Here is a 55,482-nt window from a genome sequence, read left to right as displayed (position 1 = left end):
CGACTCTATTCCTTATGGAGTTCCCTCTTCACGATAAAGAAGGAACTTAAATTAAAGTAGTTAACCGATTTAAAATCGATTATTTAGCGTTACGAGCTTCGATAACAGCCTGTGCAACGTTGTTTGGTGCTTCATTGTACTTCAGGAACTCCATAGAGTATGAAGCACGACCTTGTGTCTGAGAACGCAGGTCAGTAGCATAACCGAACATTTCGGACAATGGTACTTGTGCACGAACGACTTTACCAGTAGGCAGGTCATCCATACCTTCAATCATACCACGACGACGGTTCAGGTCACCAATAACATCACCCATGTAGTCTTCTGGTGTTTCCACTTCGACTTTCATGATTGGCTCAAGCAGAACAGGTTTAGCTTTTTTGAAGCCATCTTTAAACGCGATTGAAGCCGCAAGTTTAAACGCCAGTTCAGAGGAGTCAACATCATGGTAAGAACCGAAATGCAGACGAACACCCATGTTAACAACAGGGTAGCCAGCTAATGGGCCAGATTTCAGCTGCTCTTGGATACCTTTATCAACCGCAGGGATGTATTCAGTTGGAATTACACCACCCTTGATTTCGTTGACAAATTCGTAGTCCATTGGCAGACCGTCTTTATCGTTTTTGTTCAGTGGGAACATATCGATAACGACATGACCGTACTGACCACGACCACCAGACTGTTTCGCGTGTTTACCTTCGATGTCAGTCACTTTAGCAGTGATTGCTTCACGGTAAGCAACTTGAGGTTTACCAACGTTCGCTTCAACTTTAAATTCACGACGCATACGGTCAACCAGAACGTCCAAGTGCAATTCACCCATACCAGCGATGATAGTCTGATTAGTCTCTTCATCACTTGATACGCGGAATGATGGGTCTTCTTGAGCCAGACGGCCTAATGCGATACCCATTTTTTCTTGGTCAGCTTTAGTTTTTGGTTCGATTGCAACAGAGATTACTGGCTCTGGGAATTCCATACGCTCCAGGATGATTGGCGCATCAACTGCACATAAAGTATCACCTGTAGTTACGTCTTTCAGACCGATTGCCGCCGCGATGTCACCAGCGCGAACTTCTTTGATCTCTTCACGTTTGTTAGCGTGCATCTGAACGATACGGCCAAAACGTTCTTTTTTCGATTTCACTGCGTTCAGAACTGTGTCACCTGAGTTAACAACACCAGAGTAAACACGGAAGAACGTTAAGTTACCAACGAATGGGTCAGTTGCAATTTTAAATGCTAATGATGAGAATGGCTCATCATCACTTGCGTGACGCTCTGCAGGTGTGTCTTTACCGTCATCCAGAATACCATTGATTGCAGGTACATCTGTTGGCGCAGGTAAGTAATCAACCACTGCATCCAGCATCGCCTGAACACCTTTGTTCTTAAATGCAGAACCACAGGTAACCAGGATAATTTCGCTTGCAAGAACACGTTGACGTAATGCAGCTTTAATTTCTGCTTCAGTCAGTTCTTCACCGCCCAGATATTTTTCCATCAGTTCTTCTGATGCTTCTGCTGCGGTTTCGATCAGGTTGTTGTGCCACTCTTCAGCTGCTTCTTGCATGCTCGCAGGGATATCTTCGTATTCGAAGGTAACGCCCTGGTCTTCATCGCTCCACTTAATTGCTTTCATTTTCAGCAAGTCAACAACACCTGTGAACGCTTCTTCTGCGCCGACTGGTAATTGCAGTGGAACTGCGTTAGCTGCTAAACGTGTTTTTAATTGCTCAACAACACGTAAGAAGTTCGCACCCATACGGTCCATTTTGTTAACGAACGCGATACGTGGAACTTTATATTTGTTAGCCTGACGCCATACAGTTTCAGACTGTGGCTGAACACCACCAACTGCACAGTAAACCATTACTGCGCCATCAAGAACACGCATAGAGCGTTCTACTTCGATTGTGAAGTCAACGTGTCCCGGGGTGTCGATGATGTTGATACGGTGTGGCTCATACTGTTTTGCCATACCAGACCAGAATGCAGTAGTCGCTGCAGATGTGATAGTAATACCACGCTCTTGCTCCTGCTCCATCCAGTCCATTGTTGCAGAACCTTCGTGAGTTTCACCAATTTTATGGTTTACACCAGTATAGAACAGAATACGTTCAGAAGTTGTGGTTTTACCGGCGTCGATGTGTGCACTGATACCGATATTACGATAACGTGCTATGGGCGTTTGACGGGCCATTTTTTCCTCTCTCGTGGGCGTTCAATGCTTCATATAAAGGGTAGCAAATGGCTACCCTGAGATACATCACTAATGTAGGTAAGAAATTATTACCAACGGTAGTGTGCGAACGCCTTGTTAGCTTCTGCCATACGGTGAACGTCTTCACGTTTCTTAACAGCGGAACCTTTGTTCTCAGCAGCGTCTGATAATTCATTTGCCAGGCGAAGTGCCATAGATTTATCACCGCGTTTACGAGCAGCATCAACGATCCAACGCATTGCCAGGGCATTACGACGAACCGGGCGAACTTCAACTGGAACTTGGTAAGTTGAACCACCAACACGGCGGGATTTAACTTCCACAGTCGGACGCACGTTATCCAGTGCTAATTCGAATGCATCAAGTTCAGTTTTACCAGAACGCTGAGCAAGGGTTTCAAGTGCGTTATATACGATTGCTTCAGCAGTAGATTTTTTCCCGTCTACCATCAGGATATTTACAAACTTGGCCAGTAATTCTGATCCGAACTTAGGATCTGGAAGAATTTTACGTTGACCTATTACGCGACGACGTGGCATGGATATGACTCCGTTGTTAATTCAGGTTTGTCCAAAACTCTACGAGAGTATTTTGACATTAAGATTAAAATGTTTGGCCTTACTTAACGGTAATCCATTAAGCCTTAGGTTTTTTCGCGCCGTATTTAGAACGAGCTTGCTTACGGTCTTTAACACCAGAACAGTCCAGTGCGCCGCGAACGGTGTGATAACGCACACCTGGCAAGTCTTTAACACGACCGCCACGGATAAGGATTACGGAGTGTTCCTGCAAGTTGTGGCCTTCACCACCGATGTAGGAAGATACTTCGAAACCATTAGTTAAACGAACACGGCATACTTTACGTAATGCTGAGTTTGGTTTTTTAGGAGTGGTAGTATATACACGAGTACATACGCCACGTTTTTGCGGGCAAGCTTCCAGTGCTGGAACGTTGCTTTTCACAACTTTCGAGCTACGAGATTTGCGTACCAGCTGATTAATAGTTGCCATTATTAAAAAAGCTCCTGGTTTTTTTGCTTCGTAAACACGGATTTTGACCTCGTTCGCCAACATGACGATACACGAGGACGCGAAATTTTATTGCCGACTGAGTCAGGTGTCAAGAAATATACAACTTTTAGTGCCTTTATAGGGCAAAATGTTGTTTTTGGACTTCTGTTAGCTTCACAAAACCTTGATATGTGATCACAGAAACGGCGGGTGATAGGGTATTTTGCAACCCTCGAGCGTTAATATCGACATCCAAGGCATATAATTGTGCCCCCGTTTTTTGTAATGCATCAAGGAAAGGTGACTGTGATATTGCAGTAGCCACGCCATCTTGCATCAATAAAACCGCGTCTTTATCTGTCATTAGGCGAAGTATAGCCGAAAAATCACAGTTAAACGGAGATGTTGCTAATGTATAAAGCATAGAAACGATCCTACTATAGATCAAAACGCAACCCAAGCTTAAAATACGAACAATCGATTAAAATTTCAACACCACATCGCAAGCGGCTAATTTTAGCTGAATTTCACATGGGTTGAGGATTTTAGGCGTAACAACATACTCACCGTTTTCAGGTAACCCACGTTCCCGAAGGGATTCCCGACAAAGATAAATATTTTCAATGTCATATAGCGGTAATATTTTAAATGTTGCGATATAATCCCGCGCAAGAATGGCTTTAGGTTGTTGGTTTACTCGCAGTTGAAAGACGCCATCAGCAATAAAAAATACCTCAATTTCATCCGTTAATGCAGATGTTGCCAGCAAGGCATCCAACCCTTCTCGCCCACTTGCATTTCCATGGGGCATTGTCGTAAAAACGAAGGCAATTTTTTTCACGGGATACCTTACTTTCTTAAAATTGAAGGGTTCTATCTGCTGTCATCATGGCTTCCGCTAAGCTACCTAACCCACTCATCATAAACCCACTCGCTAAATTATTGACTGGTAATGATAAGTTTTGAGCCTGTTCTTGATCAACTACACCACGCCGTAACGCCGCAGAAACACAAATATGCATCTCACAACCAGCGTCTTTTGCCAATTGCTGCCAAGCCGTGAGTAAATCGAACTCGTCCGTTGCGGGGGATGTGAGTAAGTTTGCGTTCAGCACGCCTTCACGATAAAAAAATATGGTTTTTAACGTGTGCCCTTCTTCGAGAAGGGCTTTGGCAAATTGATACGCACTTGCAGCTTGTTGCGTCCCATATGCTGGGCCCGTCACCAAGATGCAGTACGTTAATGGATTAGCGTGACTCATTCACCACTCTTAAACTGACGAATGTACAAATAAACGGTGTGTTTTGAGATATTTAAGCGATCTGCAACTTGGTTAATCGCATCTTTGATATCGAAAATGCCTTTTTCATACAAATTCAGAACCACTTGTTTGTTCTTCGCATTATTCGATACGTTACGGTCAGCGCCCACTTCTTCAATGGTGTATTCTAATGTTTGAGCAACTAAATCATCAACGGATGAAGCAAAGTTTACATCTGAAGTCACTTCTTGTTTTGTTTCTGGAACAAACGATTGAATAATTTCGGAGAAAGGCACATCTAAGTTCATATTGATGCACAACAAACCAATGACACGCTGCTTACGGTTGCGAATCGCAATCGTCACTGATTTCATTAAGTCGCCGCTTTTCGCTTTAGTAAAGTAAGCTTTAGAGACGCTAGATTCTTCATCTGCCATATCGTGCAGCATACGCAGCGCAAGGTCAGTAATTGGAGAGCCAATTTTACGCCCTGTGTGCTGGCCGTTAGCAATCCTCACCGCAGAACAATTCAGGTCTTCCAATGAGTGAAGAACGATTTCACAGTGCCCACCAATTAGCATTGCTAAGCCATCAACCGCCGCTTCATATGATTTTAAGATTTCGTGGTCGGTTTCAGCAAAAGGCTGGTTATCCAGTATATTAATATCGCTGAGGTCGTGTGACTGTAAAGAATCTGACATTTTCAACATCATCCTTCTAATGTAAACATTTCATCCAGTTGACTAATAAGGCATTCATTATTCGACTAATTTGCCTTTATTGCACCGCGTATAATCAACAATTGTGATGATAAATAATAAAATAGAGTCTTCTGAAGTTAAAACTCCAAGACGTCGCCGTCAAGCGAATGAATGCAAGACAGTCTGTTTTATCACAAGTTTTAAACAATTTGGGGATTTTTTTGCCGAAAATTCACCACGGTTAGACTTTGTTGCCACGCCAGGCAGTGACTTATCTAAAACTGGATCATAAGCCTTGATTCCGCATAATTTATAACGAAAAAAACAACTTACTTGCCGGTAAATATAAATTTACCATTCTCTTTAATGAGTTTTCATTAATAATACATTTAAATCGAAACCATAATTAAAACTATAAAATTATAATTCCTTACCATTTTATTTGGCCAGAATAGTATTAAGATATTATATTCAATTATTCAAACTTAATAATGATGTGATTCTATCCACATGCCAAATTAATTAATGAGGTTTATTTTGATTAAACGAAAAATCTACATGCTAATTATTTACTTCCTAATAGTTTCATTTAGTGAAATATACGACTTATTACTGCTCATCACTGGTGTTGTCACAATACATGTTGATAAGCTGACTATCTATTCAATCGTCTTTACCTTACTGATTATGGTAATGCGCTCACTGCTACTTACCTCTGTGCTAAATTATTCATTACATATTAAATCCATATTTAAACGTATTTTTGTATTAGCCATTTCATTAACATTAATCGTTGATGTGATTAACCTTTTTGTTTTCTATTTATCAAATATTGATATTTCATATTTTACGCCTTTCCATATCATTAGAAATTCACCTAAAACGTTTATATTTTTAACCGTATTATCCACTGCATTTTCTTTATTTTTAAATAAGGAACTTTCATGGCAGGAAACAAAGATATCTTAATTTTCGCTCAATTTGGCAAATGGTCTAATTAGTACCCGATTCAATCTTACATTGGCAAATATAAATACACTGTCTCATATGATTTTAGAAATCCTTTAACAATGGGGCCTTTTGATGTGCAAATTAAGTTTATGAATGGCCCTAATACCTCCACAGTGCAAACACTAGGCCCAGGAAACCACACAATTGAAGGCGATGGCGCTGGGAGTGATTATATTCGGTTAAGAGGATATGCACCTCTTGGTTCAACGATTGTCGTAACTGTACCTAATTGATGAAGAATACATATAAACAAAAAAGCCCAAGACAAATGCCTCGGGCTTGATGACAACTAAAATCTATTTTATTTAGCCGCTGGTTTGATATCTAATAATTCAACATCAAAAACTAAAGTTGAGTTAGCTGGGATACCCGGAACGCCGTTTTCGCCATACGCTAAATCAGCTGGGATCACTAACTGCATTTTGCCGCCTTTTTTCAGGTTTACTAAACCTTCAGTCCAGCCTTTAATTACTGAGTTTAATGGGATAGTCAGTGGCTCGTTACGTGAGTAAGAGCTATCAAATTCAGTACCATCAATCAGAGAGCCTTTGTAATGAACGACAACGGTTTCATCTGCTTTAGGTTTAGCGCCTGTACCGTCTTTTTCAATTTTGTACAGTAAGCCAGATTTGGTTTTCACTACGCCTTTTTCTTTAGCGTATTTTTCACGGAATTCAGCGCCTTTTTTCTCATTACTGGCTGATTCGTCTTTCATTTTTTTATCGGCAGCTGCTTTAACTTGCCCTTCGAACTGACGCAGGGTTTCTTCAACTTCTGCATCGGTCATTTTGCTTTTACCATTGAATGCATCTTGAACACCCGCCAACAGTTGTGCGTTATCCAAGTTAATACCAATAGTTTTTTGTTCTTCTAATGAATTCTGCATGTAGCGACCTAAAGAAGCGCCCAGTGCATAAGCATTACGCTCTTCAGCATTTTTAAATGCGCTACTTTGTGCTTTGGCTTCCGCTGCCATAACTTGCGGAGCAGTGAAAGTAAGTGCCAACGTTGTTGCCAGAAGACTTGCCTTAAACAGTGATTTCATCCTAATCTCCGATGATTTTAATGCGAACCTATTTGAATAGTAAACCCAATGTTAACCATTCATTTTATGATAATGCCCCTAGTGCTTTGGGTCTCATTATTTATTTGTGATAGAAACAGTATAATCATTTCTTCAGACAACATTAACAAAAAGAGGTTTCATCGCCTATATGTTTAACTAAAACTTATCTGTTGATTTGTAATGTTCGGTTATTATGATGGTTTGATTATGATGAAAACGCCTAAGGAGAGTCGAAAATGGACTCATCTCATTCATTCGAACAACGTTTAGAACTTTTAGAAAGCAAAGTGGCTTTCCAAGAATTAGCTATCGAACAGCTAAATCAAGTGATTACTGACCAGCAAATGCAGTTGACGCGGATGCAGGAACATTTACGCATCGTCACGGAAAGGCTGAAATCGTCGCAAGATTCCCATTTGGCGCGACCAGAAGAAGAAACACCGCCGCCACATTATTGATAGCGACAAAAAAGGAAGCTTTCGCTTCCTTTTTTATTCTAAAACAAACACTAATACAGCGTATTAGTGGCAACCGCAGCCACCTTGTTTGTGACCATGGCCGTGGCCTTCGCCACCACCACAACAACCGCCTTCTGAACCGTGGCTATGACCGCCACCGCCACAGCAACCACCTTCGTGGTCGTGGTCATGGTCGTGACCATCTGCGCCATGAACGTGACCATGTGCGATTTCTTCTTCTGTTGCTTCACGGATGCCCATGACTTCAACATTAAATTTCAGGTTTTGACCTGCTAACATGTGGTTACCGTCAACGATAACTTCGTCGCCTTCAATCCCTGTGATTTCGACAGGAACTGGGCCCATATCAGTGTCAGCTAAGAAACGCATGCCAACTTCCAGCTCATCAACACCCATAAAGACATCTTTAGGAACGCGTTGAACTAAGTTGTCATCGTATTGACCGTATGCATCGTCAGAAGCCACTTCAACATCGAAGTTTTCACCAACAGAACGGCCTTCTAACGCTTTTTCTAGACCAGAAATTAAAGAACCACGGCCGTGCAAATAGTCCAGTGGCGCGCTTGCCGGGGACTCATCAACTAAAACACCGTCTTCTGTTCTTACTTGATAAGCCAAGCTGACCACCAAGTCTTTTGCTACTTTCATGACATCTCCTACTACCCGTAAGGGGAAAATTTTTTGCCAATTGTACCGAAAAACAATGATGATGTATTGAGAATTGACAAATTTCTCTTATTCAGGTGTAAAAATACCAATCACCTGCTCTTTTTGCCTTACGTGCTCGGTGGCAACCTCCCCCGCTTGGCGTTGTTGGTCGCCACAGTTGACGCACTCCACCACATCAATTTTATCTTCACGCCACATCATCAACGTATCTTGTGATTGGCATTTCGGGCAGGTCGCGCCTGCAATAAAACGCTTACGTGTTGAAGCCATTTCTTACCCTTATTGTTCATTGTTCCAGCTATGTGGCTGCCGGTGTTCTCTTTGCATCTCTTTTTCAAATAGCTCATTGAGCTCACGACGCGCTTCTTTTACACGTGAAATTTGCCCGCTATCGCTATTTTCACTTTCGGGATAGACGTCCCGCAACATGCGCATATCTAAGCGACGGAAATGCTGTTTTGCCCGGTAGGCTTTGTGTGGATGCATACCGGTACTAATTAATGCCTTGCTACCGAGCTCCAAAGCACTAGAAAATGTTTCACGGCTAAAGTCGGTCACGCCACTGTGCAATAATTCATGTGCCTCCAGACGGCCTTTTGCTCGAGCAATAATATGCAAGTTAGGAAAGTTTTCTTGGCAAATTCGCACAATTTCCATCACTTCCTCAGGCACATCACTAGTGATCACAATGGCTTTGGCTTTATCAGCCCCCGCTGAACGCAGTAATTGCAGCTCTCGCGCATCACCGTAATACACGGTATAACCGTAGCGACGCATTGTGCCAATCGCGGTCACATCTTGTTCAAGTACCGTGATTTTGACTTTATTGGCCATTAATAAACGCCCAACCACTTGCCCCATACGGCCAAAGCCCACCAAAATAACATGTGGGTCGTTATCTTCCACAAATGGCTTTTCACTGGATGCAGGTTGCTGATTATATCGGTAGTTCAAATAAGCATCTATCAGCTGCATCACAAGTGGCGTTGTCATCATCGAAAGTGTGACCACCACCAGCAAAAGATCCATTTGGCGTTCATCAATGACACTTGCCCCAAAAGCCGTCGCATAAATAACGAAGGCAAATTCACCGCCTTGGCTTAAGACACCAGAAAATTGGGCTCGAGCGCCATTACGCAGCCGTGCAGCAAAACCAAGCAAATACAGCACCAACGCTTTTACTGCCACTAAGACCACCACGGCGATCAATACCTGAGGTAAATAAGTCCACAATACTTGTAAGTTAAGCGACATCCCTACAGAGATAAAAAACAACCCCAGCAATAAGCCTTTAAATGGCTCAATGTTGATTTCCAATTCATGGCGGAATTCTGTTTCCGCTAACATGACTCCTGCCATAAAGGTACCTAACGCCATCGAAAAACCGAGGCTTTCCATAATCAACGCAGAACCTAATACCACTAAGAGTGCAGCAGCGGTAAAAATTTCATGCACACCCGATTTTGCAGCTAGCCTAAACATCGGACGTAATAAGTAGCGACCAACCACCCATAACCCAAAAAAAGCAACAACTTTTAAGCCAATTTTTTGCCAGTCGCTGGTTGCCGTATCCCCTGCCAATAAGGGGATCAATGCCATAATCGGGATCACCGCCATATCTTGGAATAGCAAAACAGAAAAACCAAGCTGACCGCTCTCTTTATTGGACATGCCCTTTTCGTTCATCAGTTGCAGTGCCATCGCTGTTGATGACATTGCCATCCCCAGCCCACCCACAATGGCGGCTTGCCATGAAAATTTGGCAAGAAACAGTAGTGATGCCATGATTGCTGCGGTGACCACAACTTGAACGGTGCCCACACCAAAAATCGAACGCCTCAGCTCCCATAACTTAGAGGGTTTTAACTCTAAGCCAATTAAGAACATTAAAAACACGACGCCCATTTCAGAGAAATGCAAAATATCATCAACATTATGGATAAAGCCAAGTACAAATGGCCCAATCATAATCCCTGCCAATAGATACCCAAGTACCGCGCCCAAACGAATTTTCTGGGCAATGGGTACCATGATGACACCCGCGCAGAGGAAAATGATAACAGATTCAAATAGCCCCATATCTGACATTAGGAAAGCCCTCCCGCACTCAGCGGTTGTTGTATCCATTGACGGTAGTCATCAATAAGCTGTTGAAAATGGGCTTTAGGCTGTCGACGTGCCGCATAAATAATAGTCGGCTCCAGCCATTGCATATCACACATTAATGCGGTCAATTCAAATGGACGAAGTATTTCTGTTAAAGGGTAACGGTTGTACCCATCGTGTTGGTAGGCATGGATAGGTTCCCCTGTTGTAATCACTGAGCGCCAATATTTGCCTTTTAATTTTTGATACCCCATATCGGTGGCGAAACGGCGAGTTAATACGCGGTCAAACCACTCTTTCAACAATGCGGGGCAACTATAAGTATAGAGCGGGTGCTGAAAAACAATCACATCATACAAGCACAACAGCTTTTGCTCCGCGGTCACATCAATAAAATAGTCGGGGTATGTCGCGTATAAATCATGTACCGTGACATGTTCAAAATCACGCACCGCATCAAGCAATGCCTTGTTGGCGATAGATTCATCAGGGTCTGGATGGGCATAGACCACCAGCACTTTTGGTATATTTGACATCTTTCCCTCCTCAAAGGCGTGTCAGACGGAACATTTTCCGTTACCATGCAGCCTGCTATACTCGTCTTACTTCACGTTGCAGTGTTGTTGACTACGCGCATTCGCACTAGTCACCTACTTAAGTAGGCTCTTCGCGACTCATTTGCTTGTCGCCTAACTGCACTGTGAATTATTTAGAGTATATACGTTGATAATTTAACATATTTTTAATAGACGGTTGCTATGATTGTTTTCTCTTCACTCCAAATTCGTCGAGGCGTTCGTGTTCTTTTGGACAATGCCACGGCAACGATTAACCCTGGCCAAAAAGTTGGTTTAGTGGGTAAAAATGGCTGCGGTAAATCGACGCTGCTTGCGCTATTGAAAGGCGAATTACAAGCTGAAGCAGGCTCTGCAACGTTTCCAAGCAACTGGTCTATGGCATGGGTCAACCAAGAAACCCCTGCATTAGATGTGCCCGCTCTCGAATATGTCATTGACGGTGACCGTGAGTTTCGCGCCCTTGAACAAAAACTTGCCCAAGCTAATGAAAAAAATGATGGTAATGCCATTGCGGTCGTCCATGGGCAATTAGATGCTATCGATGCGTGGACAATCCGTTCGCGTGCATCAAGTTTGCTTCATGGTTTAGGTTTCAGCCAAGCGCAATTAGACTCTCCCGTAAAATCATTTTCGGGTGGATGGCGGATGCGTTTGAACCTCGCGCAAGCGCTACTTTGCCGCTCTGATTTGTTGCTACTTGATGAACCAACTAACCACCTTGATTTAGATGCGGTGATTTGGCTGGAAAAATGGCTGAAAAGCTACCAAGGCACGTTAATCTTGATTTCCCATGATAGGGATTTCCTCGACCCAATTATTGATAAAGTGTTGCATATTGAACAAGAAACTATGTTCGAATACACGGGCAACTACTCTTCATTTGAACGCCAGCGCGCAACAAAACTGGCTCAACAACAAGCGCTGTATGAAAGCCAACAGGCTAAGGCCGCACACCTACAAAGCTATATCGACCGCTTTAGAGTGCAAGCAACCAAAGCAAAGCAAGCACAAAGCCGTATTAAGATGTTGGAAAGAATGGAAATGGTGGCACCTGCACACGTGGATAACCCATTCCATTTTTCATTCCGTAAACCTGAAAGTTTGCCAAATCCATTATTAAAGATGGAAAAAGTCAGCGCGGGCTACGGTGAAAAAATCGTTTTGCAATCAATTAAGCTGAACTTAGTGCCAGGTTCACGCATTGGGTTACTGGGGCGTAATGGCGCGGGTAAATCCACGTTAATTAAGATGCTAGCAGGTGATTTACCGCCATTACAGGGTGAAATTTCCCTCGCTAAAGGCATCAAACTGGGTTATTTCGCCCAGCACCAGTTGGAATACCTGCACCCTGAAGAATCTCCATTACAACACCTTGCACGCCTTGCCCCAGAGCAAACGGAGCAACAGCTGCGCGACTATTTAGGTGGCTTTGGTTTTAAAGGCGACCAAGTGACAGACCCTAGCGGCCGTTTCTCTGGTGGAGAGAAAGCACGTTTGGTGCTAGCACTCATCGTCTGGCAACGCCCAAATCTGTTGTTACTCGATGAGCCAACCAACCACTTGGATTTGGACATGCGCCAAGCCCTCACCGAAGCCTTGATGGCATTCGAAGGCGCATTAGTCGTGGTTTCCCATGATAGGCACTTGCTAAGAACCACCACTGATGAGCTGTATTTAGTTCACGGCGGTGCAGTAGAACAATTTGATGGTGATTTAGAAGATTACCAACAATGGCTTGCCGAGCAAAACAAGCTCGAATTGCAGCAAGTGCGTGACCAGCAAGAGAAAGACAAACCCGCCGCTGCGGCAACAGTCACCGCGCAAGATAGGAAAGATCAAAAACGTCGTGAAGCGGAGTTCCGCCAGCTAACTCAACCAATCCGTAAAAAAATCACGGAGTTGGAAAAGCAGATGGAGAAATACTCTAGGTCACTGGGCGAGTTAGAATCGAAGCTTTCTGACGCAGCAATTTATGAGCAAGATAAAAAAGCAGAGCTGACTGAATGTTTGAAAAAACAAACGGAGCAAAAATCCGCCCTTGAAGCGGTTGAAATGGAATGGATGGAGCTACAAGAAAAACTGGAAGTGATGACCAGTGAGTTTGAGGCCAACTAGTTATTCTGCCATTAATTAACACGCAAAAGGCGCCTGACTTATTAAAATCAAGCGCCTTTTTCGTTTTCTAGCTTGATGTCATTAGTGTTTCACACACATCACATAATACTGCCCATCGATAATTTCGGTTCCTTCGGTTTCATGTTCAAAGCCAGGGAACTCACTATCCCACGCCTGCAGGCTGTGTAAGTAACCGATATGTGGGCTGTTTTTATCCCCAAAACTTTCCCCTGATAGCAACATCGGGATACCTGGTGGATACGGAATAATCGAATTGGCAGCGATACGCCCGGCGAGTTTATCGAGCGGAACTGCTTCCACACGGTTAGCGACAATTTCTTGGTACGCATCTCGTGGGCTCATCACCACTTCAGGCAATTGTTCATACGCTTGATTCAGCTGCCCAGCAGGGTTATTTTTCTGTAGATAGATAAACATTTTATCGCCTAAGTCACGTAACCCCATGTGACCATATATTTCAGGGGCACTTTCCACCACTTCAGGTAACACCTTTTTCAAACTGGTGTTATTGTCATAGTGGCGTTTAAAGGAGAGTAGCGCATTAACTAAAGTCCCCCACTTCCCTTTAGTGATCCCCATGGAAAACAAGAACATAATCTGGAAATCCGTTGTCCGTGTTGGCACAATCCCATAATGGTTCAACCATGCAGTCACCAGTGCTGCGGGTACGCCAGTGTCTTGCAGTTTGCCATCGTCCCCCATTCCTGGTGATAAAATACTGACTTTAATAGGGTCAAGCATTGCCCAGTTTTCAGGGATATCTTTAAAACCGTGCCATTTATCCTCAGGGTTCATTACCCAGCAGCTCTGCTCTTTCATCAGCAACTCAACAGGGGCATCTTCAAAAGCATAGCGTTTCCCTGTCGCAGGGTCCTTCACCATTTCCTGATTCCATGGCTTAAAGAACCATTCGTCATCATTGAGAAACTCTTTATACAAATAACCCAATGATTGGCGGAAATCGATAGATTCACGAATAACTTCGTCGGTGAGTGAACGCCCGCTATTACCATCCATCATATCCGCCGCGATATCGTTTGAGGCACAAATGGCATACAGCGGCGAAGTGGTGGCGTGCATATGATAAGCCTGATTAAAGCGATTGAAATCAATCGAGTTACGACCATTTCGGATGTGAATGAATGATGCTTGGGATAACGCATTCAACAACTTATGTGTGGAGTGAGTGGCAAAAATCGTCGGCTCATCGCCATTTCTCGGCTCATCTCGCATAGCAAAGTGGTTATGATAAATCGGATTAAAACGTGCATACCCATACCATGCTTCATCGAAATGAATTCTATCCAATGATTTATCCAGTAAATCTTGAACTTTGCGTGCATGGTAGCAGACACCATCGTAGGTACAGTTAGTGACAACACTATAGGTAGGGCGTTTACCGATTTTGTCCAATGTTAATGGATTCTTAGCGATCTTTTCAGCAATGGCTTCGGGTGTCATCTCTTTCGGATAAATTGGACCGATAATACCATAGCGGTTACGGCTAGGTGTCATATACACAGGTTTAGCCCCTGTCAGGATCAACCCCTGCTCAATCGATTTATGACAATTTCGGTCGATGACGACGACATCATCATCAGTCATGCAAGCTTGCATAATCGTTCGATTGGAACCCGATGTCCCGACAACCACCGAATAAGATTGGTCAGCACCAAAGATACGCGCGGCATTTTTTTCACATTCACCAAATGCCCCTGTATGGTCTAGCAATGAGCCCACTGCAACTCGCTCAATCCCAATATCTGTGCGAAATAAATTCTCACCAAAAAAATCGTGATAAATACGCCCCGCAGGTGTTTTGGTAAAACCAACCCCACCTTGGTGCCCTGGGGCCGCCCACGAATATTCATGTATGTCACTGTATTTAATTAAGCTTTTCATTAATGGCGGCAACAATTGTGCACGATAGCGAATAATCGCCGCAAGTACACGCCCAGCAATAAAGTCGGCTGAATCTTCTAAAATCCAAGCAAATTCATCGACTTGCTCCATCATTTTTCGGTCAAAAGCGGTTAGCGCTTCTTCACGATCGCTCAGTAAAAAAACAGGGACATCTTCTTGTCGACGGTGAAGCTGAGTAATTAATTGATGAGCTTGGGTTTGTTCTTGCTTATCTGACATATCGCGGCCGTATAGCAAGCAATCGATGCTCGTATTTGAACGAATGTAAGCCATCCCATCTTCAAAATCCCGAATAATCACGGTTTCAACATGTTCATCGTTCAATTCGCTTGCCAGTCTTGCTACTGCGTGGCTAATAACGGAATCTTCGTCAGTTAACTCAGTATAAACAATGAGTGCTCTCATCAATAATTCCCCTTTGAATATTTCAAATTTAAATACTTATAACTTTAGTCTTAACGCAAATAGGTATGTATTGCAAAGTTATCGATGAGTTATAAGACTAAAGGCTATTCATCTAAATTATTAATTGCCATTCTCGCATTCATAACTAAAGACTTGGCTTTAGCCTCGCGTTTTTGTAGCAATGCCATAAAAATGAGGTCGGTTATAGTGTTTTGAGCTGTTCGAGATGAAATAGACGAACTACGCCACTCATCTTCTTCCGCAATACTTTCAATAACGTAATCAGAGAGTTGCGCCAGTGGTGAATGTCGGTCACGCGTTATCGCGATAACCGATGCTCCTTGCTTACGAGCGATATTCGCTGCACTCAGCATGTCTTTTCGCTTGCCCGTAAACGAGATAACAATCTGTACATCATTGGAATTTAACGTTAATGCCGCTGCAATTTGCACATGATGATCAAATTCGACCAAGGTAGTAATCCCAATTTTTTGCAGCTTATAACTTAAATCCTTTGCCGTGAGCCCTGAGCCGCCAATGCCGACTATCTGCACCCGCTGAGATTTATCGATTAACGCCACGACCTTTTCAAACTGCTTGAAATCAATATGCTTTGTTGTCTCTGTTATCGAATGGTTTTTCTCCATCGCAAGCTTTTGCGCCACCACCATCAAATTATCATTCGGTGCAATTCGATTATGCAATGCAGTATGAGCCGTCCCTTCATTAAGTTTCTGGCGCCCAATAATTTCACTTAGCGCCAATTTCAGCGCAGGGTACCCCTTAACGCCCACTTTTTGGCTAAACTTCACAATAGCGGACTGGCTGACATTTAGCTTCTCAGCCAGTTGAGATGAAGACAAACTCAATATATTTTCTGGATTTTCCAGGATAAATTGCGCAATTTTCCGCTGATTTTCTGCTAATCGCGGTAGTGAATACGTGATGACATCCAATAATGTCATAGTGAGCCCCCAAAAGGTGTAAATTTCAAGCCATCAAAAAAATAATAATAATAATAATAATAATAAATTATTCCAATAAAACTTAATCGATACGTTAAAAATAATCGAATAAATTCAATGAAAAGTGACTCTTTAATTTGAAATAAATGACAAAATATTCCTTTATATTCGCAAGTTAGAATAGATAACACCGTGATTTCAATCACACCAAAGGAATAAATAATTCCATAATATTGGCACAATATCTGATTTAGGAGCTATTTCATGACTATCGACTTAAGCAAAATGGTAACGGAAAGCCGCAATTCCGCAAGTACACATATCGACCAACTTCCTACCTTGCAAATGCTGCAAGTGATTAACAACGAAGACAAACAAGTCCCTTTAGCTGTCGAAAAAGTCTTGCCTGAAATTGCACAGTTAGTTGATAAAGTCGCAGACGCATTTCTAAACGGTGGTCGATTAGTTTACTCGGGCGCTGGTACCTCTGGGCGTTTAGGCATACTTGATGCCAGTGAGTGCCCACCAACTTATGGAACTCCTCATGAGCAAGTCATCGGCCTCATTGCAGGCGGTCACCAAGCCATTTTTCGTGCCGTCGAAAACGCAGAAGATAAACCTGAGTTAGGTGAACAAGACCTGAAAAATATCCAATTTAATGAAAAAGATGTACTCGTTGGTATCGCAGCAAGTGGGCGTACTCCGTATGTGTTAGGCGCTTTAGCTTATGCAGGCTCTGTCGGCGCCACGACAGCAGCCATTAGCTGTAACCCAAATAGCCCCATCGCCAATGCAGCAGATATCGCAATTACCCCTATTGTTGGTCCAGAAGTGGTCACTGGTTCTTCACGAATGAAAGCGGGAACAGCCCAAAAACTAGTGCTGAATATGATCACCACGGGCGCGATGATCCGTATCGGTAAGGTATTTGGCAACTTGATGGTGGATGTTGAAGCCACGAATGCCAAGTTAATTGAAAGACAAACTAAAATTGTTATGGAGGCAACTGACTGTGACCGAACCACAGCTGAAAACGCACTTCAACAATGTGACAGGCACTGTAAGACGGCAATTTTGATGGTGTTATCAGGCTTGAATGCCGATGAGGCTCGTCAGCTGCTCACCAACAATAACGGTTTTATTCGTACAGCACTCAATATGGCATCTTCCGCCTAATACGCGGATTTTAATGAGAAAAATAGTATGGCTAAAATAACAATAGAAATGATGCAGCAGATCCTGCAACAAGTAGGGGGTCGTCGCAATATAAAACTAGCGGGTAACTGCATGACTCGCTTACGACTGACACTCAACAGTGACCAACTCGTCGATAAAGCCGCACTGAAACAAATCCCAGGCGTGCTTGGTGTTATCGAAAGTGACGAGCAGCTACAAATTGTCCTAGGCCCAGGTAAAGCCCAAACCGCCGCGGACTTAATGAACAAAATGCTAGAGGATGAAGAAGATGAGCACGATGAATCACCTCATCAAACTCAAGATCTGAACGAAATTGCCTCTGCCAATAAGCAGCAGTTGAAAAAGAAACAAACTAGCGCGGTACACCGCTTTCTATCAAAGTTTGCCACCATCTTTACTCCCCTAATTCCAGGGTTTATTGGTGCAGGTCTGTTGATGGGGATCGCATCATTACTTGGGTTATTAGTCACCAATGAAAACGTGTTCCCACCAGACTCCCAGCAGCTGGCTTGGTTAAAAAGTGCCATTGCTTACCTAGCCATATTTGGTAAAGGTTTATTTACCTTTATGGGGTTATTAATTGGCTACAACGCCCAAAAAGCCTTTGGTGGAAGTGGCGTTAATGGCGCAATTATTGCCGCCTTATTTATTTTAGGTTACGACCCAGAAGCAACAAAAGGCTTCTATTCGGGGATGTCTAACTTCTTTGGTTGGCACATCGACCCCCGCGGCAACATTATTGGGATTTTAATTGCTTGTATCTTTGGTGCATGGGTTGAAAAACAAGTCCGCAAAATTATTCCATCCAGCCTTGATATTATTCTGACCTCAACTATTACTCTGTTAATTGTAGGTGCAGCAACCTTTATCTTTATCATGCCGATTGGTGTTTGGCTGTTCGATGGAATGTCTTGGTTATTTATGCACTTAAACGGTAACCCGATTGGTACCGCAGTCTTAGCTGGGTTGTTCTTAATTGCGGTCATGTTTGGGGTTCACCAAGGGTTTATCCCTGTTTATGTTGCCTTAGTGGATGCACAAGGGTTTAACTCGCTATTCCCAATACTGGCGATGGCGGGTGCAGGCCAAGTCGGTGCGGCGCTTGCCTTATACGTGAAAGCCAAAAAAGGCTCTGTAACCCGCGGACAAATTGGTGGGGCGCTGTTCCCTGGGTTCTTAGGGATTGGCGAGCCGTTGATTTACGGTGTCACACTCCCTCGCGTCAAACCGTTTGTGACAGCATGTTTAGGTGGCGCAGCAGGAGGGTTCTTTATCGGTGCGGTAGCATGGATGGGTTTGCCCGTAGGTTTAAATACTGTGTTTGGCCCATCTGGATTAATCGCGATCCCCTTAATGACCTCAGGGCAAGGCGTACTCGCAGGGATGGCAGTGTATGCGGGCGGCATACTGGTTTCGTATGTCTGCGGTTTCCTCTTTACTTACCTATTTGGCAGTAAAGGCGTCGATTTAAGTTAATCACTCCCTAAGCAAAAGCCGCATGTAGGTGCGATGCGAGGGAAAACTTAGCCTAACCATCGAATTACCAACGGGTCACGACCGTACTTTTCATATATAGAGATGCCAAGAAGCTAAATATGATTAGCTTCTTGGCTATAGGCATTACTCTAACCAAATTAATGGCACGCACAGTGCGGTCAGCAATCCCATTGTCCAGTTAAAGATAAACCATGCACGCCGGCTACGAAGAAACAGGCTAATTAACGAGCCAAACCCCATCCAAATAAGCCCTGCCGCCAAATTCACAACCACAAAAGCGATACTCATCATAATAATTGACTGAGTGAATAACTCACCAGGTAGACTAAACCCACCAACGGCACCTAAACCCATCATCCATGCTTTTGGGTTTAAAAATTGCAATAAACCGCCTTGATACCAAGTGACGCTTTTTGCCACTTCGCTATTTGCTTTAAGTGGTGCATAATTTGCCGTGGCGGTTTTCCATGCAAGCCACAATAAGTAAATACTGCCCGCAATTTTTAACACGATATGGATCGCAGGATATAGCAGTAAAAGCGCAGCAATCCCAAATGCAGAGAGGTAAAGTATGAGCTGCATACCTAGCATGATCCCAAGGCATAATGTGATAGTACGACGAAAACCATAGTTTGCTGCACTTGAGGTCAACAACATGTTGTTAGGGCCAGGTGTGACTGCGGCAATGAATAGAAATGTAAAAAGTGAAAAAATCAGCCCCAGTGTCATTTATACTTTAATCCTCAAACTCAAATTTGTTTACTTGCATCACAAAAAAATAACAGTATGTTATGTGACTCACAAGAGTCCCCATTAAATAAAATAAGGCTATGTCAGAAAACTTTCGTCCGATAAGTTGGGCTAAGAATCCACACCTCCAAACTTTGTTGCCAAGAATTTTTCGCAGGACACCGAAAATTAAACCTCTTTGGCAGAGACTTGAATTGCCTGATGGCGATTTTATCGATCTTGCTTGGAGCGAAAAACCTGAGCTCGCTGCACATAAGCCGCGTTTAGTTATTTTTCATGGGTTAGAAGGCAATTTTAAAAGCCCTTATGCCCACGGCATGCTAGAAAGCGCACAAAACCAAGGTTGGTTAGGTGTCATCATGCATTTTCGGGGTTGCAGCGGCGAACCGAATCGCCAGCAGCGTATCTATCATTCAGGTGAAACCAGTGATGCACGTTATTTTTTGCGTTGGCTAAAGCACACCTTTGGTGATGCGCCAACAGCAGCGGTGGGTTATTCCCTTGGTGGCAATATGTTAGCGTGTTATTTAGCCGAAAGTGGTCAAAATGCAGATGTAGATGCAGGTGTCGTGGTCTCTGCACCGCTCATGTTGGAAGCCTGTTCATTGCGGATGGAAAAAGGGATTTCCCAATTTTATCAACGCTATTTACTCAATGGCTTAAAACGCAATGCGACTCGCAAACTCGTTCGCTATCCAGGTTCATTACCATTAAATCTGTTACAGCTAAAGCAACTTAAACGGATCCGTGAATTTGATGATGTGATCACCGCTCGTATTCATGGCTTTGATGATGCGACGGATTACTATCAAAAATGTAGCGCGCTCCCTAAGCTTGCCTATATCACCAAACCAACGTTAATTATTCATGCCAAAGATGATCCGTTTATGGCGCCAGAAGTAGTTCCTGATCTATCACATTTACCTAAAAATGTGGAGTACCAGATGACGGAACACGGTGGTCATGTGGGCTTTGTGAGTGGCACATTAAGAAAGCCCAAAATGTGGCTAGAAACCCGCATTCCACAATGGCTAATCCCTTATCTAAATAAGGAAAAAAAATGATTATTCCTTGGCAAGAACTTACGCCTGAAACACTGGAAAATCTAATTGAAAGCTATGTGTTACGCGAAGGCACTGACTATGGTGCCCAAGAAAAAAGCCTGCAAGATAAAGTGAACGATGTGAAACGGCAGTTAGTTTCTGGCGAAATTGTGCTAGTCTGGTCAGAATTGCATGAATCCGTTAATTTCATGCCTAAAGCCCGCTAACCCGCTTCGTTCGCTGTTTCTGAAATAGTGGCCATAAGCGCAACACAGGGAGTCCGCTATGTCCAAAAAACACCCGATTATTGCCATCACTGGTTCAAGCGGTGCTGGCACAACGTCAACTAGCCAAGCCTTTCGTAAAATATTCCACCAATTAAATATCCAATCAGCCACACTAGAGGGGGACAGCTTCCACCGTTACACGCGCCCTGAAATGGATATGGCGATTCGCAAAGCCAGAGAGCAAGGCCGCCATATTAGTTATTTTGGTCCAGAAGCCAATGACTTTGCGCTACTTGAGCAAACACTGGTGGATTACGCCAAAACGGGCTGTGGGAAATCGCGTAAATACCTACATACCTATGATGAAGCAGTACCTTATGGCTTACAACCAGGTACGTTCACTCCTTGGGAATCGTTACCTGAAAAAACGGATGTGCTGTTTTATGAAGGCTTACACGGTGGGATTGTGACACCTGAGCACAATGTCGCGCAACATGTTGATTTACTGGTAGGTGTTGTGCCTATTGTGAACTTAGAGTGGATACAAAAACTCATCCGTGACACCACTGAACGTGGGCACTCTAGAGAAGCAGTCATGGATTCGGTGGTACGTTCAATGGGGGATTATATTAACTACATCACACCACAATTTTCCCGTACCCATATTAACTTCCAACGCGTACCTACTGTAGATACCTCAAACCCATTTTCAGCGAAAGCTATTCCTTCACAAGATGAAAGTTTTATTGTTATTCGCTTTCGTGGACTTGAACAGATTGATTTTCCCTATCTACTGTCAATGATATCTGGCTCGTTTATCTCTGCGATGAATACGATTGTCGTGCCAGGGGGGAAATTAGGCTTAGCAATGGAATTAATTATGATGCCAATAGTCGAAAAGCTAATTACTCAGAAACATGACTAAATTGTTTTTTTGATTATTAAATAAGATGCTTACCATTAATTAAAATAAGCATCTTATTTTTAAAATATATCAATAACTATTAAATTTATTTTTAATTTTTAATTTCAAAGCTATGTGTCACTTCGACGGTCTTTTCTAACATCAACGCGACTGAACAATATTTTTCAGCAGAAAGCTGAACTGCACGTTCAACCGCTTTATCCGTTAATTCATTCCCTGTTACAATAAAATGCAAATGGATTTTAACGAAATAACGAGGCGCTTCTTCACGGCGCTGAGAGGTTAATTTCACTTCACAGTCGGTAATATCATTACGGCCTTTTTGTAAGATGGATACCACATCAATTGCACTGCAACCACCTGCAGCCATTAACACCATTTCCATTGGGCTTGGTGCTTTATCGCCTGCATTGCCGTCCATCATCACTTGGTGGCCTGACGCTGACTCACCTAAAAAAGAGAGCCCCTCCACCCATTTAACTCTTGCTTCCATTTTATTCCCCTTGAAATGAAATCGATTTAAAGGCTACATTGTTCCATAGATATAAAGAATGTTATATCAGCTTTATTCTGCTGAAGCGATACAGGGAAGACTTTCTGTATCGGATATGCTACAAACAATACTTAGTTGATAGGATTAAGATCAAAACTCAACGTTTTATTTGATTATATTATAGTGTTGATATCAATTTGTTTACCCTAACCATGAAAAGCGATTGATGCAATGTTGCTCTTCCTGTTATTTAGGGTATATAAGACAAATTAATATGCTAAGCTAGTGACTTTAAAGCCAGCCTTTCTGGTACGCTTTTTCCGGATGGCTGCAATAACATACAGAGGATAACGCTAATGGTTCTCGGCAAGCCACAAACAGACCCTACTCTTGAATGGTTTTTGTCACACTGCCATATTCATAAGTATCCATCCAAGAGCACACTGATCCATCAGGGTGAGAAAGCAGAAACCCTTTACTACATAGTTAAAGGTTCAGTGGCTGTTTTAATCAAAGATGAAGAAGGCAAAGAAATGATCCTCTCCTACCTGAATCAGGGGGATTTCATTGGTGAGCTTGGATTATTTGAAGAAGGGCAAGAACGTACTGCGTGGGTTAGAGCAAAAATCGCCTGCGAAGTTGCTGAAATTTCTTACAAAAAATTCCGTCAATTGATTCAGGTTAATCCTGATATCTTAATGCGCCTTTCCGCGCAAATGGCAAGCCGCCTGCAAACAACGTCAGAAAAAGTGGGCAACCTCGCCTTCTTAGACGTAACAGGCCGTATTGCACAAACGCTACTGAATTTAGCCAAACAACCTGATGCCATGACACATCCAGATGGGATGCAAATCAAAATCACCCGTCAGGAGATTGGCCAAATCGTTGGTTGTTCCCGTGAAACTGTCGGCCGTATTTTGAAAATGCTGGAAGATCAAAACTTAATCTCCGCGCATGGTAAAACCATTGTTGTTTACGGTACTCGATAACTAACCTTTCGCCTCACTCCCTTGGTGGGGCGCACACTTTGGAATAGCTTTATATTATTGGTATAAAGCTATTCACCCAAAATACAATTTTTATATATCATTTCTTAATGAGTGTCGTTTCTTTATATTTTCCTAGCTAATGATCACACTAAGATAGTGCTAACAAAACTATTATTAGGAGATTATTCGTTATGAAGTTAGAAGGTAAATTAAATAGTCAAGACAGTAAAATTAGTAACATCAACAATAAAAAAAAGCATCCGCCCCCTTTTTCATTGATAATTTAAATATTATTAATAGATTAAACTCTGAGAATTATAAGAAAATAAATTTCGCTACTCAGAGCCGTGAATTTCAAAAAAGAGCACAACCCGAGCTAAATCAACTACCTTATTCACCACCTGTTGAAAAACTCTTATTGCCTTATACCTATCATGATGATGATTTAGTTTCCCCATCAGATATCTTTCAAAACAACATCACCATCGAAAATAATTCGCCAACGAAAATCAAACTGGAAAATACGCCCATGAAAACTAGCAACTCTAATGCTGAATTAATTAACATAGACCGAAAAAAAAATTTAATTAGCGATTTTGGCATCAATAAAATAAAACAATTCTTTTATAATTCGATTGAAAAAGTACAATCAACGGGCAAGGTTCAAGCTTTAGTGGTTAAAAACAAACTGAATCCTAGAAAGGAAGATATTTACAACGTTAAGTTTTATAAAAAAAATGGAGTATCTGAAATACAAAAGGCTAACAAACAAAATGCAGAGGCTGTAAACGAAGAAAAAAACCCACCAATATCATTTTCAGGTAAGGATAGAGAATTATTTAATCAAGCTAAAAACCTAAAAAACAAAATTCACGAACTCGAAAAAAAGATGTCATCCCATAAGGATTTTAACAAGTTAGATGACAAATTCAAATATACTAAATCTGCCCAGAATCTAATTAACGAATGCATTTCCTCTCCATCTAATAAAAGAGATACTAAATTTAGTGCTACCATTGAAACTATGAATGGAGTCATTAATAAATTAAATAATCAACTCAGTTCTCTTAAAGAAAATGAAGAGAAAGTCATAAAACATACATCTGGAAAAAATATGTTCAATAGTAATGAGAGCCTAAACTCTAATTCCTCAGGTTATCAATCAGATAACAATTCCTCTTTAGGTAATTCAGTGTGCTTTTCAGATGACTTTCCACATCAAGAGAAAAATAAAAACATTAGATTAATAAGTGAAAATTTCAGCAATCTAAATAAAAATGAAATTACAGATAATAAAGTGAACAAAACCAGACTACCTGAAAAAGAAAAAAATAAAACCCCTAAAAAGCTAGAAAAAACACAGGCAGAAAAAATGAAGCAATTAACCAAAGGAAATAGTTCAACAGGTTATATTCATCCCTCTCGTCGAAATAAAATAAATAACTCAAATAAAATGGAACAAATAAAGCAACTTAATAAAAAAATAGCTGAGTTGGAAGCTTTGAAAAAAGAATACCAAGAAATGGCTATTGTCACTTCAACACAAGAAAAACAAGCTGCGCAATTAATATTAAAGGCAAAACAAGGTCCTGTAAAAAGTAGAAAAATTTAATCAATAAAACGTTTATTGCAGAGGCAAAAATGCCTCTGCAACTTTACTCGATAATTTAACCTAACAACTTCCCAATCGCCTTCTCTAATTTTGCCATACCACTGTTGATTTCTTCTTCCGAAATAATCAGCGAAGGCGTAAAGCGCAGTACGTTAGTGCCAGCGTTTAACATCATTAGCCCTTCTACTGCACTGGCTTGTAAGATATCTTTCGAACGGTTGAATAACCTGCCGTCAAGCTCTGCACCAATTAAAAGCCCCATTCCTCTGATTTCAGAAAAAATGTTATATTTATCATTCAGCTTATTTAAATGTGCAACAAATAGCTCGCGACGTTTTTCAACACCACTTAGCACTTCTTCAGTATTAATAATATCAAACGCCGCATTGCCTACAGCACAAGCTAATGGATTACCACCATATGTGGTGCCATGTGACCCCACTTCCATCGTTTTAGCGATTTCTTCTGTAGTGATCATGGCGCTGATAGGGAAACCACCACCCAGTGCTTTTGCCGTGGTTAAAATATCAGGCGTCACACCATAGTGCATATAAGAAAATAATTTGCCTGTGCGCCCCATTCCACTTTGTACTTCATCGAAAATTAATAAGGCGTTATTTTCATCACACAGCTTACGAACACCTTGCAGAAATTCTGACGTAGCGGCAGTGACGCCACCTTCGCCTTGTACGGGCTCTAAAACAACCGCACAAGTGTTCTCATCGATCACCGCTTTAACTGCATCAAGGTCGTTAAAAGGTACATGGATAATGTCCGCAGGCTTTGGCCCAAAACCGTCTGCGTATTTAGCTTGCCCACCAACCGAAACGGTAAATAGTGTGCGGCCATGGAACCCCTGCTTGAATGCAATGATTTTGGTTTTATAAGGACTGTATTTTGTGATGGCATAACGACGCGCTAGCTTAAAAGCCGCTTCATTGGCTTCTGAACCTGAGTTCACAAAAAATGCGCGATCGGCAAATGTCGCTTGAGTGATCTTTTGCGCGAGTTTAAGTGCTTGTTCATTGGTAAAGATATTACTGACATGCCAGAGTTTTTCACTTTGCTCGCGGACTGCTGCGACTAAACTTGGATGGCAATGCCCTAACGCTAAAACGGCAATTCCGCCTGCAAAATCAATGTATTCTTTGCCCTGCTGATCCCAAACTCGGCTTCCTTCGCCTTTTACTGGAATAAACTCAGCGGGCGAAAATATAGGCAACATGACTTGGTCAAAAGTCTGCCGATTTACTGATTGTTGTTCTGTCATACCCCTCACCTGCTCTAACTGGATGCTTAAGTGAAAATATAAGCATCAAATATGAATAAAAAATCACAAAAGAGCAATAGGCAAGGGGGAAATATGCATAATTAATTTATTATTAGTAATATTGCCAGACTAATACTTTAAAAAGTTGTTCAATAACTCATGGCCTTGTTCACTCAAAATGCTTTCAGGGTGAAACTGAACGCCTTCGATTGGTAAGGTTTTGTGCCGTATTCCCATGATTTCATCTACATCACCGTTATTCAGTGACCATGCTGATACATCAAAAGAAACAGGAAGTGTCTCTGCTGCAATAACGAGAGAATGATAACGAGTGACCGTCAACGGGCGGTTCAAACCTTTAAACACACCTTGATGGTTATGATGAATTGCGGATGTTTTTCCGTGCATCACTTCACGGGCTTTGACGACTGATGCGCCAAAAGCTTGCCCTATGGCTTGGTGGCCAAGGCAAATCCCCAAAATAGGCAATTTCCCCGCAAAATACTTTATCGCCTCAAGGGAGATCCCAGCTTCATCTGGTGTACATGGCCCAGGTGAAATCACCAGATGCGTAGGCGAAAGCTGTTCAATTTCTTCGATGGTAATTTCGTCATTACGTTTTACAACAACCTCAGCACCTAACTCACAAAAGTACTGGTAAAGGTTGTAAGTAAATGAATCGTAATTATCAATAAGTAGAAGCATAGTAGCCTATCCGACTGATTTTTATCATTATATATTATATCCCATGCATATTTTTCGGATATTGACAATCAGAACGATGATTAAAACACCACGAAAAATAACAAAGGGCGGCTATCATAGCACAGCCTAAGCAAGAAAATAGCCTATTTAAGTCAAGGAATGCTTTTTATCCATAAAAATTTCCATATAAAAATCATGGAATTATATTTACACCCACATAACAATTTCATAATGAGATTAAGAATTACTTTAAATACAAGGGAGTAAAAGTATTGACTAAAACGATGAAATTCAGACAAACTTTTCGTGGATTTAATAGACAAAAATTAAATTAGAGCCAAAATTAGCACTAAAAATAGAGCTAAAAGCAAATTTAAAAAAAATCCTGCAGCGGTGATGAAAGAACCGGCTTTCACTACAGCATAATTGCTATAAAATTAAGCTCAAGAATGATGCGTATCGTCTTGCTTATACAGTGAAAAGTGATAATTCCAGTGATATTAATGTCACCGTAACCATTATTGCGGTAGATAGGCGTGATGAAATGTATAGCGAACTTAAAAAACGGCTTTTTGAGTAGTAAAAGTGGGTAAACTCATCCGCTTACCCACTAAACAGCATTAAGGCTTTTTAATCACTTCAGCTGAAATGATTGTAATTGGTTCTACGGGAACATTTTGGTATGGGCCGACATTCTCCGTTTTCACTTTAGAGATTTTATCTGCAACATCCATGCCTTTAACCACTTTACCAAACACGGCGTAACCAAAGTCACGTTGACCGTGGTCTAAAAATGCATTATCTGCAACATTAATAAAGAACTGGCTTGTTGCGCTGTCTTTATTTGCTGTACGGGCCATTGAAATGGTACCACGTAAGTTACGCAAGCCATTATCCGCTTCATTTTTGATAGGTGCGCGAGTTTGTTTTTGCTGTAAATCTTTATCGAAACCGCCACCTTGGATCATAAAACCAGGAATAACACGGTGGAAGGTTGTTCCGTTGTAATAACCTTCATTAACATATTGGACAAAGTTTTCTGTCGTCACTGGTGCTTTCTTACTGTTCAATTCTAGTTCAATATTACCCGCAGACGTGACTAATTTGATGTAAGTCTCACCCGCCGATAATGCAAAAGAGGAGGCGCTCATTGCGCAGACGGCCAAAAGTGGCACAAAAATTCGTTTTAACATGTAAGATCCCTTTCGTTATGACATATTACAACTGCAATTAGGCAATTCTAGAGCGAAGCCATCAAGATTGCTAAAGATTTACCTATATTTACTCCAAAAGCTTGAAAATCACTAATTGCGCTAGATTGTAGACCAATTTCGATAAAAAACGTCGAGAATTGTGATTATTTATCCATTGCCTACTTTTTCTACTCTTATCTAGTCATTCATTATAGGATTACCCAAGCGCGGGTAATATTTCGAGTTGTCGGAAGAGGCCAAGCAAAGCTATAATCCCCCCGCCTTTTGAGGCTAACTCAGGGAGAACGACAAATGGCAATTAAGAATCATAACTATCAGATGGCAAAATTTGTCATCAGTGCACCCGATATTCGTCATCTACCCAAAGATACGGGTATTGAAGTGGCTTTTGCTGGCCGCTCAAATGCAGGTAAATCCAGTGCGTTAAACGCATTAACACAGCAAAAAAGCTTAGCACGTACCAGTAAAACACCTGGAAGAACTCAGCTCATCAACCTATTTGAAGTTGAAGAAGGTGTACGTCTTGTTGATCTTCCAGGCTATGGTTATGCCGAAGTTCCCGAAGAAATGAAACGCAAATGGCAACAAGCACTTGGCGAATATCTGCAAAAAAGAGAGTGCATTAAAGGCCTCGTCGTTTTAATGGATATCCGTCATCCGCTAAAAGATCTCGATATGCAGATGATTGAATGGTCTGTCGCGATGAATGTGCCAGTCTTAGTCTTGCTGACAAAAGCCGATAAGCTGGCATCAGGCGCAAGAAAGAAACAGCTTACAGAAGTGCGTGAAGCGCTGGCACCATTAGAAGGGGATATTGAGGTTGAATATTTCTCTGCACTGAAAAAGATTGGTGTTGATAAACTGCGAATTAAGCTAGATAGCTGGTATAACACGCCAGCGTAACCGACCAAACAAGTGAGTCACTGATGGCTCACTAACCTGCCTCAAATCTAATTGCCTGAATTTTAGATAAAAAAATGCTCCAGTCAAAAACTTTGACTGGAGCAGCTAATATTCAGCTAAATCCGATTACGTGAAGTAAAAGGTCTGAAAGATAGAACATCTTACCTCTGTACCCTACGCCTATTAATGTACTTTATTTTTCGCTCGAAAAAAAGTCTTTTTGTAGTTTTTTTTCAAAGCTTACTACGATTCAGCTACCCATATATTCAAATCAAGATAAAAAATCGTATTTTTATTACATATTTATGAGAGCTACATCGCATAAATATGTCATTTATTTTTAATTTTTCAAGTTAAAATTCAGTGAATTATCGAGTAATTATGTTCAATTTGCAGTCAATAATACCAAACGCATAACTACCCGAAACGTATTCATAAAAAAAGCGCCTAATAAAATTTCATTAGGCGCTTCTCAACTTTAAGCTCATCAAAAACTAGTGGGCTTCATCCCAGTTATTCCCGATACCAACTTCCACTTTGAGCGGTACATCAAGCTTCAAGCTTTGCTCCATCAGGGCTTGTACCTGAGCTTGAACACGCTCTAACTCAGACTCTTTGACCTCAAAAACCAATTCATCGTGTACTTGCATTAACATATCTGCTTGTGGTTTTTCCGTTTGTAGCCAGTTATCGACAGCAATCATCGCTTTTTTGATGATGTCAGCTGCAGTGCCTTGCATTGGGGCATTGATCGCTTCACGCTCTGCAGCCTTACGGCGCATACCGTTGCTGGATTTTATATCTGCTAAATATAATCGACGCCCTTCTAAGGTTTCAACATAACCCTGTTCAGATGCCTGTAAACGCGTATTTTCCATATAACGTAGAACACCTGGATAACGTTCAAAATATAAATCCATATAACGCTGAGCTTCACCCCGCGGGATGCCTAACTGACGCGCTAAACCAAAAGCACTCATACCGTAAATCAAGCCAAAGTTAATTGCTTTTGCACTGCGACGTTGATCGCTAGTCACTTCATCAAGAGGAATACCAAACACCTCTGCTGCCGTTGCTTTATGAATATCTTTCCCTTCTGCGAACGCGGTAAGTAAGCCTTTATCCTGAGATAAATGCGCCATAATACGTAATTCAATTTGTGAATAGTCAGCCGCCATGACTTTATAACCATCACGCGCCACAAACGCTTGGCGAATTCGCCGCCCTTCTTCTGTTCTTACAGGAATATTTTGTAAGTTAGGATCTCGTGAAGATAAACGCCCTGTTGCCGTAACCGCTTGATGATAAGAAGTATGAACGCGGCCAGTACGCGGGTTAATCATGAGTGGCAGCTTATCTGTGTAGGTCGACTTCAGTTTGGCTAAGCTTCTGTGCTCCAAAAGCAATTTAGGCAACGCATGGTTAAGCGCTAGCTCTTCCAATACCTCTTCATTCGTTGATGCTGCACCACTTGGCGTTTTCTTAATCACGGGTAATTGCAGTTTTTCAAATAAAATAGTCTGCAACTGTTTTGGTGATGCAAGATTAAACTCTTCGCCCGCCAGTTCAAACGCTTCTTTTTCCAATTCAGCTAAACGCGCCGTGATCACTTTGGATTGTGCTGCCAGTGTCGCTGCATTAATTAATACCCCTTTGCGCTCCATGCGAACTAACACAGGCACCAGCGGCATTTCGATATTTTCAAAAATGTGCTTCAGTTTTGGCTCCGCTTCTACCTGCGGATAAAGTGCTTGATGCAGCAACAAGGTAACATCAGCGTCTTCAGCTGCATAATTCGCGGCTTCTTCTAGCGCAATCTGATTAAACGTCAGCTGCTTTTTACCTTTACCTGCAATCTCTTCAAAACTGACCGTTTTATGGTTAAGGTGGCGTTCTGCAAGGCTGTCCATATCATGACGTCCCATACCTGCCACACTATTTAATACATAGGATTCCAGCATGGTATCATAGCCAATACCTTTTAATTCAATGCCATAGTTTTCTAAAACTTCCGCGTCATATTTCAGGTTTTGACCAATTTTGAGAATTTTTTCGCTCTCAAGAATCGGTTTCATCGCTTGAAGGACTTCATCAAGCGGTAACTGAGCGGGTGCATCAAGGTAATCGTGGCCTAAAGGCAAATAGGCCGCATGACCCGCTTCAATCGCAAATGACATGCCGACCAAACGCGCTTCTTGCGTGTCTAAGCTGTCAGTTTCGGTATCAAAAGCAAATAAAGAGGCGGCGCTCAGTTTTTCAATCCAGCGGTCTAAATCGGCTTTTTCTAAAATAGTTTGGTAGTTTTCAGCGCTGAGTGTTGGTGTCGCAGGCGCCGCGGCTTTCACCGTTGCCGTTGCTGGCGTTGGAGCAGCTTTATTACTGGCACCTTTGCCATCCATCCAAGAGCCATTTTCAACATCCGCTAACCAACGTTTAAATTCATAGCGGCTAAATAATTGATGAAGCTTATCTGCATCAATTTCAGTAACTTGTAATTCCTCACATTTTTTATCTAACTCAACATCGGTCTTAATTGTCGCGAGTTGGTAAGATAAAAACGCAAGTTCACGGTTTTCCGCCATTTTAGGGGCTAAGGTTTTTGAACCTCTAAAACCTAATGGCGCGATAGCATCAAGGTCGTTGTAAATGGCGTCTAAACTACCAATACCTTGTAACAGTGCTAATGCCGTTTTTTCGCCAACACCCGGTACACCCGGAATGTTATCTGACGAGTCACCCATCAATGCGAGGAAATCAATAATAAGCTCAGGAGGAACACCATACTTATCTTTGACTTCATCAGGGCCTAAGATGGTGTTGTTCATGGTATTGATCAGTGTGATATTTGGCTCAACCAATTGCGCCATATCTTTATCACCCGTACTAATCAAAACAGGCATACCTTTACGGCTCGCCTCACGGGCTAACGTCCCGATAACATCATCAGCCTCTACGCCTGAAACAACCAGCAACGGTAACCCCATCGCCTCAACCATTTCATGTAATGGCGCTATTTGTGCCCGCAAGTCATCAGGCATCGGTGGGCGGTGAGATTTATAACTTTCAAATAATTCATCACGAAACGTTTTTCCCTTCGCATCGAAGACAACCGCGACATGGCTAGGCTTATATTGCAGCATTAAACTGCGCAACATATTGAGCACACCATACATGGCACCTGTAGGCTCACCTGCGCTGTTTGTAAGCGGAGGGAATGCATGATAAGCACGGTATAGGTAGGAAGAACCATCAACCAAAATAAGGGGGTTTTCTGCAATCTGAGCCATAGTCTGTCATCATCTTGTTAATCGGGAATGAAGAGCCATAGGATGCCATAATGTGGCTTAGGATACATCCCAAGTTTTACATTACGCCAACCCTCTGCCGAAATTCTGTTGAAATCGCGACCAATTTCAAACAAATGATCGCTAATTCAAGCCAACGAAGTGATTATTCACCCCATGGCTAATCACACTACGTAATGGAATATCCTGTGGATAACCGTGTGTATATATTTATGTTATTGATTGAATTCAATAAGAAAGAGGTTGTTTGTATATAAAAACAAGAAATAAAAATCAATGGGTTAGCTAATACATGTTTTGATTTAACACAAGATGAAGGGAGTCGTCGAATTGTGGATATTGATTCAGCAGTGAGGGGAAATAGCTTGATGGTGGCATGATTTGCCACCATCAAGAAGGCTTACTTTTTATTCACTAAGAAATTCACCACATTGGAGAACTCTTTGCCATAGTCTTCCGCTTTATCAGCTGAAATACCGTTGTTGCGGACTTGATATTTACCATCAACAAATAATGCTGGCACACCACGCAGTTTTAAATCTTGGGCTGCATTTTGCTGTTTTGCCACCACAGATTTGACCACGAAGCTATTCAGTGCTGCATCATACTCATCACCAGAGATACCTGCTTTGATGAAAGCATTACGGATATCAGCTTTGCTGTTGATAGTTTGTGTTTTTTGGATGCCTTCAAACAGAATTGGCGTCACTTTATCTTCTGCTTTCAATACAATAGCAACTGCCCACGCTTGCGTTAAATCAGCGCCTAAAGGCCCTAAGAAATCAACGTGATAACGTTCCATTTTTACGCCTTCCGGTAAATTTGCTTCTACCGTTTGTGGCACTTTATACACACTTTCAAACTGGTAACAGTGTGGGCAGTAAAAAGAGAAAAACTCTAAAACTTGTGGCAGGTTTTGCACAGGTTTAACATCGGTATACTCTTTACCTTCCGTGTAATTTGCCGCTGCAGCACCAAAAGACATGGCAATACCAAGCAAAGCCAACATAATTTTTTTCATAGACTACATTCTCCAAAAACAAAGACTTAAATGTTAAAACTGCGGGGTTAATTGCAAAGGAGCATCCTGCAACCGTTCAATTTGCTGCGCAAACTCAAGAGATTGCTTTTGCCAAAAATCATCAGCCTGTAGCCACGAAAACGCCCGAGGAAATGCAGGGTCTTGCCAACGGCGAATAATCCACCCGAGATAGTGAACCATACGCATCGCCCTAAGCGGCTCAATCAGCTTCAGCTGTTTTACATCAAAATCAGAAAACTCATTATAAGTTTCTAATAACGTATCTAATTGAATGAGTTGCTCTTGGCGTGAGCCATTGAGCAGCATCCATAAATCCTGAATCGCAGGGCCATTGCGCGCATCATCGAAATCCACCATCCAAGCCTCATCACGCCACAAGATATTGCCTGGATGGCAATCCCCTTGCAGCCTTAGGGTAGATAAGCTTGTTGGCCATTGCAGTTTGACCTGCGCAATCAGCTTATCCAACGATGTTACAAATGGCTCTTTATCGCGTTCTTTTAACAATGAACTTGAAACAATAATATCGCGCGGTTTATCAAGGTATTCATCCACGCCTATTGTCGGACGAAATGCAAAGTTTTTACGCTGACCAATTTGATGAATGCGCCCTAATAAATGCCCTACGCTTTCGAGCTGAAATAAGTTGTCTGTTTCATATTGCCGCCCACCGATACTCGGAAAAACAGCAAACATAAAGCCACCAAACTCCAGCACCGTTTGCCCAGCAAACTCAAGAGGGGCTGCAACAGGAAGTCCTTCATCATATAATTCTAGCGTAAAATCATGTTCTTCTTGAATTTGCGACCGATTCCAACGTTCAGGCCGATAAAACTTCACCACATAACGTTGACGATTTTCATCTTGAAACTGAAAAACGCGGTTTTCATAGCTGTTTAATTCAGTCAGCCCTGATTCTAGGTAAATCCCCGCTTCCATTAGCGCGTCTAAAATCAAGTCAGGTGAAATCCCACTAAAATGGAAATTCGAAGGTTCTATCTCATTCATGATTTAGTCTTTTATGATCCCACGAGCACGCAAAATGGCCGTTTTAAAGTCATCTTCATAGTCTTTTTTTAGCCCAGGGATCACATCGTTACTGTCAGTGCCACGCATTTTCAGATGATAAATCAATACATCATCCGTTAATTCAGATAAGCTGCCTTTAAAGCCCGCTTCATCAGCAAGTTTCTGCAATAATTCAACAAGGTTTAAATCTGAGTTATCTTTCCAAACAGGGTGCAGAAGCTCAATAACTTCATTTAAGCGATGGCATTTCATGTTTATTCCTTTATCACGAATATTCGATACAAGTTATCAATAATCATACAAGAGAAAAAGCGAACTGTTGTCAATCTACGTAAAGTTTAGCGCCAATACGTACGAATATTCATTGATTTTATAGCAAAATAGAATAAATTTTAGCAATTACTATACGCGAAAGTGTTTGCAGGTAAGTTGAAACATTTTCTTGAAGATATTCAAGGATATTGAATATGTCATTTCGACAGTCAATTACAGGGGTCATACTGGCAGGTGGCCGAGGAACACGTATGGGTGGGCAAGATAAAGGCTTAGTGCCTTTGTTAGGCAAGCCTTTGTACCAATATATCCTCGCACGCTTATCCCCCCAAGTTCACCAAGTGATGATTAATGCCAATCGCAATCAAGATGAATATCGTCAAAGCCAATTGACGGTTATTACGGATTTAAATGCGGATTTTTCAGGCCCTTTAGCAGGTATGCAAGCAGCTCTTCGTTGCGCCAAAACCGATTGGCTGCTATTTGTCCCTTGCGATGTTCCTTCTTTCCCATTGAATTTAGCGGAAAAAATGTTCATGGAAAAAGATCAGCATTTGGCCTGTTACGCTCAAGATACCGAGCGCGAACACCCCACTTTCGCCCTGTTACACCGCAGTCTCCAATCCCAACTCGATGATTATCTCGCCAGAGGTGATCGCAAATTGATGCTGTTTATGCAGAAAATCAATGCAAAAGGCATCACGTTCTCATCAGAATCTGGTTCATTCGCTAACTTGAATACGCCAGAAGATAGCCGTAACTGGGAGTTACAACAAAAATAGCCATGAAACAAAATACGCTACCTCTACTCGGAATTACCGCCTACAGCGGCACAGGTAAAACAACATTATTAAAAAAAGTCATTCCACTGCTTAGGCAACGTAACGTCCGTGTCGGTTTAATCAAGCACACCCATCATGATATGGAGGTGGATAAACCTGGTAAAGACAGCTTTGAATTACGCAAAGCAGGTGCTGACCAAACCCTTGTCGCCAGCGAAAAGCGCTGGGCGCTTATGACAGAAACCCCAGAATCCAAAGAAATGGATCTGTATTATTTAGCAAGCCGTTTTGATCCTGCGTCTTTAGACTTGATTCTCGTCGAAGGATTTAAACATGAGACGATCGATAAAATCGCTTTATTTCGATCTGAGGTTGGAAAACCACTGAATGGCCTGATCGATAACTATGTAGTCGCTGTCGCCAGTAATGAAATCATTGATACTCAAGTGCCACAGCTTGACATCAATAACCCAGAACAAGTGGCTGATTACATTGTGTCTTGGTGGCAAAAAAGCCAATAACTGCGCACATTGCGCCTATTAGTTGCATAAATAGGCGCAATACGTATTAAATAAGAATAAACAAGACTTATGACTCGTACTCAACGCTTGCTGACCTTATTACAAATCTTAAAAGAAAACCGTTATCCAATTACGGCAGAAGCCCTTGCCTCCCAGTTGGAAGTAAGTATTCGCTCAGTCTACCGCGATATAGAATCTCTCCGAAATCAAGGGGCTGAAATTGTTGGGGAAGCAGGTATCGGTTACCAACTCAAAACAGGGTTGTTATTACCGCCATTAACCTTTGATGAAAATGAATTAGAAGCATTGATTTTAGGTTTGCGTTGGGTAAAAAGTAATGCAGATACTGAACTTAAAAATTCAGCCATACGTGCAATCAGTAAAATCAATGCGGTGGTCGCGGGGAATGCCCAAAAGATCCTCAATCAAAATACCTTATTTGCCCCTACAACCCATTATTATGACATCAATGATAAAATTGCTAAGGACTTACGCTTAAGTTTACGAAAAGAGTGCAAAGCCCGAATGACTTACCTTGATGGCCAAAACCAATCAACCGAACGCGTTATTTGGCCAATTGCCATTGGTTATATGAAAGAGTCCCAAGTCTTAGCAGCATGGTGTGAATTACGAGAAAGCTACCGTCACTTTCGCTTGGATCGTATTCAGTCGTATTTTGCACTTTCCGATAAACTACCGTATCCAAAGGAATATTTATTAGCACGATGGCAAAAAGACGTGTTGTGTGTCTCTCCTGACAATTTCTGACACTCCCCTCCCTTATAGTAAGTACTCAACTTCATATAAGGGAATAACCATGAGCGAACTCGTCCTTTTTACTAACTCAATGTCACGCGGCAATACCGTCGATTTATTATTAAAAATCCTAGATGTTCCTTACAAACGCATTGAGCTAGGCTATGGCGCAGACATGCACACCGCTGAATACCTCGCGATTAACCCGATGGCTAAAGTGCCTGCATTAGTTGATGGAGATGCTATCGTCACTGAAACTGCAGCGATTTGTACTTATTTAGCAGATAAGTTCATTGAAAAAGGCTTAGCACCTGCACTGGATGACCCAAAACGCGCTGCTTATTATCGTTGGTTTTTCTTTACCGCAGGGCCAATTGAATCAGCCTTTACGGTCAGTGACTTAGGTATTCAATTAAACGAAGAGCAGCAAAAATCGTCTGGCTTTGGCTCTGTTGAACGCACAATGGCCTGCTTAGAGGTGGGTTTAAACAGTGCTAACCCATTTATTTGTGGCGAACAATTTACCGCTGTCGATGTATATGTCGGGGCATTTGTGATGTTTTTAGTCAAATACCAAATTATGGAAGCCACTCCTGCAATGAAAAAATACCTTGATAGCTTAGCAACCATCCCTGCAATTGCAGAGCTACTGGAAAAATAATATCAAAAAAGGCTAAGTTCATCTGAACTTAGCCTTTGATTTTAGACGAAAAAATGCTTAGCGCATCGTCACAAACTCTTCTGCCGCTGTTGGGTGAATGGCAACGGTATTATCAAAGTCTTTCTTAGTTGCGCCCATTTTTAATGCGACCGCAAAACCTTGAAGAATTTCATCCATACCGAAACCAATACCATGAATTCCGACAATCTTTTCATCTTCACCAACACAAACTAACTTCATGCGGCAAGGTTGGCGATGGGAAGTCACTGCGGTATACATCGCCGTAAACGATGATTTATAGCTTTTCACATTGTCTGCACCGTATTTTTCAACGGCTTCTGGCTCGGTTAAACCGACAGTACCAATTGGCGGATGCGAGAATACAACAGTCGGGATATTACTGTAATCTAAGTGCTCATCTGGCTTGTTATTAAACAAGCGCTCAGATAAACGACGCCCTGCGGCTACCGCCACTGGTGTTAATTCCACTGCACCCGTGTTATCACCAACCGCATAAACACCTGCAACGTTAGTGTTTTGGTATTTATCGACCTTGATGTAGCCTTTTTCATTTAACGCGACACCTGTTGCTTCAATATTCAGGTTATCTGTCATTGGCTCACGACCAATAGCCCAAATTAATGCATCGACAGTCTGTTGATGGCCGTTTTCCAATTTCAACGTCAATGAACCATCGGCATTTTTCACCACTTCTTTTGGAATTGATTCAGTGTGCAGTTTTGGCCCTTCGGTGTTCATCACTTCCACCAGCGTTTCGACAATCAGTGGGTCAAATGAACGCAATGGCGCATGTTTACGGACAAATAAATGCGCTTCAGCCCCTAAACCATTTAATACACCCGCCAGTTCAACGGCAATATAACCCGCGCCAACAACCGCCACGCGTTTTGGTAAATCTGCCAGTTCGAAGAAACCATCGGAAGTCATGCCGTACTCTGCACCTGGGATCGCAGGGATCACAGGACGACCACCTGTTGCAATCAAAATATGATCGGCAGTATAGGTTTCACCATCCACTTCAACAGTATGCGCATCCACAAAACGCGCAAAACCGCTGATCACATCCACTTTATTATTCCCTAATACACGGTCATAGGATTGGTGAATACGATCAATATAAGCAGTACGACTCTCAATTAAGGTTTTCCAATCAAAACGGTTGATGGTAGTGTCGAAACCATAATCAGGACCATAGTTGCGAATGGCTTCTGAAATCTGCGCCGCATGCCACATCACTTTTTTCGGCACACAGCCGACGTTAACGCATGTTCCGCCTAATGCTTTCGCCTCAATTAAGGCACATTTTTGTCCATACATCGCCGCACGGTTCATCGATGCAATACCACCGCTTCCGCCACCAATTGCAATATAGTCGTAATGTTTGCTCATAATTTGGTTATTCCCATTTATTGAATGACTTATTTGTTCATTTTCTCGCAGGTCGCTATCCATTGTCATGAGATAAATAGCGATTTACGATAGTCCATGCCTGTTATTTCAATTGGTATGGCCTATTGATTAGGTGAATTACTCAGGCACAATCCACTCAACTAACGTGTGTCCTGTACCTTCTGGAACCAGCGTTTTATGCAACCACGGCAGCACATTTTTCATTTGCTGTTCAAGTTTCCAAGGTGGATTAATAACAATCATTCCTGATGCCGTCATACCGCGCTGGTCGCTATCAGGACGCACAGCTAACTCAATTTGTAGAATTTTACGAATGCCTGTCGCTTCTAATTGGTTGACCATGCGCTTAATTTGCTGGCGCAATACCACTGGGTACCAAATTGCATAAGTGCCTGTTGCGAAGCGTTTATACCCTTCCGCAACCGCTTTCACGACCGCTTCATAATCTGATTTCATCTCATAGGGCGGATCCATCAAAGCAAAACCACGGCGGCTGTGCGGAGGTAATTTTGATTTCAACTGTTGATAGCCATCTTCCCGTGAAACTTGCGCACGCCTATCTTTCAAAAACTCACCACGTAATAAAGGATAGTCGCTGGTGTGTAATTCAGTTAATACCAGTTTATCGTGTTCGCGTAATAAAAATTTGGCTAATAACGGCGAACCCGGATAATAACGTAAACGCCCGCCGTCATTAAGGCGACGCACGATATTCATATACGGCAGTAATTCTTCAGGTAAATCCGGCTGCGCCCAAATACGTGCAATTCCGTCGAGGTATTCACCGGTTTTTTCTGCATGTTCACCCGTTAATTGATAACGACCCGCTCCTGAGTGCGTATCTAAATATAAAAACGGTTTTTCTTTCTCTTTCAAAGATTCGATGATCAAGCTCTGTACTGTGTGTTTTAACACATCAGCATGGTTGCCTGCGTGAAAGCTATGACGATAACTTAACATGTAACGTTTATTTCCTGAGGAAATTCAACACTAACCACCATTGTGGTTACTATTAAATAAATGCGTAAAAGAGCGCCTTTTTGAATAAAAAATAGGCCGTATTGATTCTTGTGCGCCATTATAGCGAAATTTGGTCATAATTGTCACAGTCATAAAATCAGTAAAATCCGCATGACCTAAATGCGATAAAACGCTATCCTAAACACAAATTTTGACACATTTAAGGGAAAAAAAATGAAAAAGTTACTCATCATCACCGCAATTTCTGCTGTTTTTTTTACTAGCACTTCAGCAATGGCGGCTAAAGGCCAAAATGGCTGTGAAATTAAAAAACAAAATATCGAAGAACAAATTAAATATGCCAAACAACATGGTAACCAATATCGTGTTAATGGTTTAGAACAGGCGTTAAACAATGTAAACCGTTATTGCACACCTGAATCTTTATACCGTGATAGTCAAAAAGATGTCGCAGAAAAAACCGAAAAAGTCCAAGAGCGCGAAGCAGAGTTACAAGAAGAAAAAATAAAGGGCAATGACCGCAGTAAAATCGAAAAACGTGAGCGCAAATTAGCTGAAGCACAAGAAGAATTAAAACAAGCACAAGCCGAATTACAAACCTACAAAGACGCACTTTAGTCTTTCTCATTTCATTATTAACCGCACTTCAATGCCTGTTTTCATTGAAAAATCGGCATTGGAGTAAAGTTATCCATAAATTTACGCTATAGTAATGGCAGGTTATCGTTAATAAACAGCAAATTGCTCGAAATACTGCACTAATTTAGCAGTAAAAATAAGAGGGACATCAATGTCAGATAGGCAGGAAGACGAACAAAAAGAAACCAATAAACTGAAAGCGACACTGACAAAAAGCCTCGATGGCAGTAAAAAAGCGCTCACTTTTTCTATGCGTGTGGTGAATTTTGTTACCGCAATCCCTTTTATTGCACATTTAATTCGTACCGCACAGCGTTTTACTGACCGCATGGGCAACCAGTTTGGCGCCGCAATCACCTACTTTTCTTTTCTCTCGTTAATTCCTGTATTGATGTTCTCCTTTGCTGCCGCAGGTTTTGTGTTAGCCAGTAATCCTGAACTCCTTGAAAAACTGGTTCGCAGCATCTCTGCCAATATTACTGACCCTACTCTCGCCAATACATTAGAAAGAACAATTGATACCGCAATTCGCCAGCGGACAACAGTTGGTTTAACAGGTTTGGCACTAGCCGTGTATTCAGGCGTTAACTGGGTGAATAACTTACGGTTAGCGATTTTGGCGCAATCAAGGCCTGTTTGGGAACGAAATGAAGATGAACAAGAAAATATCGTTTTCCGCTACATTCGTGATTTTTTTGCTTTAATTGGCCTATTAATTGCGCTGATTGTCACCATTACCCTGACATCCGTTGCAGGTTCAGCTCAAGCCACCATCGTCAGCACACTGGGCTTAGATGGTATTGAGTGGCTAAAACCAGCGTGGACGTTAATCGGTTTAGGAATATCCATCACAGCAAACTTCCTGTTGTTTTTATGGATATTTTGGATCCTACCACGCATGCAACACCGCCGCCGTTCCTTGTTCAAAGGCACACTATTAGCCGCGATTGGCTTTGAAATTATTAAATCAGTAATGACGTGGATTTTACCAAATTTGGCGTCATCACCTTCAGGTGCCGCATTTGGTTCTGTGCTGGGTCTAATGGCGTTCTTCTACTTCTTTGCTCGCTTAACCTTATTTTGTGCCGCATGGATTGCGACGGACGAACCCAAAGGCTCACAACAAGAAGCCACACTCTAATCATTTAATCAGGGGGAACTATCCCCCTGATTTGCCTAATCAAACGACGTTTGTAACTCTTTAGCCAGTATCTCGACTAGTTCAGCGGCAGGCAATTCACGTACCTTCGCCACATTTTGGCCTGCCCAGTGAGCCGCAAATTCGTCACTCCCTGCTTTTGTCGCGGCAGCATTCAGCTGCTTACCCACATCATAGGCGATTGGGTAATCTGGCAATTTACTCGGTTCATATTTTTTTCCTGCTTCCATAAACGAATTTATAATTCCACGAGCTGGACGTCCAGAAATCGCCGATGTTAACGCGGTATTATCTGTTGTTTGCTGTTTTAATTTTGCACGATAGCCCGCATTCGTCGCAGACTCAGGACATAACAAAAATGCGGTGCCAAGCTGTGCGGCTGCCGCACCATTGCCTAATGCGGCTTTGATATCTTGGCCATTCATAATCCCACCCGTAGCGATAATTGGCAGATGGGTATGCTGTGACAATAATTTCACCAGCGCTTGCGTAGTAAGTTCATCATCAGGCGCTTTTACATCAAACATCCCACGATGACCACCTGCTTCAATCCCCTGTGCAACTATCGCATCAATACCTACTTTTTCAATCGCCTGAGCTTCTTGCAGATTGGTTGCCGCAGCCATGGTATAAATCCCCTGGGCTTTTAACTGACTAACAACCTCGGCTGATGGCACATTGAAGTGAAAACTGACTACTGGTGGCTTCATTTCAAGGAACAAAGCCAACATGTCGGGATTGTCGAGAAATGAGAGGTAAATTTCACCCAATTGTTCAGGCGGCTGCGCATTAAATTGCGAGAATTGTGGTGATAAATAATCAACCCATTCTTGTTCATTTGCTTGGCTGCGTTTGGGCGTTAGATGGCAAAATACATTCACATTAAACGCTTTGTCTGTTAGGGCTTTCGTTTGTGTAATCAATTGCCGAGCTTGTTCAACAGAACTGGCCCCTAACGCTAATGACCCCAAACCACCTGCTTCTGAAACCGCAGCAGCCAATGCAGGTGTTGAAACAACCGCCATCGGTGCTTGAATGATGGGATAGCGTAAACCTAAGCGCTGTAGAAATGCATTTGAGTTATTCATTATCTTTCCTTTGTCTCAATGTCAGGGTACACTTTATGTTCTTATTTAAAGAATAAACATAGCATAATATTCACATAAAAAGAAAATGAACTCTGAATCTCTAAAAATATTTTGCACTGTTGCCGTCGAGCTCAGCATTACGCGTGCGGCGACTCGGTTAGGCCGCGTGCCATCAAATATCACCACCCGAATCCAACAATTGGAAGCGGATTTGGGCGAGTCACTTTTTATCCGTCAAAATAAACGCCTTGAGCTTTCCGAAGCAGGTAGGCAATTTCTTGATTATGCGCAGCGCCTGCTCGCATTAGAAGAAGAAGCTCGCCATGTGATAAGCGGTGGCCAAGATGGTGGACAATTACGAATTGGGAGTATGGAAAGTACAGCGGCTTGTCGGTTACCTTTACCACTAGCGCAATTTCACCAACAAAACCCAACCACGCGATTATTATTACGCACGGGGTCTTCTCTATCGCTCCTTGAGCAAGTGCATACAGGAAAACTGGATTGTGCTTTTGTTGCCCTACCTTCTTCACTCTATGAGCCTAGTCAGTTTTCACAAATGGGTATTAAAACAGAGGCTATTTGGCAGGAAGAATTGCAATTGTTACTCCCTGAACACGACCACAGTGCTCGCCATAATGCTGATATTAAGACTCGTTCACTCGCCGCATTTACCCAAGGATGCAGTTATCGCAATATTGCCGAGCAGTGGTTGGGGATCCCCGCTAATTTAGACTGGAATATTCAGGAGATGAATTCTTACCACGCCATGATTGCTTGCGTCACTGCGGGAAGCTGTGTCGCACTATTACCCAAACACCTTATCGAGTCGATGCCAATTTCGCCATTGCGATTAGGCCGTATTCCAATCACCACCTGTAACACTCTGTTGATTTATCGTGAGAATTACCACGTACCCGCATTTAGCGCATTTAAAGCGTGCATCACGTCTTCGCGTAATGGGTAATATGGGAAATTCCCAATTGACGGCCTGATAAGGACTTTTGATGACAAACGTAATACCACAACTGGAAAACTTATCCTGCGGGGTAGCTCTCTACTACCATAACCAACTTAAAAAAAGCGTTGGTACATTTTGTGCCAGAGGTGCATCACTGGATAACGCTCCGCTTACCGTCGATACCCCATTACGCATAGCGAGTAATACAAAAACCTTTACCGCTGCGGCAATTTTACGTTTAGCTGAAATGGGAAAAATTAATATTGATGATGCTATTTCCAAGCTGATTGACCCACAATATGATTCATTACTGAGTACTCAATACAACACCCAACAAATCACCGTTCGCCATTTACTCAACCACAGTAGCGGGTTACTCGACCACGCTGATGCAGATTACCTTAAAGAGGTTATAAAGCGCCCAGATTACCAATGGAGCCGCCTTGAACAAGTTGAGATGTATGTACGTAAGCAGTTCCCCTTTATCGCCCCCTCAGAGTCTTTTATTTATTCAGATACTGGATACATTCTACTCGGCGATATTATCGAGCGAATAACAGGACAATCCCTTGGTCAAGCTGTTCGAGAATTACTCAAGTTTGATAAAATCGGCCTAGAAAGTGCTTACTGGGAATATTTAGAACAACCACCACAAAGTGCATCGCCAAGGGCAAAACAATACCTTGGTAAGTTTGAAGGGACGCATATTCATGCCTCTATGGATGTCTATGGCGGCGGCGGGTTGATTATGTCAGCCAAACAAATGGCCCAATTTTTAGAAGCCTTATTTGAAGGGCAAGTTTTTGATTCACACGAAACGCTAAAAACTATGTTAAGTGTCGGTTCCCATAAAGATGCCGAAAGCTATCGCTTGGGTATTATGGCGAGTGAAGTTAACGGTATAACCCTTTATTCGCATTTAGGTTTTTGGGGGTCTGTGGCCTACTATTCACCAGCAACAAAAACCAGTGCTGCGGGCTTTGTGGATGACAAAGAATCAAGAGACACACTGATTAGCGTGATTGAAACATTATTAACTGAACAATAATTATTGGGAAGAAAGATAGCCTGTGTATTTGCGCAGGCTATATTTCAGACTGCTGACAAACCGATTAGGTTTGACTGCAGGTTGGATTGGTTTTGAAAATAAACGAGAAAAATCAATTCATTGATTTTTGGCTGATAACACAAAGCAGGAAAAACCACGCTTTTATCCTGCTTTGTCAACAACCTCAAAGATAGCCTGTGTATTTACGCAGGCTATCTTTTTATCGATTATTGGGCAGCTGGAGTTGCTGGCGCAACTGGAGTTGGCTCTGGAGTTGTAGGAATTTTCGGCCAAAGGACTTTATTGAATTTCTGGCGAATTTGTTCTGCATCCATGGTTTGCTTATCTTTAGGCTGTGCTAAAACAAAAGCAGCCTCTTGGGACAGCAAACGTCTCGCTTCCATATTCACTTGCTCAAGGCTTTGTGCAGCTAAAAAAGCCTGCCTTAAGCGTTGATATTGCTCTGGTGCGATATCCACAACACCATTTTGCTGGGAAATCAAACGCTGGCTAATCAGAACATCCGTACTGGTGCGTGCATACGCAGCAAACAACTGAGACAACTGCACCTGTTTTTCTTTGATCATCTCATCGAACAACTCAGGTGAAATCCCGTTTTGATTAATTGCTGCCAGTTCACTCGCTACAAGGTCTGTTACTGCAGCCATTTTTTCTGGCGCTGCTGTAACGGTAAGCGTACAAGTCGCTTTTTGATATTGCACTCGGCAATCTAAACCAGGGACAACTTCATCTTGATTGAATTTTTGGTTAAATGATTTTTGTAACGTACGGTAAACTGCTTCACGCGCTAAATCACTCGCCCAATAACGCAATAAAATGTTTGAATCATTAATTGGTAACCAATCAATATCCCAAATTAAAGACAGGGTATCTTGTGCTGGTTGATCCTGCAGGATATCAATAGACTGCGGCTTAACGGTGGATAATACCGCCACAGAAACAGGTTCTGAACGTCTTCCTTGCAGCCCAGAGAAAGTTTGTGAGATTGTATCGGACAACATCCGTGAATCCACATGCCCCGCCACATAGAGTGTCATCACATCTGGCGTGTACCATTTTTGGTAAAAATCATTCACACCTGCGAGATCAACATTCCCACTAGGTTTCTGGCCTGGGTCATATCCCATCATGGCTGAACCCTTCAAACGCGCACGCCAAACGGGATCATTCGCATTTAATGGTAGCGTTGCAACAGGCACATTTTGAGCTTCTAGCCCATTGTGCAATGCTGCTTCTGTGTATGTTGCACCTGCTACTGATGTTGACAGCCAACTCAGCGCCTGTTTAATTAAATCAGGACGGTTGTTCGGTAAACTTAAGCTGTAAATCGTGTAGTCATAAGAAACCACGGCAGGAGGAATTGGCATATCTGGATCGGTCGCCTGTCGCCAAAACTCTTGTAAAGTCGCCGTCGGAAATGCTTCTGTTTGGTGAAGTAGCGCCATTTTAGGGATTAAATAGCTATAACCTTTTTCACTCGCTTTTTCTGATAATGAACCTGCTTTAATGGCTAACCTGAGCTGAATACGGTCATTCGGGCGCTGTGGTGTTTGTAATAATTGCCAGCTAAAGCCATTTTCTAGCTTTCCTTGCTGCCATGCTGGATCGGGTTGTAACGGTTCAGCCTGCGCAAATTGCGCAACTGACAGTAATACAACACTGATAATATACCGAACTTTCAAGCCCTGCATGTAAACCCCTATGTGTTTTATATCTTTATATTTAACCGCAAATTACAACGAATAAGTTAACGAAAAACGCGAACTTACTGGGTTAAACGATATCGTATGGCTTTATCCAATCTTTCATTGCCACCACTCTAACGATATTAGACCATAAAGCTGAAAGCATGTTCATGGCTTAGTCTGAATTTTGTTGTTTTCTTTGACGATTATAACCTTTTGCCAATAAACCAAGCTCATCATCGTGATGATAGCTAGATACGGTGACTTGATTTACCGATTCATTAGTTTGCAATTCAATCGCTATTTTACGTAATGGCCTAACAATCATACGACTAACACACCAGGTCATCGCAATTGCGATAATCAATACCAACAACAAATAAGTGGTCGTCATTAAAGCAAGCGTATTTAGTGCAAATCGATAAACTCGGTTCGAATCTACCTGTAAGGTCAAATAGCCTTGAGGCTTGGCTTGTAGCACAACATTGCCATAAGCATATAATGGCACTGTCATTTCCACAGGAATGCCCACAATATACTCTACCCATTCAGGTATCGGCTTTGGCGTCGCAAAACTTAAATTCATGACGGTAGCATCATCAACAGTAACTATCGCTTTTCCCATAATGCCAGAGGTTTTTAAGCTCACAAGCAACTTTTTCGCTTCGTTAAGATCTGAGCTTAGCAGAGAATCTGTTAATGGTTTTTGAATTTGCACAACAGCATTACTGAGCTGACCCAAGTAATCCTGCTTGCGCTGCTCTAGTAAGTAACTGAATTGAATAGCTAAAAAAAGCGCAAGTGAGAGTAATGTAATCGCAAAAAATGCAACCATACTTTTTAATGTTAGTGAGCGTTGGACTTGCGTATTCATTTGGCCACAACCTTCCTAATCAAGTCGCTTTTTAAAGAAGAACGAAAAACATCTGTCAGTATACTTGATTTTATCTGCAAAAGAGTAATTTAAAAAGAAAGATTGGATATTTAAGATAAGATACAGCTCGAAGAGAATTATGCACTAACTCCACAAATAAAATGGCAGAAAGAGGGACTTTCTGCCATTCAAAAATTTAACTTACAACAATCGTGTGTTTTTCGTCTTCATCGACAGCAAAACATGCGACAAGCTGCTGGTCATATTCTTTCAGTGTCGGTTGAAATTGTGTACATTGGCTAAATGCACGGCGGCAACGTGCAGCAAAAGCACAGCCAGGAGGTGGGTTCAACGGACTTGGCAATTCTCCCGTTAATTTAATGCGTTCACGACGTGAATCTGGGTTCAGCCTTGGGGTTGCCGAAAGTAAAGCTTGTGTATAAGGGTGCAGAGGATTGTTAAAAATCTGCTCTTTCGTCCCTTTTTCCACACAACGCCCCAAATACATCACCATCACCTCATCGGCAATGTGTTCCACCACGGATAAATCATGGGAAATAAACACATAAGACAAGCCTAAATCCTGTTGAAGATCCATCATTAAATTTAACACTTGAGCACGTACAGACACATCTAGCGCAGAGACAGGCTCATCAGCCACCACAATATCAGGGTCAAGCATCAAACCGCGTGCAATTGCAATCCGTTGACGCTGACCACCTGAAAACATATGCGGATAACGGCTATAATGCTCTGTTTTCAAACCGACTTTAGCCATCATCGATAATACTTTTTCTTTCCGCTCTTCTTTCGAAAGCGATGTATTAATCACTAATGGCTCTTCCAATATTTGTCCCACTTTTTTACGTGGATTCAAAGACCCATACGGGTTTTGGAAGACGATTTGAATTTTTTGACGACGTAATTTTTCAGCTGATTTATCTTTAACTAACAGGTTTTGATCTTGGTAATACAACTCGCCATCTGAAGGTTGCTCAATCATCGTCAGCAAGCGGCCTAATGTGGATTTACCACAACCCGACTCACCTACAACGGCTAATGTTTTGCCCCTTTCGAGCTCAAATGAAACGCCATCCAGTGCTTTTAGCGTTTTTTCTGCACCAAACACACCTTTTTTGACGGAATAATACTTTTTCAAGTCCACGGCTTTTAGCAGTGGTGCTGCATGTTTGTCACTCATAGTGTTGGCCTCCCCATATCATCAAGCGGCATATGGCATTTAACTTGGCGATCACCAACGGTTTGTAACATTGGCTCTTCTTGGCGGCATTTCTCTGTGGCATACGGGCAACGCGGATTGAGCAAGCAACCCGTTGGCCTGTCATATTTACCAGGAACTACGCCTGGGAGTGAAGCTAAACGTGATTTATTCGTCGCAAATTCAGGGAGCGCACGTAATAGCGCCTGTGTATAAGGGTGACGAGGATGTTTAAAGATATCACTCGCTTTTGCTGACTCGACAACTTGCCCTGCATACATCACGATAATGTGGTGAGCGGCTTCAGCAACCAATGCAAGGTCGTGAGTAATCAGCACCAGAGCCATATTTTCTTGCTGTTGTAACTCCAACAGTAATTCAATAATCTGTGCTTGAATCGTCACATCCAGTGCGGTTGTTGGCTCATCTGCAATCAATAACTTAGGACGACAGGCAATCGCCATCGCAATCATCACTCGTTGGCTCATCCCACCCGATAACTGGTGCGGATACACATCCAAGCGTGATTCAGGATCAGGGATCCCCACCATATCAAGTAGATCAATCGCTCGTTGCTTACGAGTACCTTTATTACCACCTTGATGAACTTTTAATGCTTCCATGATTTGATAACCCACTGTAAAGCACGGGTTCAAGCTGGTCATCGGATCTTGGAAAATCATCGCAACATCGGCACCGACAATTTGTCGGCGCTCTTTCTCAGGGATAGACAATAAATCACGGCCATCAAACTTTAATGAGTCCGCCATCACTTTTCCAGGATAGTCAATTAACCCCATAATGGCTAAAGAGCTAACCGATTTTCCTGAACCTGACTCGCCAACAATCCCGACGACTTGGCCTTTTTCAACGCTATAGCTGATCCGATCAACGGCGCGAAACGGAGCTTTGTCGTCGCCGAAATGTACCGAAAGTTGTTCTACATTTAACAGTGCCATTAAATTACCTCATCACTGCTTGAGTTTTGGATCAAATGCATCACGCAAACCATCGCCCATCAGGTTAAACGCTAATACAGTTAATAAAATTGCTAATCCTGGGAACGTCACGACCCACCATGCGCTCTGTGCAAACTGCAACACATCAGACAGCATTGTTCCCCACTCTGGCGTTGGAGGTTGAGCCCCCATACCAAGGAAACCCAAAGCAGCCATATCTAAAATAGCATTCGAAAACCCTAACGATGCCTGAACAATCAAGGGCGCGAGGCAGTTAGGTAAAATATTGACAAACATCTGACGAATAGCCCCTGCACCAGCAACACGTGAAGCGGTCACATAATCACGGTTTACTTCGACCAAAACGGCTGCACGCGTCAAACGGATATAGTGAGGCAATGCCACGAATGTCAATGCAATAGAAGCATTCACAATAGAAGGGCCAAAAATAGCCACTAGCACTAAGGCCAATAACAGGCTTGGCAACGCCAACATGATATCAACAACACGCATAATCAGCGCATCAACGACACCACCAAAGTAACCCGCAATCACACCAATTGTTACCCCCATGATCAGTGAAAGCACAACCACAAGGCAACCAACTAGCAGTGATAAACGGGCGCCATACATCAAGCGAGATAATAAATCGCGCCCAACGTCATCGGTGCCTAAAATAAATTGCCACGTTCCGCCCTCTTGCCAAACTGGTGGGGCAAGTAAAAAGTCACGGAATTGTTCATCTGGAGCATGAGGGGCGAGTACTCCTGCAAAAATCGCGATTAGCACCATCAGGATGATGTAAAACATCCCAACAACTGCCCCTTTGTTGCGTTTAAAATAGTGCCAAAATTCTTGTAACGGTGTCATCGGCTGTGGGGCGCTGACAACGGTTGGCTCAGTAGATTGAGACATTTAGCGCTCCTTATTTCTTATGACGAATTCTTGGGTTTACAATGCCGTACAGCACGTCGACCACTAAGTTAACGAAGATAATCAATGTGGCAACAAGCAACACACCACCTTGAACAACAGGGTAATCACGGCGTTGTAGCCCTTCGATTAACCAACGGCCTAGCCCTGGCCATGAGAAAATGGTTTCGGTCAAAATAGCCCCCGCTAGCATAACCCCAACCTGTAAGCCAATCACGGTGACCACTGGCAACAAAGCATTACGTAAAGCATGAATAAGGATAACCCTTGCACGGCCTAAGCCTTTCGCTCGTGCGGTACGGATGTAGTCTTCACCCAATACTTCCAACATGGAAGAACGTGTCATTCGCACAATAACGGCTAATGGGATCGTCCCCAATACAATGGATGGCAAGATAAGGTGTTCTAACGCATCAACAAAATCACCGCTTTCCCCCCAAATTAGGGTATCAATAAGCATAAAACCCGTAAGTGGTTGTGAATCATCAAGGAAAACTGTGTCACTTACCCGCCCTGCAACAGGCGTCAAGTCAAGCTGTACCGACACTAACATGATGAGCATGATCCCCCACCAGAAAATCGGCATTGAATAACCTGTTAAGGAAAGTCCAATCGCGGTGTGGTCAAAAATCGACCCGCGTTTAACTGCGGCTAATACCCCAACAGGGATGCCAACAGAAATCGCGAAAATCATGGCACAGGTGGCTAATTCGACAGTTGCTAAAAAGCGTGGAACAAATTCTTCCCATACGCCAATGCGACTTTTTAGGGAAATCCCTAAATCGCCATGAAATATGCCATTGATATAATGCAGGTATTGTTTCCAAAGTGGCTGATCGAGCCCTAATTCAGCCATTAGATAGGCGTGTCTTTCGGGGGATAACCCTCTTTCGCCCGCCATGATCATGACTGGATCCCCAGGGATCATATGGACAAAAGCAAATGTGAGTAATGTAATACCGATAAACGTGGGGATCACAAGCCCCAATCGTCGGAGGATAAATTGCAGCATATCCTGAATCTCTTTAATAATGCCGTTGACGGCTCTTAGTCCGTTTGGCTACTCAGAAAATCACTTTTCTGGGTGCTCACAAACAACTGAACTTCTCTGCTTCTTTTAAAGAAGAAAACGCCCTTCGTTCCAAACCAGCAACGAAGGGCATAGACAGATTAGATACGATTACTTCTCGATGTCGACGTTTTCGAAGTGGTGCTTACCTAGTGGATCAACCACATAGCCTTTCACTTCTTTACGCACTGGTTCAAACACAGTTGAGTGAGCAATGATCAGCGCTGGCGCTTGGTCATGCATGACGACTTGTGCTTGTTTGTACAGTTCAACACGTTTGTTATGATCTGCCGTCATACGAGCAGGCTGGATCAGGTTTTCAAAGCTTTCGTTACACCATTTGGAGTAGTTAGAGCCTTGTTTTTTCGCAGCACAGCTAAATAATGTGGCAAAGAAGTTGTCTGGATCCCCATTGTCACCCGTCCAACCCATCATGACCGTTTGTGGCTCACCGTCTTTAGCACGCTTGAGGTATTCACCCCACTCATAGCTAACAACTTTTGATTTCACGCCAACTTTCGCCCAGTCTGCTTGGATCATTTCGGCCATGCGGCGTGCATTTGGGTTATATGGGCGCTGAACTGGCATCGCCCACAAATCAATTTCAAACCCATTCGGGAAACCTGCTTCTGCTAACAGTGCTTTGGCTTTTTCTGGATTATATTCATAATCCTTCACGGCATCGTTATAGCTCCACATGGTTGGTGGGATCAGGTTTTTCGCTTTTTGGCCTGCACCTTGGTAAACCGCTTCGATGATCGCATCTTTATTCACTGCCATTGACAATGCTTGACGAACCTTTTGATTATCCAGTGGTTTTTTCTCTACGTTATAAGAGAGGTACCCCACGTTCAGACCTGGTTGCTCTAACAAGGTAATATCTTTGTCTTGTTTCATGCGCTCTAAGTCAGCTGGATTTGGATATGGCATAACTTGGCATTCATTTTTTTGCAGTTTCGCATAACGTACTGAAGCATCAGGCGTGATTGAAAACACTAAGCGATCAAGTTTTGGTTTTGTTCCCCAATATTGGTCATTCGCTTTATATAAAATGCGGGAGTCTTTTTGATACTGTTGTAAAACAAAAGGGCCCGTTCCGATAGGGTTTAAGTCAACTTTTTCAGGGGTTCCTGCTTTCAACATTTGGTCAGCATATTCCGCAGACAAAATGGAAGCGAAGTCCATTGCCATATCCGCTAAGAATGGTGCTTCAGGGCGAGTTAGTGTAATTTTTACTGTGTTATCATCGACTTTTTCAACTTTATCGATAATTTTATCCATATCCATTCCCATGAAGTACTCATAGCTACCGCCAGAAACTTTATGATATGGGTGGTTTGCATCTTTTTGACGCATGAATGTATAGATAACATCATCCGCATTGAGGTCACGAGTTGGTTTGAATTCTTTGTTTGAGTGCCATTTCACGCCTTTGCGTAGGTGGAAGGTATACACTTTTCCATCATCACTCACTTCCCAGCTCTCTGCTAAGCCTGGCTCAATCTCTGTAGTACCTAATTTAAACTCAACTAAACGATTATACAGCGGAATTGAACTTGCATCGTATGTTGTACCAGACGTAAATAACTGAGGGTTAAAGCCTTCTGGCGAACCTTCTGAACAGTACACTAATGTTTTAGCTTGTACTGATGCCGACACTGCTAATGCTGCTAGTGTTAATCCTACTGAAAGTAGACCTGTTTTTTTAATAGAGCGCATCTGTATGCTCCTGTGGTGTTCATGTTGTTTTTGCTCGATGACTAACCCCGCCATTAAAATGACAGAAGTAGTATCTGTATTTTTGTTATTCATTGAGCAATTAATCAACTGTCACTCACTTCGTCAATAGCTGCATTGACTCACTACACACAAAACTCGTAACATATTAGAAACAATTAGCATGCTAATTTAGGCTAAAATAGCAATAACGAAGCCAATAAGCAGGCATTATAACCATATTATTAGTAATGATTAGTGTTTTGTGTTGGGGTTATTTATTTTTATATTTGTGATTAAGTGCTGAATTACTGAACGAATATAGCGCTTTACCCAATAGCTGCTGAAATAAAACACTGAAGGAAATGAGGATTGAAATTATTTTAGCATGTTATTATTTAGTTTATTTTTTATCCATATTAAAAACATTCGCCTGTTCATGCTAAACATAATTTTAACCAATTGATAACTTAAAGAATAAAATAATTTTTATGCGTTCCTTTTAATCATTCAAGCTGTATACATAAAATTCTATGATATTGTTGATAAAAGCTACAATTGGCTAAGGCGCTCCCCTCCCTCTCATGCTATTGTTAAATTATTGGCTAATAACGCATACTCGCTTGGATACCTGAATGGAGGCTATTAGCAACAACCTGATTAACTTGCCAAATAGGCGCTTCAAGGAAAACATGATAATTGATTGCCCCTATTGAACCCCTCACTCCAGCCTTGCAGCCTAATAAGGCATTTTTTCGCCAAAATGTTGTTCTATCATTTGCCGTTACCCCCATTCCAATAGAACTATACAACTGAGTTTGTTCCCTCGGTATATCCCAACTCACTTCATTGTGTAGCTTTAAGCTATTGTCCCCCAACTCAATACCATCTGTATTTGGAAAACCCTGCACGCCGTTTCTTCCCAAAAAAGCCTCTCGCTCTAATAATCCATCGAGTTTAGAGCGGCTCAATTGGATATCTAAACTATTCTGATAATAAATAGGTGTGCTTCCCCAAGCTGATGAAAATGATAGCTGGTAAATTTGAGGCCGTTCTAACCCTGTAATTTGTGTCGCATTGGCGCCAAACAAACGGTTCCCTTGTTTGTATTTCAGAGATACCGTCGCTTGGCCTCGTGAAAAAGTGTGCTGGTAAATCAGTTCACCAGACAAATAGCTCGCTAGCCGCCTTTGCGTTACCAGGCGTTGCCCTGCTAAAAAGGTATCAATAGTTTGAATTTGCGAACTAACATTAAATAAAGTAACGCTATTTTCAGTGCGATTAAAAATATATTGTACGGTCAGTAATAATGCCCGATTACGTTGCTGCATCTTCAATGCGATGTCATTAATTGGTATCTTTGTTTGGCTATTTTGGTAATGACTATAAAGAGAAAACAACCAATAACGGTATGGTAGCGAATAACCAAGCGCGATAGCTTGTAGCTTATTTCCATTCGAAGAACCTAAAGAATGATTTGCATTTAAATACAGCGAATCATTTATCCGTAACGGATTAGCAAAAATAACATCATGAGAGATGACGGCTTTAGGCTGGCTATCAAAAGGACGATATTCAATAGACAATGTTCCTCTTTGAGCACGTTGATTCCCACCAACGACAATAATCTCAGTTGCCTGAGGATTCATCTCATCAGGCGCTAAATTAATATGGTAAGGAACTAAAGCTGCATTTTGTAGATTATACAAACCCTGTTCAATATGTCGTAAATTTAGAACATCGCCCGTTTCAAAAGGAAAAATATTGGCTCCCCCCTGATAATGAATATTCGAAATAGCCCCTGTAATAACCTCGGCCTGTAAAATGTCCAAAAACAAGGGTTGTTCAGGGTAAGACAGATAAGACGTTAAATAACCTGCTTTAATCAGCTCTGTATTTATATAATCCGCATAGGTAAGTAACTCAGACGGAGTCATACATCGACCTTCAATCATCCCACGCCAGA

General features: G+C 42.2%; 54 protein-coding genes (1 of these 54 cut by a window edge). 19 read left to right on the top strand and 35 right to left on the bottom strand.

Features of this window, described 5'->3' with window-relative positions; all coding sequences use genetic code 11:
• Positions 1-79 precede the first annotated feature (79 nt).
• The 7 genes from fusA to PR808_RS06330 form a co-directional block, all read right to left on the bottom strand.
• Positions 80-2,206, bottom strand: coding sequence for an elongation factor G (gene fusA, locus PR808_RS06360; protein WP_206084799.1), 2,127 nt, complete (start codon positions 2,204-2,206; stop codon positions 80-82).
• 89 nt (positions 2,207-2,295) lie between these two features.
• The gene (rpsG, locus tag PR808_RS06355; RefSeq protein ID WP_004262486.1) at positions 2,296-2,766 is read right to left on the bottom strand and encodes a 30S ribosomal protein S7; all 471 of its coding nucleotides are present in this window, start codon (positions 2,764-2,766) and stop codon (positions 2,296-2,298) included.
• Positions 2,767-2,863: 97 nt separating this feature from the next.
• Positions 2,864-3,238 (bottom strand): 30S ribosomal protein S12, encoded by a 375-nt coding sequence (gene rpsL / locus PR808_RS06350; protein ID WP_004265905.1) that lies wholly within the window; start codon positions 3,236-3,238, stop codon positions 2,864-2,866.
• Between the two features lie 136 nt (positions 3,239-3,374).
• Entirely contained in the window at positions 3,375-3,662 is a 288-nt protein-coding gene (gene tusB, locus PR808_RS06345; protein ID WP_206084800.1) for a sulfurtransferase complex subunit TusB, read from the bottom strand.
• 57 nt (positions 3,663-3,719) lie between these two features.
• Positions 3,720-4,079 (bottom strand): sulfurtransferase complex subunit TusC, encoded by a 360-nt coding sequence (tusC, locus tag PR808_RS06340; protein ID WP_206084801.1) that lies wholly within the window; start codon positions 4,077-4,079, stop codon positions 3,720-3,722.
• 16 nt (positions 4,080-4,095) lie between these two features.
• The gene (gene tusD / locus PR808_RS06335; protein ID WP_206084802.1) at positions 4,096-4,500 is read right to left on the bottom strand and encodes a sulfurtransferase complex subunit TusD; all 405 of its coding nucleotides are present in this window, start codon (positions 4,498-4,500) and stop codon (positions 4,096-4,098) included.
• A complete protein-coding gene (locus PR808_RS06330) occupies positions 4,497-5,201 on the bottom strand; it encodes a helix-turn-helix transcriptional regulator (protein ID WP_206084803.1) in 705 nt (234 codons plus the stop codon). Before PR808_RS06330 ends, tusD begins: the two co-directional genes overlap by 4 nt.
• Before the next feature lie 1,007 nt (positions 5,202-6,208).
• On the opposite strand from PR808_RS06330, the gene PR808_RS06325 reads away from it, so the two are divergent.
• Positions 6,209-6,445 (top strand): colicin Z C-terminal domain-related protein, encoded by a 237-nt coding sequence (locus PR808_RS06325; protein ID WP_336298563.1) that lies wholly within the window; start codon positions 6,209-6,211, stop codon positions 6,443-6,445.
• A 68-nt stretch (positions 6,446-6,513) separates the two neighbouring features.
• On the opposite strand, the gene fkpA is transcribed toward PR808_RS06325, so the two are convergent.
• On the bottom strand, positions 6,514-7,257 hold the full coding sequence (gene fkpA, locus PR808_RS06320; RefSeq protein ID WP_206084805.1) for an FKBP-type peptidyl-prolyl cis-trans isomerase: 744 nt from the start codon (positions 7,255-7,257) through the stop codon (positions 6,514-6,516).
• Between the two features lie 257 nt (positions 7,258-7,514).
• Here fkpA and PR808_RS06315 point away from each other — a divergent pair, with 257 nt between their 5' ends.
• On the top strand, positions 7,515-7,736 hold the full coding sequence (locus tag PR808_RS06315) for a SlyX family protein (RefSeq protein ID WP_206084806.1): 222 nt from the start codon (positions 7,515-7,517) through the stop codon (positions 7,734-7,736).
• A 63-nt stretch (positions 7,737-7,799) separates the two neighbouring features.
• Here the strand turns inward: PR808_RS06315 and slyD are convergent, their stop codons facing one another.
• The 4 genes from slyD to kefG form a co-directional block, all read right to left on the bottom strand.
• On the bottom strand, positions 7,800-8,405 hold the full coding sequence (slyD, locus tag PR808_RS06310; RefSeq protein WP_206084807.1) for a peptidylprolyl isomerase: 606 nt from the start codon (positions 8,403-8,405) through the stop codon (positions 7,800-7,802).
• Between the two features lie 87 nt (positions 8,406-8,492).
• Positions 8,493-8,696, bottom strand: a complete 204-nt coding sequence (locus PR808_RS06305) for a YheV family putative zinc ribbon protein (RefSeq protein WP_206084808.1) — start codon at positions 8,694-8,696, stop codon at positions 8,493-8,495.
• 9 nt (positions 8,697-8,705) lie between these two features.
• Positions 8,706-10,514 carry a glutathione-regulated potassium-efflux system protein KefB gene (kefB, locus tag PR808_RS06300; RefSeq protein WP_206084809.1) on the bottom strand — a complete coding sequence of 603 codons (1,809 nt, stop codon included), beginning with the start codon at positions 10,512-10,514 and terminating at the stop codon, positions 8,706-8,708.
• Positions 10,514-11,068: a glutathione-regulated potassium-efflux system ancillary protein KefG gene (kefG, locus tag PR808_RS06295; protein ID WP_206084810.1), complete on the bottom strand. Its 555-nt coding sequence runs from the start codon at positions 11,066-11,068 to the stop codon at positions 10,514-10,516. Before kefG ends, kefB begins: the two co-directional genes overlap by 1 nt.
• Before the next feature lie 222 nt (positions 11,069-11,290).
• Here kefG and PR808_RS06290 point away from each other — a divergent pair, with 222 nt between their 5' ends.
• Entirely contained in the window at positions 11,291-13,225 is a 1,935-nt protein-coding gene (locus tag PR808_RS06290; RefSeq protein ID WP_206084811.1) for an ABC transporter ATP-binding protein, read from the top strand.
• 81 nt (positions 13,226-13,306) lie between these two features.
• Here the strand turns inward: PR808_RS06290 and adiA are convergent, their stop codons facing one another.
• Together adiA and PR808_RS06280 are read right to left on the bottom strand one after the other, a co-directional pair.
• The gene (adiA, locus tag PR808_RS06285; RefSeq protein WP_206084812.1) at positions 13,307-15,574 is read right to left on the bottom strand and encodes an arginine decarboxylase; all 2,268 of its coding nucleotides are present in this window, start codon (positions 15,572-15,574) and stop codon (positions 13,307-13,309) included.
• Between the two features lie 104 nt (positions 15,575-15,678).
• Positions 15,679-16,539, bottom strand: a complete 861-nt coding sequence (locus tag PR808_RS06280; RefSeq protein WP_206084813.1) for a MurR/RpiR family transcriptional regulator — start codon at positions 16,537-16,539, stop codon at positions 15,679-15,681.
• Positions 16,540-16,803: 264 nt separating this feature from the next.
• Between PR808_RS06280 and murQ the strand changes: the two genes are divergently transcribed.
• Together murQ and murP are read left to right on the top strand one after the other, a co-directional pair.
• Entirely contained in the window at positions 16,804-17,715 is a 912-nt protein-coding gene (gene murQ / locus PR808_RS06275) for an N-acetylmuramic acid 6-phosphate etherase (RefSeq protein ID WP_206084814.1), read from the top strand.
• A gap of 27 nt (positions 17,716-17,742) precedes the next feature.
• Positions 17,743-19,212 (top strand): PTS N-acetylmuramic acid transporter subunit IIBC, encoded by a 1,470-nt coding sequence (murP, locus tag PR808_RS06270; RefSeq protein ID WP_206084815.1) that lies wholly within the window; start codon positions 17,743-17,745, stop codon positions 19,210-19,212.
• Between the two features lie 144 nt (positions 19,213-19,356).
• On the opposite strand, the gene PR808_RS06265 is transcribed toward murP, so the two are convergent.
• A complete protein-coding gene (locus PR808_RS06265; protein ID WP_272538943.1) occupies positions 19,357-19,962 on the bottom strand; it encodes a LysE family translocator in 606 nt (201 codons plus the stop codon).
• Positions 19,963-20,063: 101 nt separating this feature from the next.
• Between PR808_RS06265 and PR808_RS06260 the strand changes: the two genes are divergently transcribed.
• Genes PR808_RS06260 through PR808_RS06250 form a run of 3 tightly spaced genes read left to right on the top strand, consistent with a single transcriptional unit; the run spans position 20,064 to position 22,178 of the window.
• Complete coding sequence (locus PR808_RS06260; protein ID WP_206084817.1) at positions 20,064-21,047, top strand: hydrolase; 984 nt, start codon at positions 20,064-20,066, stop codon at positions 21,045-21,047.
• Positions 21,044-21,253 (top strand): YheU family protein, encoded by a 210-nt coding sequence (locus PR808_RS06255; protein ID WP_206084818.1) that lies wholly within the window; start codon positions 21,044-21,046, stop codon positions 21,251-21,253. Before PR808_RS06260 ends, PR808_RS06255 begins: the two co-directional genes overlap by 4 nt.
• Before the next feature lie 58 nt (positions 21,254-21,311).
• Complete coding sequence (locus PR808_RS06250) at positions 21,312-22,178, top strand: phosphoribulokinase (protein WP_206084819.1); 867 nt, start codon at positions 21,312-21,314, stop codon at positions 22,176-22,178.
• Positions 22,179-22,269: 91 nt separating this feature from the next.
• Here PR808_RS06250 and PR808_RS06245 read toward each other — a convergent pair whose 3' ends face one another.
• On the bottom strand, positions 22,270-22,671 hold the full coding sequence (locus PR808_RS06245; RefSeq protein ID WP_206084820.1) for an OsmC family protein: 402 nt from the start codon (positions 22,669-22,671) through the stop codon (positions 22,270-22,272).
• Positions 22,672-23,027: 356 nt separating this feature from the next.
• Between PR808_RS06245 and crp the strand changes: the two genes are divergently transcribed.
• Both crp and PR808_RS06235 read left to right on the top strand, forming a co-directional pair.
• Positions 23,028-23,660, top strand: a complete 633-nt coding sequence (crp, locus tag PR808_RS06240) for a cAMP-activated global transcriptional regulator CRP (protein WP_004262556.1) — start codon at positions 23,028-23,030, stop codon at positions 23,658-23,660.
• Positions 23,661-24,189: 529 nt separating this feature from the next.
• A complete protein-coding gene (locus PR808_RS06235; RefSeq protein ID WP_272538942.1) occupies positions 24,190-25,272 on the top strand; it encodes a hypothetical protein in 1,083 nt (360 codons plus the stop codon).
• Positions 25,273-25,327: 55 nt separating this feature from the next.
• On the opposite strand, the gene PR808_RS06230 is transcribed toward PR808_RS06235, so the two are convergent.
• The 3 genes from PR808_RS06230 to ppiA form a co-directional block, all read right to left on the bottom strand.
• Positions 25,328-26,542 carry an aspartate aminotransferase family protein gene (locus tag PR808_RS06230; protein ID WP_272538941.1) on the bottom strand — a complete coding sequence of 405 codons (1,215 nt, stop codon included), beginning with the start codon at positions 26,540-26,542 and terminating at the stop codon, positions 25,328-25,330.
• A 129-nt stretch (positions 26,543-26,671) separates the two neighbouring features.
• Positions 26,672-27,247: an aminodeoxychorismate synthase component II gene (locus PR808_RS06225; RefSeq protein WP_004265957.1), complete on the bottom strand. Its 576-nt coding sequence runs from the start codon at positions 27,245-27,247 to the stop codon at positions 26,672-26,674.
• A gap of 620 nt (positions 27,248-27,867) precedes the next feature.
• Positions 27,868-28,440, bottom strand: a complete 573-nt coding sequence (gene ppiA, locus PR808_RS06220) for a peptidylprolyl isomerase A (protein WP_206084824.1) — start codon at positions 28,438-28,440, stop codon at positions 27,868-27,870.
• A gap of 312 nt (positions 28,441-28,752) precedes the next feature.
• Between ppiA and yihA the strand changes: the two genes are divergently transcribed.
• On the top strand, positions 28,753-29,364 hold the full coding sequence (gene yihA / locus PR808_RS06215; RefSeq protein ID WP_206084825.1) for a ribosome biogenesis GTP-binding protein YihA/YsxC: 612 nt from the start codon (positions 28,753-28,755) through the stop codon (positions 29,362-29,364).
• Between the two features lie 112 nt (positions 29,365-29,476).
• Here the strand turns inward: yihA and PR808_RS20675 are convergent, their stop codons facing one another.
• The 5 genes from PR808_RS20675 to PR808_RS06195 form a co-directional block, all read right to left on the bottom strand.
• Positions 29,477-29,524, bottom strand: a complete 48-nt coding sequence (locus PR808_RS20675) for a hypothetical protein (RefSeq protein ID WP_438361642.1) — start codon at positions 29,522-29,524, stop codon at positions 29,477-29,479.
• 334 nt (positions 29,525-29,858) lie between these two features.
• Positions 29,859-32,651 (bottom strand): DNA polymerase I, encoded by a 2,793-nt coding sequence (polA, locus tag PR808_RS06210; RefSeq protein WP_272538940.1) that lies wholly within the window; start codon positions 32,649-32,651, stop codon positions 29,859-29,861.
• Positions 32,652-33,069: 418 nt separating this feature from the next.
• The gene (gene dsbA / locus PR808_RS06205; protein ID WP_206084827.1) at positions 33,070-33,690 is read right to left on the bottom strand and encodes a thiol:disulfide interchange protein DsbA; all 621 of its coding nucleotides are present in this window, start codon (positions 33,688-33,690) and stop codon (positions 33,070-33,072) included.
• A 33-nt stretch (positions 33,691-33,723) separates the two neighbouring features.
• Positions 33,724-34,719 (bottom strand): serine/threonine protein kinase, encoded by a 996-nt coding sequence (locus tag PR808_RS06200; RefSeq protein ID WP_272538939.1) that lies wholly within the window; start codon positions 34,717-34,719, stop codon positions 33,724-33,726.
• Between the two features lie 3 nt (positions 34,720-34,722).
• Positions 34,723-34,992 carry a YihD family protein gene (locus tag PR808_RS06195; RefSeq protein WP_206084828.1) on the bottom strand — a complete coding sequence of 90 codons (270 nt, stop codon included), beginning with the start codon at positions 34,990-34,992 and terminating at the stop codon, positions 34,723-34,725.
• A 215-nt stretch (positions 34,993-35,207) separates the two neighbouring features.
• Between PR808_RS06195 and mobA the strand changes: the two genes are divergently transcribed.
• From mobA to PR808_RS06175, 4 genes are all read left to right on the top strand, one after another.
• Positions 35,208-35,795, top strand: coding sequence for a molybdenum cofactor guanylyltransferase MobA (mobA, locus tag PR808_RS06190; RefSeq protein WP_206084829.1), 588 nt, complete (start codon positions 35,208-35,210; stop codon positions 35,793-35,795).
• 2 nt (positions 35,796-35,797) lie between these two features.
• Positions 35,798-36,316, top strand: a complete 519-nt coding sequence (gene mobB / locus PR808_RS06185) for a molybdopterin-guanine dinucleotide biosynthesis protein MobB (protein ID WP_206084830.1) — start codon at positions 35,798-35,800, stop codon at positions 36,314-36,316.
• 69 nt (positions 36,317-36,385) lie between these two features.
• Positions 36,386-37,084, top strand: coding sequence for a helix-turn-helix transcriptional regulator (locus tag PR808_RS06180; protein ID WP_206084831.1), 699 nt, complete (start codon positions 36,386-36,388; stop codon positions 37,082-37,084).
• Positions 37,085-37,133: 49 nt separating this feature from the next.
• Positions 37,134-37,733, top strand: coding sequence for a glutathione S-transferase family protein (locus PR808_RS06175; RefSeq protein WP_272538938.1), 600 nt, complete (start codon positions 37,134-37,136; stop codon positions 37,731-37,733).
• A 57-nt stretch (positions 37,734-37,790) separates the two neighbouring features.
• Here PR808_RS06175 and gorA read toward each other — a convergent pair whose 3' ends face one another.
• Positions 37,791-39,143, bottom strand: a complete 1,353-nt coding sequence (gene gorA / locus PR808_RS06170) for a glutathione-disulfide reductase (protein ID WP_272538937.1) — start codon at positions 39,141-39,143, stop codon at positions 37,791-37,793.
• 138 nt (positions 39,144-39,281) lie between these two features.
• Positions 39,282-40,124, bottom strand: coding sequence for a 23S rRNA (adenine(2030)-N(6))-methyltransferase RlmJ (locus PR808_RS06165; protein WP_272538936.1), 843 nt, complete (start codon positions 40,122-40,124; stop codon positions 39,282-39,284).
• A 234-nt stretch (positions 40,125-40,358) separates the two neighbouring features.
• Between PR808_RS06165 and PR808_RS06160 the strand changes: the two genes are divergently transcribed.
• Positions 40,359-40,763 carry a DUF1090 domain-containing protein gene (locus PR808_RS06160; RefSeq protein ID WP_272538935.1) on the top strand — a complete coding sequence of 135 codons (405 nt, stop codon included), beginning with the start codon at positions 40,359-40,361 and terminating at the stop codon, positions 40,761-40,763.
• Between the two features lie 172 nt (positions 40,764-40,935).
• Positions 40,936-41,925 carry an inner membrane protein YhjD gene (gene yhjD, locus PR808_RS06155; RefSeq protein WP_206084836.1) on the top strand — a complete coding sequence of 330 codons (990 nt, stop codon included), beginning with the start codon at positions 40,936-40,938 and terminating at the stop codon, positions 41,923-41,925.
• 35 nt (positions 41,926-41,960) lie between these two features.
• Here yhjD and PR808_RS06150 read toward each other — a convergent pair whose 3' ends face one another.
• The gene (locus PR808_RS06150) at positions 41,961-43,031 is read right to left on the bottom strand and encodes an NAD(P)H-dependent flavin oxidoreductase (protein WP_206084837.1); all 1,071 of its coding nucleotides are present in this window, start codon (positions 43,029-43,031) and stop codon (positions 41,961-41,963) included.
• A gap of 85 nt (positions 43,032-43,116) precedes the next feature.
• Here PR808_RS06150 and PR808_RS06145 point away from each other — a divergent pair, with 85 nt between their 5' ends.
• Positions 43,117-43,998: a LysR family transcriptional regulator gene (locus PR808_RS06145; RefSeq protein ID WP_206084838.1), complete on the top strand. Its 882-nt coding sequence runs from the start codon at positions 43,117-43,119 to the stop codon at positions 43,996-43,998.
• A gap of 40 nt (positions 43,999-44,038) precedes the next feature.
• Complete coding sequence (locus tag PR808_RS06140) at positions 44,039-45,040, top strand: serine hydrolase domain-containing protein (RefSeq protein ID WP_272538934.1); 1,002 nt, start codon at positions 44,039-44,041, stop codon at positions 45,038-45,040.
• A gap of 227 nt (positions 45,041-45,267) precedes the next feature.
• Here the strand turns inward: PR808_RS06140 and PR808_RS06135 are convergent, their stop codons facing one another.
• The 8 genes from PR808_RS06135 to PR808_RS06100 all read right to left on the bottom strand — a co-directional run.
• Entirely contained in the window at positions 45,268-46,752 is a 1,485-nt protein-coding gene (locus PR808_RS06135; RefSeq protein WP_206084840.1) for a M16 family metallopeptidase, read from the bottom strand.
• 169 nt (positions 46,753-46,921) lie between these two features.
• A complete protein-coding gene (locus PR808_RS06130; protein ID WP_206084841.1) occupies positions 46,922-47,620 on the bottom strand; it encodes a HAMP domain-containing protein in 699 nt (232 codons plus the stop codon).
• A 196-nt stretch (positions 47,621-47,816) separates the two neighbouring features.
• On the bottom strand, positions 47,817-48,821 hold the full coding sequence (gene dppF / locus PR808_RS06125) for a dipeptide ABC transporter ATP-binding subunit DppF (protein ID WP_206084842.1): 1,005 nt from the start codon (positions 48,819-48,821) through the stop codon (positions 47,817-47,819).
• The gene (dppD, locus tag PR808_RS06120; RefSeq protein WP_206084843.1) at positions 48,818-49,798 is read right to left on the bottom strand and encodes a dipeptide ABC transporter ATP-binding protein; all 981 of its coding nucleotides are present in this window, start codon (positions 49,796-49,798) and stop codon (positions 48,818-48,820) included. The genes dppF and dppD overlap by 4 nt, the downstream gene beginning before the upstream one ends.
• 12 nt (positions 49,799-49,810) lie before the next feature.
• On the bottom strand, positions 49,811-50,713 hold the full coding sequence (gene dppC, locus PR808_RS06115) for a dipeptide ABC transporter permease DppC (protein WP_206084844.1): 903 nt from the start codon (positions 50,711-50,713) through the stop codon (positions 49,811-49,813).
• Positions 50,714-50,723: 10 nt separating this feature from the next.
• Positions 50,724-51,743, bottom strand: a complete 1,020-nt coding sequence (gene dppB, locus PR808_RS06110; protein ID WP_206084845.1) for a dipeptide ABC transporter permease DppB — start codon at positions 51,741-51,743, stop codon at positions 50,724-50,726.
• A 168-nt stretch (positions 51,744-51,911) separates the two neighbouring features.
• Positions 51,912-53,519 carry a dipeptide ABC transporter periplasmic-binding protein DppA gene (dppA, locus tag PR808_RS06105; protein ID WP_272538933.1) on the bottom strand — a complete coding sequence of 536 codons (1,608 nt, stop codon included), beginning with the start codon at positions 53,517-53,519 and terminating at the stop codon, positions 51,912-51,914.
• 602 nt (positions 53,520-54,121) lie between these two features.
• Positions 54,122-55,482, bottom strand: the 3' portion of a protein-coding gene (locus PR808_RS06100; protein WP_272538932.1) for a ShlB/FhaC/HecB family hemolysin secretion/activation protein. 205 nt of this gene lie beyond the right edge of the window; the window shows 1,361 of its 1,566 coding nt (coding positions 206-1,566); its start codon lies beyond the right edge, outside the window; it ends in the stop codon at positions 54,122-54,124.

It is taken from the genome of Providencia sp. PROV197 (assembly GCF_028479625.1).
Lineage (GTDB): Bacteria > Pseudomonadota > Gammaproteobacteria > Enterobacterales > Enterobacteriaceae > Providencia > Providencia vermicola.
Note: the sequence above shows the minus strand (reverse complement) of the source record. Positions and strands in the feature narration are given on the sequence as shown.

Coding starts and splice junctions, on each gene's coding strand:
- dsbA (WP_206084827.1), bottom strand. CDS start 33,690: ATGAAAAAAATTATGTTGGCTTTGCTTGGTATTGCCATGTCTTTTGGT.
- yihA (WP_206084825.1), top strand. CDS start 28,753: ATGGCAATTAAGAATCATAACTATCAGATGGCAAAATTTGTCATCAGT.
- dppC (WP_206084844.1), bottom strand. CDS start 50,713: ATGTCTCAATCTACTGAGCCAACCGTTGTCAGCGCCCCACAGCCGATG.
- PR808_RS06260 (WP_206084817.1), top strand. CDS start 20,064: ATGTCAGAAAACTTTCGTCCGATAAGTTGGGCTAAGAATCCACACCTC.
- dppD (WP_206084843.1), bottom strand. CDS start 49,798: ATGGCACTGTTAAATGTAGAACAACTTTCGGTACATTTCGGCGACGAC.
- PR808_RS06140 (WP_272538934.1), top strand. CDS start 44,039: ATGACAAACGTAATACCACAACTGGAAAACTTATCCTGCGGGGTAGCT.
- PR808_RS06225 (WP_004265957.1), bottom strand. CDS start 27,247: ATGCTTCTACTTATTGATAATTACGATTCATTTACTTACAACCTTTAC.
- murQ (WP_206084814.1), top strand. CDS start 16,804: ATGACTATCGACTTAAGCAAAATGGTAACGGAAAGCCGCAATTCCGCA.
- PR808_RS06245 (WP_206084820.1), bottom strand. CDS start 22,671: ATGGAAGCAAGAGTTAAATGGGTGGAGGGGCTCTCTTTTTTAGGTGAG.
- mobA (WP_206084829.1), top strand. CDS start 35,208: ATGTCATTTCGACAGTCAATTACAGGGGTCATACTGGCAGGTGGCCGA.
- murP (WP_206084815.1), top strand. CDS start 17,743: ATGGCTAAAATAACAATAGAAATGATGCAGCAGATCCTGCAACAAGTA.
- PR808_RS06200 (WP_272538939.1), bottom strand. CDS start 34,719: ATGAATGAGATAGAACCTTCGAATTTCCATTTTAGTGGGATTTCACCT.
- yhjD (WP_206084836.1), top strand. CDS start 40,936: ATGTCAGATAGGCAGGAAGACGAACAAAAAGAAACCAATAAACTGAAA.
- dppB (WP_206084845.1), bottom strand. CDS start 51,743: ATGCTGCAATTTATCCTCCGACGATTGGGGCTTGTGATCCCCACGTTT.
- dppA (WP_272538933.1), bottom strand. CDS start 53,519: ATGCGCTCTATTAAAAAAACAGGTCTACTTTCAGTAGGATTAACACTA.
- ppiA (WP_206084824.1), bottom strand. CDS start 28,440: ATGTTAAAACGAATTTTTGTGCCACTTTTGGCCGTCTGCGCAATGAGC.
- PR808_RS06280 (WP_206084813.1), bottom strand. CDS start 16,539: ATGACATTATTGGATGTCATCACGTATTCACTACCGCGATTAGCAGAA.
- tusB (WP_206084800.1), bottom strand. CDS start 3,662: ATGCTTTATACATTAGCAACATCTCCGTTTAACTGTGATTTTTCGGCT.
- PR808_RS06180 (WP_206084831.1), top strand. CDS start 36,386: ATGACTCGTACTCAACGCTTGCTGACCTTATTACAAATCTTAAAAGAA.
- PR808_RS06305 (WP_206084808.1), bottom strand. CDS start 8,696: ATGGCTTCAACACGTAAGCGTTTTATTGCAGGCGCGACCTGCCCGAAA.
- tusD (WP_206084802.1), bottom strand. CDS start 4,500: ATGAGTCACGCTAATCCATTAACGTACTGCATCTTGGTGACGGGCCCA.
- PR808_RS06330 (WP_206084803.1), bottom strand. CDS start 5,201: ATGTCAGATTCTTTACAGTCACACGACCTCAGCGATATTAATATACTG.
- PR808_RS06150 (WP_206084837.1), bottom strand. CDS start 43,031: ATGAATAACTCAAATGCATTTCTACAGCGCTTAGGTTTACGCTATCCC.
- dppF (WP_206084842.1), bottom strand. CDS start 48,821: ATGAGTGACAAACATGCAGCACCACTGCTAAAAGCCGTGGACTTGAAA.
- PR808_RS06160 (WP_272538935.1), top strand. CDS start 40,359: ATGAAAAAGTTACTCATCATCACCGCAATTTCTGCTGTTTTTTTTACT.
- gorA (WP_272538937.1), bottom strand. CDS start 39,143: ATGAGCAAACATTACGACTATATTGCAATTGGTGGCGGAAGCGGTGGT.
- PR808_RS06165 (WP_272538936.1), bottom strand. CDS start 40,124: ATGTTAAGTTATCGTCATAGCTTTCACGCAGGCAACCATGCTGATGTG.
- mobB (WP_206084830.1), top strand. CDS start 35,798: ATGAAACAAAATACGCTACCTCTACTCGGAATTACCGCCTACAGCGGC.
- fkpA (WP_206084805.1), bottom strand. CDS start 7,257: ATGAAATCACTGTTTAAGGCAAGTCTTCTGGCAACAACGTTGGCACTT.
- PR808_RS06250 (WP_206084819.1), top strand. CDS start 21,312: ATGTCCAAAAAACACCCGATTATTGCCATCACTGGTTCAAGCGGTGCT.
- PR808_RS06175 (WP_272538938.1), top strand. CDS start 37,134: ATGAGCGAACTCGTCCTTTTTACTAACTCAATGTCACGCGGCAATACC.
- PR808_RS06145 (WP_206084838.1), top strand. CDS start 43,117: ATGAACTCTGAATCTCTAAAAATATTTTGCACTGTTGCCGTCGAGCTC.
- PR808_RS06315 (WP_206084806.1), top strand. CDS start 7,515: ATGGACTCATCTCATTCATTCGAACAACGTTTAGAACTTTTAGAAAGC.
- adiA (WP_206084812.1), bottom strand. CDS start 15,574: ATGAGAGCACTCATTGTTTATACTGAGTTAACTGACGAAGATTCCGTT.
- rpsG (WP_004262486.1), bottom strand. CDS start 2,766: ATGCCACGTCGTCGCGTAATAGGTCAACGTAAAATTCTTCCAGATCCT.
- rpsL (WP_004265905.1), bottom strand. CDS start 3,238: ATGGCAACTATTAATCAGCTGGTACGCAAATCTCGTAGCTCGAAAGTT.
- PR808_RS06135 (WP_206084840.1), bottom strand. CDS start 46,752: ATGCAGGGCTTGAAAGTTCGGTATATTATCAGTGTTGTATTACTGTCA.
- PR808_RS06230 (WP_272538941.1), bottom strand. CDS start 26,542: ATGACAGAACAACAATCAGTAAATCGGCAGACTTTTGACCAAGTCATG.
- PR808_RS06130 (WP_206084841.1), bottom strand. CDS start 47,620: ATGAATACGCAAGTCCAACGCTCACTAACATTAAAAAGTATGGTTGCA.
- PR808_RS06235 (WP_272538942.1), top strand. CDS start 24,190: ATGAAAACTAGCAACTCTAATGCTGAATTAATTAACATAGACCGAAAA.
- PR808_RS06255 (WP_206084818.1), top strand. CDS start 21,044: ATGATTATTCCTTGGCAAGAACTTACGCCTGAAACACTGGAAAATCTA.
- slyD (WP_206084807.1), bottom strand. CDS start 8,405: ATGAAAGTAGCAAAAGACTTGGTGGTCAGCTTGGCTTATCAAGTAAGA.
- PR808_RS06195 (WP_206084828.1), bottom strand. CDS start 34,992: ATGAAATGCCATCGCTTAAATGAAGTTATTGAGCTTCTGCACCCTGTT.
- kefG (WP_206084810.1), bottom strand. CDS start 11,068: ATGTCAAATATACCAAAAGTGCTGGTGGTCTATGCCCATCCAGACCCT.
- PR808_RS06290 (WP_206084811.1), top strand. CDS start 11,291: ATGATTGTTTTCTCTTCACTCCAAATTCGTCGAGGCGTTCGTGTTCTT.
- polA (WP_272538940.1), bottom strand. CDS start 32,651: ATGGCTCAGATTGCAGAAAACCCCCTTATTTTGGTTGATGGTTCTTCC.
- PR808_RS06265 (WP_272538943.1), bottom strand. CDS start 19,962: ATGACACTGGGGCTGATTTTTTCACTTTTTACATTTCTATTCATTGCC.
- crp (WP_004262556.1), top strand. CDS start 23,028: ATGGTTCTCGGCAAGCCACAAACAGACCCTACTCTTGAATGGTTTTTG.
- fusA (WP_206084799.1), bottom strand. CDS start 2,206: ATGGCCCGTCAAACGCCCATAGCACGTTATCGTAATATCGGTATCAGT.
- kefB (WP_206084809.1), bottom strand. CDS start 10,514: ATGTCAGATATGGGGCTATTTGAATCTGTTATCATTTTCCTCTGCGCG.